Genomic DNA, 49,337 nt, shown 5'->3' with positions numbered 1-49,337 from the left:
GCATGATTTCTGGCATTTTCAACACCGTTTGATTAGAAAAATTTTGGCGCATACTGTCTGTGTTTTCATTAACTTATCCTGCAATCTCCCTCCGCTTGATCTGGATGGGCTGGTTGCTGTATAAAGAGTTGCACATTAGGTGTACGGTGTCTTTTCAGTCAGTCCGTCCCACGTTGACGACGTGAAAAAGTACATCGCCCGGCAGGCGGAGCATCATCGGGCGGCCTCTTTTCAGGCGGAATTCCGCCGGATTCTCAAAAAATACGGCGTGGACTATGACGAACGCTATGTCTGGGATTGAGTTCCCGGAGCAATGCTCCCCAAGCATTTTTTCAGCCTGAAAGGCTGCAACCCATCAGCCCGAGGCAACGCCTTGGGCGCGGTGGGAGACAGCAATCACCGGGCCGATGTATGCCCGGAGCGGTGCTCCGGGCTGAGGAACGAAACTCCTTCGGAGTTTTTTTTGTCTCCCTCATCAGCGCGAGGCAACGCCTTGGGCATGAAAAATTCACCATGAAACCAGACCTCATCCGCCAGATTGACGAGCTGCTGACAACCAGCCTGCGCCCCGCGCCGGAGTACTATGCGGCTGCGCCTCCGTTCGCCAGCCTGATGGCTGTCAAAAAAAATCAGCCGAAATATCTGCTCGATGCGCAAGGCAGCCTGATCGGCCTCAACCTTGCCGCGACCGGGCTGGATGATCTGCGCTGGGGGCAAGTCATCGCCCTGCTGGAGCAAAACGGCGTGCAGCTCCGCGCCCTCAATCTCTGCAAAAACAGGCTGCAACGCTTTGTCCCGCCGCCGGGCGTTGCGGCTCTGGCCGAGCTTGATTTGGATGAAAATCCGCTGGAAGATCCGCCGCCGGAAATCGTCAGGCAGGGCAACGACGCGCTGCTCCGCTATGTGCAGGCCGCCGCCGTGCAAGGCACGCGGGAAGCCTTTGAGATCAAAATGCTGCTCGTCGGCGAGGGCGACACCGGCAAGACCACGCTCTGGAACCTGCTCCAGAATCCTGCCCATCCGGTGCCGGACGAGCGGCAAAAAAGCACTGTCGGCATTCAGATCAAAGAGAACTGGAGCTTCCCGCATCTTGACCACGAACAGACCAGCGTTGCCGTCAACCTCTGGGATTTCGGCGGTCAGGAAATTCAGTACATGACCCACCAGTTTTTCCTCACCCGCCGCTCGTTCTACGTCCTGCTTGCCGACGGCAGAAAGGAAGCCGCCAATTTCTCCTACTGGCTGGACATCATCAGCCTGCTGGGCCGCGACCGCGAGCAGGACGGCAAACTGCCGGTGCTGGCAGTCATCAACGAGAAAGGCTGCAAAAATCCACCCTTGCCCTATGACAGCAAGACCGCCGAGGAGCAGTATCCCGGCTTGGAGATCATCAGGCGGCGGCTTGATTTCGCTGACAAAAACGACGGCAGGCTGGACGCGCTGACGAAGACGGTCAAGGAGCTGCTCTGCCGGAACATCAGCCATCTGCCGCTGCGCATTCCCAAGCTCTGGGACGAGGTGCGGGAGGAAATCAAACAGCTGCGGCGGCGCGTCAACCACATCACGCATCAGCAGTTTGCGGAGATCTGCGCCAGATGCGGCATCAAAGACCGCCAGCAGCAGGATGACCTGAGCCAGTTCCTGCACGATCTCGGCTTCATCCTTCATTTCAACGAGCCGGGCCTGGCTGATTTCCTTGTCCTCAATCCAAGCTGGGCCGTCAACGCCGTTTATGCCATTTTGGAGCATGAAGATGTCGGATACAACCAAGGCCGCTTCAACAGGCTGCTGCTGCAAGCCATCTGGACGAAAAAAGGTCTCTCCGTCGCCGAGCAGGACAAGCTGATCCCGCTGATGCTCAAAGAAGGGCTGGAAGTCTGCTTCCGGGCCAAAGAAAAAGGCGAGGAAATTTTTATCGCTCCGCAGCTCCTGCCAGAAGAGGCCCCGAAAAACGCCGACTGGCAGGACAGCCCGGAGACCCTGCGCTACATGTATCACTACCCCTTCATGCCTAAAGGCATCATCGGGCGGCTGATTGTCCGCCTGCACGAGAACATCGAAGGCTGCGGCGAGGACGATGCCTGCGGCCCGGACTGCCGGAAAATGGTCTGGAAAAACGGTGCGCTGCTGCGGAAAGACGGCTGCCGGGCACAAATCCGCTTCATCAGCGACCGCGAGCAGGGGCGCGAAATCATCAAGATTGAGGTGCAGGGCGCGTCCGCTGACGACCGCAGGCATGTCCTGCGCGAGATCCGCGAGGAGCTGGAAAAAATCAACCGGCGTTTCGAGGGGCTGCGCGTCTTTGAGAAAATTCCCTGCTGCTGCGGGGAATGCCGCGCTTCCGTCACCCCGCATGAATACGACCGGGCGGATTTGGAGCGGATGAAAGGCAAAGGCATCGAGGACATGCGCTGCATGAGCAGCGGCTGCAACGTCCTTATCCGCCAGCTGGAGGAAGGCGTTTTTCCGAACATGGAGCGGCTTGAAAAGCCGCCGGAACCAAGTCCGCCGCCGGATAAAGATGGTTCTGCATGGAAGCGCTGGCTGGCATGGATTGCAGCGATTGTCGGTTTCTTGGCCGCTTGCGCAGAATTCACCGGCTGCTCTTTGTCGGATATTTTAAAAAATTAGAGCGGTCTAGGCCGGAGGCGGAAAATGCGTCCGTCTGAAAGAATCGTTTTCAAAACAGTCAACTCAAAGTTATTTGCACAATGAACAACCAAACTGCCTTCCGCGCCCTTGTCGTGCGGGAAGAGGACAGCGGCTTTCAGCGGGCCGTTGAGGAACGCCGCATCGCTGACCTCCCGTCCGGTGAAGTGCTGATCCGGGTGCATTTTTCCTCGCTCAATTACAAGGATGCGCTCTCCGCCAGTGGCAACCGGGGCGTGACTAAAAAATATCCGCACACGCCGGGCATTGATGCGGCAGGCGTAGTCGCGGCCTCGACCGTGCCGCAGTTCAGCGCAGGTGACGAAGTGCTCTGCATGTGTTATGATCTGGGCATGAACACGCCCGGCGGCTTTGGCGAGTACATCCGCGTTCCCGCAGCTTGGGTGCTGGCCAAGCCGGAGCCGCTTTCCCTGCATGAAACCATGCAGATCGGCACCGCTGGCTTCACCGCCGCTCAGTGCGTGGACAAGCTGCTGACCCTTGGCCTGCGGCCTGAGCAGGGGCCGGTTTTAGTCACCGGTGCGACGGGCGGAGTCGGCTCTTTAGCCTGCGCCTTGTTGGCCAAGCTCGGCTTTGCCGTCACCGCCGTCACCGGCAAGGAAAGCGAGCACGATTTCCTCCGCCAGCTCGGCTGCGCGGCCGTGCTTAATCGCCAGCAAGCCATAGGCCGGGCCAGCGCGGCTCTGCTCCGCGAACGCTGGGCAGGCGTGGTGGACACCGTGGGCGGAGAAATCCTCGCAGGCGCAATCAAGGCGGCGCAGTACAACGGCCTTGTCGTCTGCTGCGGCAACGCGGCTTCCGGCGAGCTGCCGCTGACGGTCTATCCCTTCATCCTGCGCGGAGTGACTTTGGCCGGTATTGATTCCGCCGAATGCCCGCTGGCCCGGCGCAAAGAAATTTGGGACAAATTGGCCGGGCCGTGGCGGCCTCTTTTGCAGGACGCTCTGCAAGCTCTCAGCGTCCGCATCGGCCTTGCGCAGCTCTCTCTGACTATTGACGAGATGCTGGCAGGCCGGACACGCGGCAGAATTGTTATTGATTTAACAGGAGAAAAGAAATGAGCGTCGAGCAGGCCCGCGCGGTGCTGACCATTGAGGCGGAAGGAATTCATGCGGTGCGGGACGCGCTGGGGCCAGAGTTTGTGCAGGCCGTGGATCTGATCATGGCCTGCCCGCCCAACCGGCTGATCATCACCGGCATCGGCAAGTCCGGCTTGGTCGGGCAGAAGATGGCGGCGACCTTCAATTCCACTGGCACGCCGTCCTTTTTCCTCCATCCGGTCGAGGCCATGCACGGCGACCTCGGCATGGTGGCCCCGAACGACGTGGTGCTGGCGATTTCCTATTCCGGTGAGACGGCGGAGCTGGGCCGGCTTCTCGCCAGTCTGGGGGAACGTTCCGTTGCAGTCATCGCCATGACCAGCAACCCCCGCTCTTGGCTGGCTGAACAGGCGGCAGTTGTGCTGAATGTGGCCGTTCCCAAGGAGGCCTGCCCGCTGGGCTTGGCACCGACGGCCTCGACCACAGCCACGCTCGCGCTGGGCGACGCGCTGGCCGTGGCTCTGCTCCAGCGCCGCCGCTTCAAGGCTGAGGATTTCCGCCGCAATCATCCCGGCGGCAGCTTGGGCGAGCGGCTGAAGGTGGCGGTGCGCGAGGTCATGCTCACCGGCGACAAAGTGCCGATGGTCAGCGAGACAGCGGCCTTTGATGAGGCGATTGCCGAGCTGAACAGCAAAAATCTCGGCGCGGTGCTGATCACCTCAGCCGTCGGCGAGCTGCGCGGCATCATCACTGACGGCGATCTCCGCCGCTATCTGATCAGCAGCCTGCTGCCCAATGCCACGCACAAGGCCGGGGCGGCTGTTGCCGAGGTGATGACTAAAAAGCCGGTGAGCATCGGCCCGGATCTGATGGCCGCCGATGCGCTCAGCCTGATGCAGGAGAAAGACATCACGGTGCTGGCGGTGCTGGACGGGCAGGGCAGGGTGCTGGGCATCCTGCATCTGCACGATCTGCTCGGCAAAGGGGAATTCCGCTTTCTGATTTGAAAGGAGAAAACACATGTGCCAGCTCAAGGCGGTGGTGGAACGGCAAGGCAGCCGGGAAACGGTGATGGAGTCTGTGACCGGCGTGGATGTGACAGCGGACGGAGTGGTGCTCAGCACCTATTTTGAGGAGCCGCTGACTCTGCGCGGGGTGCGGATCAGGAGCGTTGACCTGCTCAACGGCGCAATTCTTTTAATGGAACAGAACACAGGAAAGGACAGATGAACAATTTGGACAAAGTGCGGGTGCTGCTGCCGCATTGGATTGAGCACAATCACGGCCACAGCGCGGAATTTCTCCAATGGGCGGAGACGCTGGCCGCCGAGTCGCCGGAAATCGGGAAGATGCTGCGGGCTGCTGCCGAGTCGCTGCAAAACGCGGAGCATGTTCTTAAAAACGCACTCAAACAGGCAGGCGGGCCGCTGGCCGCGCCGGGACATGCGCACAGCCACGGCGGCGGCGTTCATCACCATCACTGACAGCCAGGGCAGGGACTCCACTGATCTGAAAGCGGATCGTAGCGGTAGATCAGCTCCAGCTGATAGGAGCTGCCCCGGCTGCGCTCAATGCAGATCAGCTTGTACAGTTCTTGACCGCCGCTCTTTTTGATCAGATGCAGATCCGGACTGCGCAGGTCGGCGCTGCGGGAATTAGGATAGGCTTCAGAGAAAATGCGCCGGAAATTCCGGTTCAGCCAGTTCATTTTCAGTTTCATGCCCGCCTCGCGGCTGAGGCTGCTGAATTTGTCGCGGACATTGGCCTCCAGCTCTTTCAGATTTTCATCCTTGATCAAATCCGGCGTGTTGAGCAGCTCCTCTATTTTTCGGTAATGCCGCAGGGCGGCTGTCAGCGAGCGCTGATTTTCCGCCTGCACCGCCGCGTTCAGCTCAACACCTATCTCAATCATGAGCACAGTCCGTCGGATCGACGGCGCGGCGTTGCGGTCGGCCTGATCAAATAAAGCAGTCTGGCTGTCGAGCAAGGCCAGGCCGTTCTTGTAGCCTTGGACGGCGGCAGCCGGGTTGCCGCTGTCATAGTTCTGACGTGCCGAGGAGAGAATCTGATGCAGCCTCGACCGGGCCAGCAGCCGCTCGACCTCCAGCCGCTGCTCTGGGGTGGCGGCCTCTGGATTCGCCTCCAGCCGCGCTTTCGCCTGCTCAAGAATTCTGACCGCCTCCTGCCATTGCGCGCTGGTCAGATTTTGTTTTGACTGATCAAGATCACGGTGCAGCCGCATGGCCTCCATCTGCTTGCGGATGGCCGACTGATCATCCGCGCTGGCCAGGCTTTCGGACAGCTCCAGCGCCTTCTGGTAGGTGTCCTCCGCGTATTTCCAGTCACCGGCGTGTTCAGCTTTTTTGGCGTTGCTGAGCGCATCCTTGATCCGCAGCTGCCTGGCAAGCTCTTTAAGCTGCTCCGCTTCCGCCGCCAGACTGCCGCTGGCGGCGGAGGCGGCGAAAGTTGAGGCCGCCTCATAGGCCGTGGCCGCCGGACCGAAATTCGCCGCCGCCGCCAAGACTTCGGCCTGTACGGCCAGCCGGTCCAGCTGCTCGCGGTCCTTCACCTCCTGCACCGGCAGATACTGGCCTTTATATTTGCCCTCGCCCTGAATGCCGCGCTGGTATGCCTCATCCGCCAGCAGCTTTTCAATTTCAGCTTTGAGCTGGCCTTTGCCTGGCACAGGCAGGAGAACCGTCTTCAGCTTGGCCTGCGCGGCGCCGACATATTGCTGCGCCTCCTGAAAATCATTATGCCGGACAGCGTTCTGCCCATCTTGATAAGAAAGCGTGGCCTCCAGCAGCATGTTGGTGTCTCTGGTATATAACATCACTCCGGCGACGATCATCGCCGCCACACCCGCCGCAATCGCAAAAGGAGCCACAGGCACCGGCTGCCGCGCCGCCCGGACGATTTTGGATTTCGTCGTGGAAATTTCTTTTTTCTCTCTGGGCGGCGGAACGGCGGTTTTCTCTTTCGCCTTTGGCGGCGGAGGCGGCTCTTTGCCGGCTTTGCCATTTTTCTTTTTTCTTTTTTCCGGCTCCTCCTCAGCTGGCTCCTCCGGCAGCGAGAACGTGTCCAGCATGGACTGCGACTGCTGGAGCCGCCTGCCGATATCCGCCAGCCCCGGCAGGTCCACCGCCACTTTTTTTAGCTTTTCAAAAATCCGCTGCGCTTCCGGGAAATTGTCCTCATCTTCCAGCATTTTCATTTCCTGAAGAAGCTGGTCGCACTGAGCCTGCGCGGTCTGGACTTTTTTCCGCAGCCCTTCGGCCTCCGGCAGCGCGGGCGGCAGCTCTTTCAGCAGCCTCCCGGCGATGAAAAATTCCCGGCGGTCAAGATGCGCGCGGATTTCCGCCAGCTTGGGGCCGAAATCCTCGGGCGGGAGCGCGGCTTCCGGCTCGCCGATCTCCAGTTCGAAATCAGCCTCGTCCTGCGGCGTTTTCGCGGCGGATTCCTCCAAGCCGAGATCAAAATCCTGCGGCGGCTCAAAGTCCAGCTCCGCCGCTGCTGGCGCGGCGGTCAGGCTGGCGACATCCTCAATGGCCTGCGGCGGCTCCAGCTCCAAGGACAGCTCAAAGCCCTGCTCCTCCGGCTCCGCCCCGGCTGTCGGTCCAAGATCAATATCTTCCAAGCCGAGATCAAAGTCTTCCGGCTCCGCGCCGCCTTCCAAACTGTCCAACGGCAGCTCCGCCGCATGTTCGCTGTACCAGTCCGCCGCCTCCTGATTGAACGGATCCTCCAAGCTGTACACCTTGCCGCAGATCATCTCGCCTATGTGGAGGATGAGCTTGGCAAGGGACGGCTCCTGCTGCCACTGCGCTGAAATGCGCGCTGCGTCCGGGTCAATGTCAGGATGGAAAATCGGAGTCAGCGGCTTGACCGCAGGCGGAAAATGCGGATAGCCGAAGGGCAGGGTGATCAACACCACATGCCGGGAGACCCGGCGGACGCTGCCGTCCTCCTCGCGGACCAAGCCGGTCAGCCGGTATTCAAGCTCATAGCAGTCCGGCGGCTCGCCCTCGGTCTGCGCCAGAATAATGCGCGGATGCTGCGCAAGGAGCGCGCTGACTTCCTGTAAATCGGCGGTCCGCTGATCGGTCTGTGAAGGCATTTTTTCTGCTGGCGGAAGAAAAAGTTATGAACGGGAAACTCTGCCGTGACCGACGGAGTCAAAGCATTATAGGACATTTTATCTGCCGCAACAAGCCGCATCGCCGCCCGCCGGGAAAACGCGCGCCTTGGCGGCGGCAAGGCCGGACTTGTCCGCTGTCTTCTTTCTGTGTACAATGCCCGCGCAGGCAGATCAAGTCCAAGATGGCGGGAAACGAAAAAAATGGCGAAACAGATAGAAATCAATCCGGTCAACCCGCAGCAGCGGCTGATCGGACAGGCGGTCGAAGTGCTGCGGAAAGGCGGGGTGATCTGCTATCCCACCGACACCATGTACGGCATCGGCTGCGACATCTTCAATCAGAAGGCGGTCAAGCGGGTGCATGAGATCAGGCAGCGGCCCAAGCAGAAGCCGTTCTCCTTCATGTGCGCCTCGCTGGCTGACATCAGTCAGTACGCCCACGTCAGCAGTCCGGCCTACCGTCTGCTGAAAAAGCATCTGCCCGGCCCGTACACCATGGTGCTGCCCGGCTCAAAATTGGTGCCGAAAATCATGTTGACCAAACAGAAGACTGTGGGCATCCGGCTGCCGCAGTCGCCGATTTGCCTTGCGCTGATCGAGACGCTGGGCAATCCGGTGCTGAACACCAGCGCCCTGCGCGAGGGCTGCGAGGCTCCGGCGGCCTGCTACGAAGTTGAAGAGCTGTTCGGCGGCCAGGTGGACTTGATCATTGACGGCGGCGAGGTCTTCCCGGAGCCGTCAACAGTGATTTCCTTGATGACCGAACAGCCGGAAATCCTGCGGGCAGGCAAGGGCGACACCTCGCCTTTTCTGGAAAAAGGCTGAGAAAGGGTTTCCGGCTTTTTTTGTCGGCGCGTCACTCATGCCTTAACGCATCAATAGGATCAAGCCGCGCTGCCTTCAAGGCCGGGAAATAGCCGAAGATCACACCGACAGCGGCGGAGAAAAGAAAGGCGACAAGAATGATCTGCATGTCCGGCAGGAAGGGGATGTCCAGCACGCCGCTGAGGCCGTAAGACGATGCCAAGGCAAGGAGGATGCCGATGATCCCGCCGAGCGATGAGAGCACCACGGATTCGGTGAGGAATTGCAGCATCACCTCATGCTCGAAGGCGCCGATGGCGAGGCGGATGCCGATCTCGCGGGTGCGCTCGGTGACGGAGACCAGCATGATGTTCATGATGCCGATGCCGCCGACCAGCAGGCTGACTGCGGCCACTGAGCTGAGGAGGGCGGTCATGGTCTTGGTGGTGCCGGTGAGCATCGCGGCCAGCTCCTTGGTGTCGCGGATGCTGAAGTTGTCCTCCTCGTTTTCGGCCATCCGCCTGCGCTTGCGCAGCAGCTCGGTCAGGGCCGTTGTGACCTGCTCGGTCGAGCCGCCGTCGTCCACCGCCAGCTGAATCATGGACACGTCCCTGCTGCCGGTGAAACGCCGCTGCACCGCCAGCATGGGCATGACGATCAAATCGTCCTGATCCCGGCCCATCGTCGACTGCCCCTTCTCTTGCAGCAGGCCGATCACCTGGCAGGAGACCTTGCCAAGGCGGACGCTCCTTCCAATTGGGTCTTCATCTTGAAAAAGGTTCTTGCGCACGGTCTGGCCGATCAGGCAGACCGCCTTGCCCGCCAGCTGCTCAGTCGGCTCAAAAACCCTGCCGCTTTCAATCACCCAGTTGCGGACGGTGAAGAACTCATTGGAGCTGCCGGTGATGCTGGTTGACCAGTTGCGGTTGCCAGCCACGGCAGTGGAGTTGGCCGAGACCGACGGGGCCACGGCCTTCACGTGGCTGAGTTCGCGGCGGACCGCCTGCACGTCGGCCAGAGTGAAAGGCGGCGCGGAAGCCGATCCCGGCCCCCGATGCTGACCGGGCATGACCATCAGGACGTTGGTGCCCATGCTGGCGATCTGGCCCGCGATCCGGGCGGTGCTGCCGTTGCCGACCGTGACCAGGGTGATGACTGCGGCCACGCCGATGATGATGCCGAGAATGGTGAGAAAGGAACGCAGCACGTTGCGCCGGATGTCGCGCAGGGCGAGCAGGACAGTGTTGAAGAGCATGGTTCAGACCTCTTGTTTTTCCTCAGCCACATGCCCGTCCACAAAGCGGACGATCCGCTTGGTGTATTCGGCCATGTCCGGCTCATGCGTGACCATGACGATGGTGATGCCGTTCTCCTGATTGAGGCCGCAGAGCAGCTCCATGATCTCGTGGCTGCGGGCGGTGTCGAGATTGCCGGTCGGCTCGTCGGCAAAGAGCACAGACGGCTGGGTGACGATGGCGCGGGCGATGGCCACCCGCTGCTGCTGGCCGCCGGACAGCTCGCCCGGCGTGTGCGCCTCGCGGCCTTCCAGCCCGACAATGCGCAGGGCGTGGCGGGCGAGCTGCCGCCGCTTGCGGGCCGGAGTGCCCCGGTACATCAAGGGCAGCTCGACGTTTTCAAGGGCCGAGGTGCGGTTGAGCAGGTTGAAGCCTTGGAAGACAAAGCCGAGATAGTAGCGGCGCAGGCGGGCCAGTTCCTGGCGGCTCATCCGGCTCACCTCCACATTGCCGAAGAAATACTGGCCGGAGCTGGGCGTGTCCAAGCAGCCGAGGATGTTCATGCAGGTGGATTTGCCGGAGCCGCTTGGCCCCATGATCGAGACAAAATCACCCTTGGCGATGTCGAGATCAATCCCGTGCAGGGCGTAGGTCAGGGCATCGCCGCTGCCGTAGGCTTTGCTGATCCCGCGCAGCCGGATCAGCGCTTGGCTCTGCTCCGCTGCCGCGCTCATCGTCCCCGACCGCCGCCATTGCTGACAGCGGAGATGATCACCACATCATCCGCCTTGAGACCGCCTTCCAGCACCTCGGCGTTGCTGCCGTCGCTGAGGCCGATCTTCACCTGCACCGGCTTGGGCTGGCCGTCATCGCCCAGCAGCCAGAGCTGCTGCTCGCCCCGGCTGTCGCCTTTCTGCTTCATCCGCTTCTCGCTGCGGGGGAAACGGGGCGGGGCCATGATCGAATCAATGAAGGAGGCTTTCTTCCGCGTCTGCTCCTGCGCCTGCGGATTGAAGCGCAGGGCCGCTGCGGGCACCAGCAGCACCCGCTCCGCTTTCTGCACCTCAATCTCGGCGGTGGCGGTCATGCCGGGCCGCAGGGCGAGGTCGCTGTTGTCCACCATCAGCACGGTCTTATACGTGACCACCCCGTTGGTGACGGTGGAGGCGAAACGCACCTGCCGGATCACGGCGGAGAACTTACGCTCCGGGTATGCGTCCACGGTGAATTGCGCCTGCTGCCCTTCTTTGACTTGGCCGATGTCCGCCTCGTCCACATCCACGTGCAGCTCCATCTTGGTCAGATCTTCAGCTAATTGAAACAAGACAGGCGCTGAAAAGGAAGCGGCCACCGTCTGGCCCGGCTCAATGCTCCGGCTGAGGACGATGCCGTTGACCGGCGAGAGGATTTCCGCCTTGCTCAGGTCGGTCAGGGTCATGTTCAGCTTGGCCTCCACTTCGGCCACGCCCGCCTCCGCGCTGGCTTTGTCCGCCTTGGCCCTCGCCGCCGCCGCCTCTGCCGCGTCAATGTCAAACTGGGAAGGATTCCTGCCGCCGCTCAGTTCGCGTATCTTGCGGAGCTGACCGAGCTTGCTGGCTGTCTCCTGAATGGTGGCCGCCGCTGACAGCACCTTGGCCTTGGCCGCCGCCAGCGAGGCTTCATTCTGCTTGACCTGCGCCAGCAGCTTGGTGACATCCAGCCGCACCAGCACCTGCCCGGCCTTGACCATATCGTTGTAGTCCACCAGCACTTCTTCAATGCTGCCGGACAGCTCGCTGCCCACATCCACCTGATTGGTGGGTTGGAGCGCGCCGGTGGCTGTGACCGTCACCACCACGTCGCCGATGCGGGCTTTCTCGGTCTTGTACTCAATCTGCGGCGCGGCTGACCGACTGCTCTGCTTCTGCCGCTCTGCATAAAAATAAGAGCCGCCAGCGGCCAGCCCGCCGAGGAGAAGCAGCCAGAACAAGCAGCCGAAGCCGCGTCGTCTGCGGGGCGGATCAAGGAGCAGAGCCGGATCAATCTCCACCTGCTGCTTCGGGCTGGCACTCATGGCATGTCCTCAGGGTGAAAGGTCTTATTTGTCCATCAGCATCCGCATGAAACGCAGCTGCTTGCGCACGTCCTCGCCGACCAGCTCGCTCAGGCTCTGCTGGGCCGACTGCACAGCCAAGCCCTCTTTCTTCAGCCGCTCAACTGCCTGCTCCGGGCTGATCTGCGCCACTTGGGCCAGCGTGGCCAGCGGTGCCTTGCCCAAGCTGCGCAACGGCGCGACATAGGGCGGCTCGCCGCTGCCGCCGAAGGGCATCAGGCTGACCAAGAGAATCAGGGCGCAGAGGCCGAGCAGCACTTGGCCCTTGCGTTGGGCAAGATAGGTCTTGAAGGCGGAGAAATTCACCGCCAGATGCAAAGCGGCGGCGGCAAGAAAGACCCAGCCCATCCACTCATGCGTCTCTTTGGCTAAATGCGGCGCGGCATGGAAAAACATGAACAGGCCGGTGACGGCGAGAATCAGGAAGGCGCCTGCGGTGACCGGGGTGGTCCATTCGCGTTTGATGCTCATTTTTTTGTGTGAACCTGAAGGATGATGTGTGAAAAAAGGCTGTCCGGCATGAAAAACATACCGGACAGAATATGGCGCGTCCAGAATTAATTCTGCGCTTTGCCTGCGCCCATGCCTTGGCCGCCGCCCTTGCCGTTCATCTGGCAGGGCTTGCCGCCGTTGCCTTGGCCGTTCATGGCGCAAGGCTTGCTGCCGCCACCCTTGCCATTGCAGCCCATGCCGCGCATGGACTGCATCTTGCCCATCTGCTCCGGGGTGAGGATTTTGCTCAAGGCCAGCTTGTCCTCGGCCCGCTGCACAGAGAGCTTGCCTTTCACCGCCGAGATTTTCTCAGTCAGCTCCAGCACCGCCTTCTCATCCACCGGGTCAGCGGCGAACGCCTGATCCATCTTGAGGCGCAGACCGTCCAGCTCGCCCATCAGCGGCAGCTGCTTCTCACGGGAGGCGAACTCCGCCTCTTTCAGCTTCTTCACCTGATCCGCGCTCAGACCCAAGTCCTGCACGGCCTGCGAATTCTGCCAGATGCCGAAGGCCGCGCCGCCGCGTCCGCCCTTCATGCCGCAGTTCATGCCCATGCTTTGGCCGCCGCCTTTGTTGCAGTTGCCCCGGCGGGCTTCAGCGATGCTGGGGACAATGGCTGCTGCAAGCAGAACTGCCATGATGCCGGTGCCGATTTTCTTGCGGATGTTTGCGCTCATTTGTGTCTCCTGTGGAAGTCTTGTCTCGGTTGCGGGAAGCTGTTCCCCCTGCTTTCAAGGGTACTTTACCCTGTCCATGTAAAGGGATTTTGTCAGCGGCGGGATAAATTGTAAAGGCTTTGTAAAAGGCGGGCGGCGGCTTCAGGCGGGGGCAGCTGCGAAAATTTCCTCTTGACTTCCGCAGCAGGCAGGTTTTATATGTTTTCCTGTCCTTCCGCCGCGCCTTGCATTTTCTCTTTGCCGTGCGGCGCAATTCAACTCAGGAGCTGTCATGAAACATGTCGCGCTCGCAGTTCTTCTGTTCTTCCTGCTGACCGCAGCAGCCTATGCGGCAGTCAACATCAACACCGCCACCAAAGAGGAGCTGACCACGCTGGCGGGCATCGGGCCGGTCAAGGCCGAGGCCATCATCCAGCGGCGGCAGGAGAAAGGCCCGTTCAAACAGATTGAGGAGCTGAAGGAGGTCTATGGCATCGGCGACAAAATTCTCGCCCGGATCAAAAATGACATCATTGTGGACAATCCTGCGCCCGCGCCTGAGGTGAAGCCGACCGTTGAACCAGCAGCGGCAGCCAGCGCAGCAAAGGCGGCTTCCCCGGCTCCCGCTCCGGCAAATGCTCCTCCTCCGGCAGCGCCGGAAGCCAAAGCGGCCCAGCCTTCGGAGCAGCCGAAATGAGCTTGGAGCTGGTCGCCGCCAGCCTTGCCGAATCAACAAGGGCCAAGGAAATCTTTGCCGCTGAATCCGCCGGCCAAATTCTCGCGCTGGCCGGGCTGATTGTTGCAACCTTCCGCAGCGGCGGCAAGCTGCTGATTTTCGGCAACGGCGGCAGCGCGGCGGACGCGCAGCACGTGGCGGCGGAATTCGTCAACCGCTTCCTGCTCAACCGCCCGCCGCTACCCGCCATCGCCCTGACCACCGACACTTCGGTCATCACCGCAGTGGGCAATGACTTTTCCTATGATCTGATTTTTGTCAAACAGGTGCAGGCCCTTGGCAGGCCGGGAGACATCGCCCTCGGCATCAGCACCTCCGGCACTTCGCCCAATGTGGTCAAGGCGTTGGCCGCAGCCAAGGAGATCGGCCTGAAAACCGCCGCCCTCACCGGCGGCCTCAGCATTCCGGCGCATGGTGTCGCGCAGCACTCTGATTTGCTGCTGAATGTGCCGTCCGCCTCAACGCCCCGGATTCAGGAGGCGCATCTCTGGATCGAGCATCTGCTCTGCGAGCTGGTCGAGAAGGAGCTGTTCGGCAGTTGAACCATCCAGCCCGCCGTCAATCTTGCCGGGACAGGCCGCGCGGCTTGTCCCTTTTTCATCTGCGTTCTCAAGATTATGGAACAATTCGCCGCCGACCTTTACCACCGCGCCGCCGCTGTGGTTGATCTTGCCTGCATCAGCCACAATTTGAACGTGGTGCGGGAAAAAGCTCCGGGCCGCAAGATCATCGCCATGATCAAAGCCAACGCCTACGGCCACGGGCTGACGCGGGTGGGCGCGCATCTGGCGGCGGAAGGCGTGGATTATCTCGGCACCGCTTTTGTTGAGGAGGCACTTGAGCTGCGCCGGGCGGGCATTGCTGTTCCGATCATCACTTCCGGGCCGTTCTCCAAATTTCAGATCGGCCTTTTCATTGAAAACCAGATCGACTTCACCGTCGGCTCTGTTGACGCGCTCCAGCTCATCAGCGAATCAGCCGCCTTCTATAAAAAGCGGGTCAATGTCCATTTGAAAATTGACACGGGCATGATGCGCATCGGCATCCGGCATTCCAATGCGGACAAGCTCTTTGCAGCGGCCCTGAAAGCGGAAAAGCAGGTCAACGTGGTCTCTGTTTTTTCCCACTTCGCCAATGCCGACAGCGACGACCTCAGCTTTGCCCGCCTTCAGCTGGAACGCTTCTTGGACGCGGCCCGCTTCTACGAGCGGCGCGCCGACCAGCCCAAGCCGCTGCTGCAAATCGCCAATTCCGCCGCCATCCTGCGCCTGCCGGAAAGCCATTTGGACATGGTCAGGCCGGGCATCATGCTCTACGGCTGCCACCCTTCACCGCACACGGCGGCTGAGGCCAAGCTGCTGCCAGCCCTCTCGCTGCGGGCAAAGGTGATGTATTTCAAAGTGATTCTCAAAGGCAGCAGCGTCGGCTACGGCAGAACATGGACCGCGCCTGAGAATTGCCGGGCCGTCACCCTGCCCATAGGCTACGCCGACGGCTACTCACGCGGGCTGTCGAACAAAGGGCAGGTGCTGCTGCGCGGCAGGCGGTATCCTCTGGTCGGCACAGTCTGCATGGACCAGCTTGTGGTCAACATCGGCGGCGGCGAGGCGTACAACGGCGACGAGGCGGTGCTGATCGGCAGACAAGGCGAGGAGGAAATCACTGCGGACGATCTGGCCGCCCAGCTTGGCACAATCAGCTACGAAGTGCTGACCGGCATCAGCCAGCGCGTGCCGAGGATTTACATCAACGAGCGGCGCGGCTGACCGGTATCGTTTGCAATCTGTTCCGCCAGCTGCTACCATGCAAGCATGACCTGAGCGGCGGCAGCCTGCGGTCTGTCAATAAATCCGCTTCGTTGCCGCAGAACCGAACTTGCACGAAGGAGGAGCGTCATGAACAGCAAGCCGTCCAATTTTCTCGCTGATTTTCTCAAGATGGAGGCTGCCGGAGGCATCTTGCTGATGGCGGCGATGGTCTTGGCCATCATCTGCGCCAACAGCTTTCTCAATCCGGTCTATGAAGGCATTTTCTCTGCGAAAATATTGGGCCTTTCTGTGACCACATGGATCAACGACGGGCCGATGGCGGTTTTCTTCTTCTTGGTCGGCTTGGAGCTGAAGCGGGAGTTTCTTGACGGCGAGCTGTCCGACCGAAAAAAGGCCATGCTGCCGATTTTCGGAGCAATCGGCGGGATGCTCTTTCCGGCTCTGATCTATGCCGCGCTCAATCGGGGCGATGCCGCCGCCATGCGCGGCTGGGCCATTCCGACCGCGACGGACATCGCCTTCGCTCTTGGCGTACTGAGCCTGCTTGGCCCAAAAGTGCCCGCCTCGCTGAAAGTTTTTCTGGCCTCGCTGGCTATTTTCGACGACTTGGGCGCGGTGCTGATCATCGCTTTCTTTTACACGGCAAACATTTCTTTCCTCGCGCTGGCCTTGGCCGGGGGCTGCGTGCTGGTTCTGGCCGGACTCAACTGGATGCATGTCGGCAAAAAAACGCCCTACCTCATCGTCGGCCTGCTTCTCTGGCTGGCGACGCTGAAATCCGGGGTGCACGCCACTGTGGCGGGCGTGGTGCTGGCGATGTTCATTCCGCTCTCGGTCAAAGGTCAGCCCGGCATATCGCCGCTGAAGAGCTTGGAGCATAGCCTTCATACCGCAGTCGCCTTCATCATCCTGCCGCTCTTCGCTTTTGCCAACTCCGGCCTTGACCTGCGCGGCATGGGCGCGGAGCAGCTTCTGCATCCTGTGCCGGTCGGCATCGCGCTCGGCCTTTTTGTCGGCAAGCAGATCGGCGTGTTCACCCTCTGCTTTGCGGCGGTCAAACTGAAAATCGCTGAACTGCCTCAAGGCTCCGGCTGGACAGGGCTGTACGGCGCAGGCCTGCTCTGCGGCATCGGTTTCACCATGAGCCTCTTCATCGGCTCGCTGGCTTTCCAAGGCGGCAGCGCAGCGGCAGGATTTGACGAGCGCGTGGGCATCATCGCCGGTTCGCTGCTCTCCGGGCTGGCAGGGTATCTGCTGCTCGATTTCACGGCAAAAAAGGCTGAGTAAGATCAGGCCACGGTCCGGCGGCCATTTTTTTCGCTTGGGCTTGGTAATACGCACGATTGGCCGGATCAAGCACCGCCGCCCGCTTTTCAGCGGCCACCGCCGCCGCAGTCCGGCCTTGCGCCCACAGGGCCATTGCCAGAGTGTCAAGGCTGTGGCCGCGCTCCTCCAGCCGGACGGAGTCCTCAGCCAGCGGCAAGGCTTTGGCCGGGTCGCGCAGGCCGCTGTCTTTGGCAGTCAGCAGCAGCCAGGCTAAATTGTTCAGCGCGCCAGCATCCGGTTCTGCTTGCAGGGCGGCGGCAAAGGCGGTCGCTGCCTCGCGCTCCTTGCCCTGCTCCAGCAGCAGTTCCGCCCGCAGCCGGAGCAGCGCGCCGCTGCCCGGCTCTTCGCGCAGCTTCTGCTCGACTGCCGCTGCGGCATAGCGCAGCTGGGCCGTCCGCTGCACTGCGTCGCCGTCCGGCTTTGGCAGCAGCCCGACCGCCGCGCCGATCAGCAGAAAATATGCGGCCAAACAGCTGCGCACCTTGCGCTCGTGCCGCCGCGCCAGCCATGGCTCGTGTTCGCAGCGAAAAAGAAAGTCCATCCGCTCGCCCAGGCCGAAATGGTGCCAGTTTTTTTGATTGCGCGGGCTGCCAGTGAGGACGGCGATTTTTTCAAAAGCTCGGATCAGCGGGAAAGCTCCGCCTTGGACGTGAAAGGCGTGCAGATCGGCCTGCCGCTCAAAATTGCGGATGAACCAGCCGAAGAGAAAACGGAAGTAAAGCAGCGTCAGGGCCAACATGCAGACAGCGGCTATATGTCCGGCCAGCTTCTCCGCTGTCAGCCCGGACCAGAGCAGCAGCCGCCAGAACCAGCCGCTGCCGAAGAGCAGGGCTATCAGCGGCCCGGCCAGCGCGTCGGCCAGCAGGCTGAAGCCGAGCAGCAGCAGCAGGTAGAGCAGAAGATGGCCTTTTTTGACATGGCCGATCTCATGGGCCAGCACCGCCTCCAGTTCCTCCTGATCAAGCGCGGCTGTCAAGGCAGGAGTCAGCAACAGATAACGGAATTTCGGCGCGATGCCCATGACAGCGGCGGTCAGGGCGCGGCCTTCCAGCAGCGGCCAGCTGAGAATGGCGGCGGAGAATTTCTGCTGGCGGAAAAATGCCTCGGCCATGCTGCGCGTCGGCCCCGGCGGCAGCGGCGAGCAGCCCCAGAGCCTGCTGATCAAGGGCGGAAAAAACAGAGCGAAACAGAGCACCGCAACCAAGAAAAAGAGCGGCTCGCCCCAGGATGAGTCCAGCAGCTTCTTTCCGGCAGGCGGCAGGCGGAGCAGATCAAAAATCAGCGTGAGAATCAGCCACGGCAGCACCACCGGCAGATTGAGGCGGATATTGACAGCGGCAAATCCGGCAGGGCTGCGGCTGCGTCCGAAGAGCCGTTCATAAACGGGACGGGCGGGCAGCCAGAGCAGGGTGAGAAAGAGGAAAAACAGCAGCAGACCGCCGAGGTTTTCCAGCGTCGGCAGCCTGCCGCCCCAAGACAAAGGCCGCAGGTAATATTTGAGGTCAAAGGCGACGACCGATCCGGCAAAAAACACGGCGGCAAGCAGGGTCAGGCGGCTTTCTGCTGCGAAATAAGCAGCGGCGCCGCCCCGGCAGCCTGCGGCGCGGAAGACTTTGACAGCCACTCGGTGGAAAATCAGCAAGATCAGTGCCAGCAGCGGCAGGGCCATCAGCGGCGCAAGCTGCGGCTCTTCTGGCGCGGTAGAGATCGAGAGGACAAGAATCGCGGCCAAAAAATAAAGCAGATTGCTGGAAATCATGACGCACCGGAGCAAAGGGGAAGCAGTTGGCCGCAGTCTATCATCTCCGGGCCGGAAACGCCCGCCTTCAAACGCCGCAGGAGGCAGAGGCAATGCTTTTTCCGGTTTTTTGCTGTTTCCGCTTGACCTGCGCCGCCTTGTCGGCGATAATAATCAGCTTGACCTTGCGGGCCTATAGCTCAGTTGGCTAGAGCCACCGGCTCATAACCGGTCTGTCCCTGGTTCGAGTCCAGGTAGGCCCACCAGCGCAGTCTGGCGGCAGGGAACAGTCTCTGCCTTAATGAAACACTCCACGCGCAGCAGTTTGTTGAATTCAAGCCGCTCCCGAATTCCTGTTGGCAGCAAAAATCTGTTTTTAGACAGCCGCGCAAAACACCATACACTCCCAAGAGGCGCATCCGTCACAGGCTGCGCCTCTTTTTTTGTTCCGTGAGCGACGTTCAGCAGTTTCTTGACATCCTTGAGGAAATCGCGCCTGCCGCCTTGGCCGCCAGCTGGGACAATGTGGGGCTGCTGGTCGGCAGCCCGCGCAGCCGGGTCAGTGCTGTCCTGCTCGCCTTGGATGCGACAGCCGCAGTGGTCGCCGAGGCGCAGTCTCTGGCCGCTGATCTGATCATCACCCACCACCCGGCCATTTTTCAGCCGCTGAAACAGCTGCGCACGGATCAGCCGGGCGGCATGTTTTTAGCCGCCGCGCTGCGGGCGGACATCAGCGTCATCGGCTGCCACACCAATTTTGACGCGGCCTCCGGCGGGGTCAGCGACGTGCTGGCCGATGCCTTGGGCTTGACTGAAACCGCGCCGCTGGCAGCGGACAAGACTGCCTACAAGACTGCCTCCTGCTGCGGCATCGGCAGAATTGGCACGCTGCCGGAGCCGCTGCCGCCGAAGGCGTTTTTGAACCGGCTGCGGACGGCTCTGCCCCTGCCGTGGCTGCTGGAGGCCGGGCCACGCCCGGCAGCAGTGCGCCGGGCGGCGGTCTGCGGCGGTTCCTGCGCGGACTTGGCTGAAGCCGCCTTGGCAGCTGGCGCAAATGTTTTTCTCACAGCGGAGATAAAGCACCACATCGCCCGCTGGGCTGAGGAGGCCGGGCTGTGGCTGCTGGACGGCGGCCATTTCGCCACGGAAAATCCGGCGATGGGCCGCCTCAGCCAGCTGCTGACAGTAAAGACACAGCAGGCGGGCTTGGACGTGCGGATTTATCTTGCCGCTCAAAAAAGCCCGCTCAGGCTGGCGGAGCAGAATTCTGAAGAATAACGACGACAACTTGCAAAGAAAGGAGAGAGCATTTTGAACGATGAGATCAGCAGGCTGATTGCCTTGCAGGATTTTGACACGGAGCTGGCCGGATTTGACCGCGAGGCGGAGCGGATCCGCGAGGACTTGGCGGCCCGTGAGCAGTCGGCCAAAGACCGGGAGACGCAGGCCGGACAGTGCCGGGAGCGGGCGGCGGAGCTGGAGAAGAGCCGCGAGGCGATCCGGGCGGCGGGCGAGGAGGCGGCGGAGCGGATTAAAGAGCGTCAGGTCAAGATGATGCAGGTGCAGACCAGCCGCGAGCATCAGGCCCTGCTCAAAGAGATTGAGGACGCGAAAAAGCAGATCCGCGACACTGAGGAGCAGATGCTCCAAGCGGAGGAGGATGCTGAAGCCGAGCTGAAGCGGGCGGCGGAGCTGGAGCAGCTCTGCAAGGGCGAGCTGAAACTGCTGGCTGAGGCCGCGAAAAAAGCAGAGGAGGCTGTGCGGCAGATTGAAGCGCGGCAGGCTGAAGTCGCGGTCAGCCGCAGCCAGCTGGCCAAGGACATCCCGGAGGCGCAGCGGAAACGCTACGACAAGCTGCTGGTCAAGCGCAAGGGGCTGGCCGTGGTCCGGGTTGTCGCCGGAGTCTGCCAGGGCTGCTTCATGACCGTGCCGCCGCAGCACTTCAATCTCGTGCGCAAGGGCGGCGAAGTCTGCTCCTGCCCGGCCTGCCAGCGTATCCTCTACTACAAGCCTGATCCCAACCAGCCGGAGCAGCCGCAGACTTTACGTTCTCAAATCGAGGAGATGGACGAAGCTGAGGACGAAGACGACGAGCTGAACGAATGAGCGGCTGGCGGCTGTTCACCGACGGGGCTTCCAGAGGCAATCCCGGCCCGGCGGGCGCGGGCGCCGCGCTTTTTGACGCGGCGGGCTGCGAGCTGGCCGCCCGCTCGTTGGCCCTTGGCCATTGCACCAACAACGCGGCGGAATACCGCGCCCTGCTCCTCGGTTTGCAGACTGCCTTGGAGCTGGGCTGCGCCAGCTTGGACATCCGCCTTGACTCCGAGCTGATCGTCCGCCAGCTGCAAGGACGCTACAAGGTCAAGCACGAGACGCTGAAGCCGCTATTTGACGAGGCGCAGCGGCTGCTCGCCCGGCTGGAATGCTGGTCGGTCGCGCATGTGCCGAGGGAGCAGAACAAACGGGCGGATCAGCTCGCCAACCAAGGGATTGACAAGGGCAATTCTGCCTGAGCAACGATGAGGCCACAGGAGCGCAGCATGAACCCACTGATGCGGAAAGCATTGCTGTCTGCTACCGGAATTCTCGCCGCTGTCCTGTTGTTCCTGTCTCCCGGCCTGCGCCTGCCGGTGCTGGACGACCAGGCTGATGCCTACTTCCGCGCCGCGATCACCAAAGGCGGGCTGTCCTACGCCACCTGCCGGGTGATCAACGCCTCGGTTTCCATCATTGAGGAGTCCAGCCTGCATTTGCAGCCCGCCGGGGTAGGCGTGTCTTTGGCGGTCGGACAAGCCCTTGATCCGATTGACGACCTCACTGAGCGTGTTTCCGATGTCTTGGTGACGGCGGTCATCTCGCTGGGCGTGCAGAAATTGGCCTACGAAATCGGCATCTCGCTCGCGCCGCCCGCGCTGGCTGTCCTGCTGCTGCTCCTCTCGCTGCTGATCTGGTTCGGCGGCGAGCGGGCGGCCTTTGCGCAGAACATGCTGACCCGATTCGCCCTGCTGCTCTTTGCGGCCCGATTCTGCCTGCCGGTCTCCTCGCTGATCAATGACGCAGTCAACGAGACTTTCTTCAACGACCGGATCGAGGAGGTGCGCGGCAATCTGGCCGCCGGTTCCGCCGGGTTCGACAAGCTGAAGGATTTCCACCTGCCGGATGGCGGCATCTTTGGAACAGCTGCCTTTCTCAAGCAGAAGTCAGCGGAACTGCGCGAGGCGTTGACCGAGGTCAGCAAAAACATCGGCAGCCTGACCGAAAACCTTCTCCAGCTCGCCTTTCTCTATCTCGGCATTTTTCTGATTCAGGTCATCATCCTGCCGCTGACGGCCTTCTTCGTGCTGGCCAAGACCGCCAATGCTCTGTTTGGCACCAATATTCCGCTCCTGGCCGCTTCGTCCTCAGTTCAAGACTGAGCGGCGGAGCGCGGCGAGCATGTCCTCGCGCCGTAAAAGGCTCAACGCGCCGCCGGAATGCGGAACACCCTCCGCTGTCCGGCGGGTGTAGGCCCACGCCTCCAATTCGCCGCCGTCTGCCAGCCTGACTGCGACTTTTTCCCGCTGATACAGCGTCGGGATCTCCTCCCATAAATCCGCTGTCCGCAAAGCCTCTGCGTCTAACTCCAGCAGGCTGCCGGAAACGCTGCCCGCCGGATCGGGCTTGATGAACAGCCAGCCTTCGGACGCAACATGCAGCGTCCAGTCCAGAAGCGCGGCCTTGCGCATCCGGCATGGCGCGCCGAAAAGAATCCGCTGAAGTTCTGCATCCTGCAAGGTGCCGTAGGCGAAGAGCAGCCCGCCTCCTGCCGCAGTTTTTCGCATCATCTCCTCCTTTCCTCGTTCTTTCCTTGTGCAAGAGCAGCAGCCATGTTATATCATGGGAAAAAGAACTGCGCCCGCAGAACAGCCACCCGGAACCGCATCATGTCCCTTTCTCCCGCTTCACGTCCCGCCTGCTGCCCGCCGCATTCATCTGCCGTCCTGCTTGCCGCCGCCGTCCTGCTGCTCGGCCTGAGCAGCGGCTGCGCTGAAAAAAAGAAACCTGCGCCGCCGGTTAAGCCGACGGTTGCGGCAGTTTTGGCCGCGCCCAAGGCTGAGGAGGAAAAGCCGCTTCCTCCTCCGGCTCCTGCCGAACCTGCGCCCCAAGCTCCGGCGGTCGAGCCGCTGGCGAAAACAGCGCCGCCGGACGAAAAGGACCGCAGTTGCAGCTATTTTTATTTTCTTTGGGGGCAGCACGCCGAGCTGGAAACCAAATACGAGGCCGCACTGGAAGCCTACGAAAAGGCCCTGATCTGCGACCCGGCAGCGAATTTTATCACGAAAAAGCTTTTTCAGCTGCTTCTGAACATGAACCGGAGCAAGGAGGCGGCGGCAAAGATTGAGGAGCATCTTGTCCAGCACCCTGACGACACGGAGTCCCGGATGCTGCTGGCCAAGGTGCTGATCCGCGACGGCAGGCTGGACGAGGCTGCCGAGCAGTGCCGCCAAGCCTACGCGCTGAATCCAAAGGACACCATGCCGCTGCTGCTCCTCAGCGAGCTGCATCTGCTGGCGAATCAGGATGACTTGGCCAAAAACGCCCTGAACAACGTGCTGGCGGTTGACCGCAGCTCCGCTCCTGCCCATCTGCTGCTGGCCCGCCTGCTGGCGGCGGAGAAAAATTTTGCAAAGGCCTTGGAGCATTATCAGCAGGCCGCTGAACTCAATCCCGCTGAAAATCTGCGGCTGGAGCTGGCCGGGCTGCTGGCGCGGCAGAAAAAGTACAGCAAGGCGGCGAAAATTTATCAGGAGCTGCTGGCAGCGGACGAGCTGAATGAGGAGGCGAGGATCGGCCTGATTCACGTCCACCTGCTGCAAGGCCGGAAAAAAAAAGCGATGGCCGAACTGCGGCGGCTGAAAGAGCTGGCCGGAGATGTGGAGCGCGCCGATCTGACCGTGATCAAACTTTGCATTCAATGGGAGGAGTTCGGCAAGGCCATCAGCCTGCTGCAAGACCTTTTGAAGACGGAGGAGCTGTCTGAGGCCCGCTATCTGCTTGCCGCGCTGCTGTTTCAGGAAAAACGGCATAAAGAGGCTTTAAAAACGCTGGAGAAGCTCGGTCCGGGCGCCAAGGAGCATGAGGACGGGCTGCTCCTGCGGGCGCGGACGCTTCAGGAGCTGAAGCGGCCTGAGAAGGCGGTCAAGCTGCTGGAGGACGCGCTGGCCCGGCCCAAGCCGCCGGGGCCGGACTTGTATCTTGCGCTGGCCGGCCTGAGGCAGGCGACGGAGCAGGACGAGTCGGCTGAAAAAATCTATCAGCAGGGCGTGCAGGCTCATCCTCGAGACGAGCGACTGCTCTACGAATACGGCCTTTTTTTAGACCTCAGCGGTAAAAAAAAGAAAGCCCTGACTGTGATGCGGCAGCTGCTCAAGGTCAGCCCGGATCATGTCGGCGCGCTAAATTATGTCGGCTACGCTTGGGCCGAAAGCAAGGTGAACCTGAACAAAGCCTTTCTCTACCTGACCCGCGCCAAAGAGCTGCGGCCAGAAGAGGGTTGCGTGTATGACAGCCTCGGCTGGGTCTATTACCGCCAAGGCAATCTGGGCGAGGCCCTGAAAACACTGGAAGAGGCGGCCCGCCTTGTTCCTGACGATCCGACCGTATTCGACCATCTCGGCGAGGTGCATCTGACTGCTGGACGGAAGGAGGAGGCCGTCCAAGCATGGCGGCGGGCTTTGGAGCTGCACCGCGCCAAGACAGATCAGGGCGGCAGGCGGATGCAGGCGCGGGAGGAGGCCGAGCGGCGGCGGATTGAAGAAAAAATAGCAGCTCTCAAGGAAAAACCATGAACACGACAAAAATTGCCTGGCTCTGCGCCGCTGTCCTTCTGCTTGGCGGCTGCTCGGCCAAAATGCCGCAGCAGTCAGCGCAGCTCGACGGCGAGCCGCTGCGGCAGGCGGAAAAACGCCTGCGCGGCTTTCTCAATCAATCCTGCGTCGAGGCGGTGGACAGCGATGTGCAGCTGACATGGAAGGCGTACACCCGGCAGGAGACTTATCCAGCGCAGCTGGAGGCCCAAGCCCCGGCCTCGCTGCGTCTCGCGCTGACCGATCCGCTTGGCAGGCCGCTGCTGCTGCTGGGTTCAGACGGCAAGACCTTCACGCTGGCTGACAACCGGAAGGCGCAGGGCTGGCGGGGCAGCGTCGAGCAGAAGACGATCCGCCGTTTTCTGCCTCCCTTCATCCCGATGGATGATCTTTTTCTCTGGTTGAGCGGCAGGGTGCGCGGCGATCGGATGCAGGCCGCCGCCGCCCGCTTGGATGCCGAAGGCACCCTGTGGTGGCACGGCGGCTCGGCAGGCGGCAAGACAGTCCACATCCTCGCTTTGGACGAGGAGAACCGCCTCAGCCGTCATCTGGTGGTGGACAGGAAAAGCGACGAAATCCTCTTTGAGGCCCGTTACGGCGATTATCGGGCAACAGGCAAAGACTGCTCTTGGCCGGGCAGCATTGTTCTGTCCGGCACGGCTCTGGAAGCGGAATACAGGCTGGATTTCGGCGCGATCGCCGGTCACGGCCGGATTGACCGTCAACGTTTTGAGGTCACGCTGCCGCCCCATTTCACGGTCAAGGAGCTGGCCGACGGGCAGAACTGAGTCAGCGCAGCGGCTTGGCCGGATTGCCGAGGGTGTTGATGATCAGGACAAACAGGTTGTCATTCTTGAAGAAAACCTGCTGCAAGTCGTAGCTGCTGTTCGGGGTCAAGTCGAGCACCACCCTGATCTTCCGCCCGGCTTCGTCCTTTTCGATGCGGATGCCCCGGACATGCTTCCCGTCCGCAGGGACGCTCTCCGGCAGCCGCTCTCCGGCGGCGGTGTCTTGGAAATCGCAGACCACCCTCGGCTTCTTCTCCTCCAATCCGAAGACCACCGGCGGATGGAATTTGTTCAACCGGAACATGACCATCTCGCCCCGGTTGGAATTTTTGTCAAAAATGACGGTGGACAGCACGGTGTCCGGGGCCGCGCCTGCTGAAGGCGGCACAGCGGGGGGCGGCTGATGCCGGACTGAAGGTTTCGTCTCCGGGGCCTTCTCCGCTGTCGGCGACCAGACAGCCGCAGCGGGCGGCGGCGCGGCAGTCTTTCTCTGCTCAGGCCGCACACGGGCATCATGCACCACCACGGTCAGGATGCCGCCGCCCTCCTGGAAGCTCTTCACCTGCCTGCCCGGCACGAGATCAAAGACCACCCGCGTCTTGTTCTCATGCAGGCCGACCCGGATGCGCTGAATCAGCGCGCCCTTGGTCTCGACGCTGTTCCTGATCCGCTTGGAAATGCCGGTGCCGCTGAAATCGAAGACCATGCGCGGACTGCCGTCCTTCATCGGGAACGAGTGCGGCTCGACCGGCTGGCTGAGGCGGAAATGGACCCGCTCCTCGTTCGCGGACACCGCCTCGAAGCGGATGTCCTCCAGCTGCGCCGCCGCCAGCGCGGGCAGGCAGCGGAACAGCACAGTCAGCAGCGCGAAGGCCGCCGCAGCAATGATTCTCGACATTGGTTTGTCCGGGGTTGCCGCTGAGGGGAAAATAGTTTTGACATCGGAACCTGCTTTGAATATAACCTCCACCATTCCTGTGTCAACTGATTTCGCAGCGTTGAGCGGCGGTCAGCCGTCTGACTGCCGAGACCGCGTTGTTTTCAAAAGATTTGCCGCAGCATTCACAGCCCACAAGCACCGGACAGCAGACCATGACCCAGCACAGCGTGATCCATCTGAAAGACTATAAGCCCTATCCCTTCACCGCTGCCAGCATTCATCTGCGGGTGGAGCTTGACCCGGCGCAGACCAAGGTCACGGCCCGCAGCCGCTTCCGGAGCAATCCAGCGGCAGAAAATCGGCAGGCCGGGCTGGAATTGGACGGTGAGCAGCTGGAATTAGTCTCGGTTGCCTTGGACGGACGCAGGCTGGCGGCGGACGCATACAGCTTTGCGGACGGCAAACTGCGCATCGCCGCTGTGCCGGAGGCGTTCGAGCTGGAGATTGTTACCATGATCGCCCCGGAGCGCAACACTGCGCTGGAGGGCCTTTATCTCTCTTCCGGAAACTACTGCACCCAGTGCGAGGCCGAGGGCTTCCGCCGCATCACCTGCTGGCCTGACCGCCCGGATGTGATGGCGGTCTTCACAGTCACGGTGATTGGCCCGCAGGCAAGCTGCCCGGTGCTGCTCTCGAACGGCAACTTGATTGAGCAGGGACAGATGGAGGATGGCCGCCATTTCGCCACGTGGCATGATCCTTTTCCAAAGCCGAGCTACCTTTTCGCCTTGGTTGCTGGGCAGCTTGTCCGCATTGAGGACACGTTCACCACCATGTCGGGCCGCGAGGTCAGTTTGCATATTTATGTGGAGGAGCGCAATCATGACAAGTGCGCCCACGCTATGCAGTCGCTGAAAAAAGCCATGCGCTGGGATAAAGAGGTGTTTGGGCGGGAATATGACCTTGACACATACATGATTGTGGCCGTGGATGATTTCAACATGGGCGCGATGGAAAACAAGGGGCTGAACATATTCAACTCCAAGTACGTGCTGGCCCAACCAGATACCGCCACGGACAGCGATTACGAGGGCATCGAAGCGGTCATCGCTCATGAGTATTTTCACAACTGGACCGGCAACCGCATCACCTGCCGCGACTGGTTCCAGCTCAGTTTGAAAGAAGGGCTGACTGTTTTCCGCGATCAGGAATTCTCGGCAGATATGGGGTCGCGGGCCGTGCAGCGGATTCAGGATGCCAACTCCATCCGCAATTTTCAGTTCCGAGAGGACAGCGGCCCGACTGCGCATCCGGTGCGGCCTGCGTCGTATGTGGAAATTAACAATTTTTACACGTCCACGGTTTATGACAAGGGCGCGGAAGTGATACGGATGCTGCACACGCTGCTCGGCGCGGCAGGCTTCCGCAAGGGCATGGATTTGTATTTCCAGCGGCACGACGGCCAGGCCGTGACCTGCGAGGACTTTGTCCAAGCGATGCAGGATGCAAACAACTTTGATCTCAGCCAGTTCCAGCATTGGTACAATCAGGCTGGCACGCCGCTGCTGCGTTTTTCTGGTGAATACGACCAAGCAACGCAGGAGTTCATCCTCACGCTCCGTCAGAGCTGTCCGGCCACGCCGGGCCAAACCGAGAAGCTGCCTTTTTTCATGCCGGTCAAGGTTGGCCTGTTAGACAAGAACACTGGCGCGGAGCTGCGCGACGAGGTGCTGCTGCTGGATCAGGAGCGCAAGGAGTTCCGCTTCAGCGGGCTGACAGAAAAGCCGGTAGTCTCGCTCAATCGCAACTTCTCTGCGCCGGTCAAGGTGGAGTCCGATTTGCAGGATGAGGAGCTGGCCTTTCTCGTGGCCTGTGACCGCGACCCGTTCAACCGCTGGGATGCAGGCCAGCAGCTCGGCCTGCGCTGTCTGCTGAAGGGAATTGCCGAACAGCAGCAGGGCAGGGCGGCTGCGCTGCCGGAGCTGTTCCAGCAGTCTTTCGCCGCGCTTTTAGCTGATGCGGAGAACGATCCGGCCTTTCTCGCGCTGGCCCTTGTCCTGCCTGCGGAAGGCTGGATCAGCCAGCAGATGGCGGTGATTGACCCGGAAGCGGTGTTCATCGTCCGGCAGCGCTTCCGCAGCCAGCTCAGGCAGCGGCATCAGGCAGCACTGCTGGCCCGCTATCAGCAATTGAGCAGCGCGGAGCCGTACCGTTATTCCGGCGAAGAGGCAGGCCGCCGTTCGCTGCGCAACTGCTGCCTGGCATATCTCTCAGCCGCCGCGCCGGGGGAAGCTGCCGCCGCTGATCTGCTTGATTTGGCGGTTCAGCAATACCGGCAGGCGGACAACATGACCGATGCCGCCGCTGCCTTGGCTGCGGCAGTCAATGCCGACCGGGCCGCTGGCGACGCGCTGCTGGCGGAGTTCTACGCCAAATGGCAGCACGATCCGTTAGTCGTTGATAAATGGCTCATTCTTCAGGCGACGTGCAGCCTGCCCGGCACCTTGCAACGGGTGCAAAAGCTGCTGAAACATCCGGCCTTCAGCATGAAAAATCCCAACAAGGTGCGCTCACTGATCGGGGCCTTTGGCGGCAATCTGCGCCAATTTCATGCGGCGGACGGCAGCGGCTACGCCTTTCTTGCCGACTGCGTGGCCGCGCTCGATCCAGCCAATCCACAGGTGGCCGCCCGGATGCTCACTCCGCTCACGCAGTGGAGACGCTACGATGCCACCCGCCAGCAGCTCATGCAGGCCGCGCTGGAGCGGATCGCCGTTTTGCCGGGCTTGTCGCGGGATGCGAGCGAGGTCGTGGCGAGGAGCTTGCAGGCCGAACAGGCTACTGGTCAAGCGTAAGCGGCTGTGATGCGCCAGCAGGAAGAAACGGGGAAACCCGGCGAGGGCCACCGCCAGCGGCTGCGCGACCGCTTTCAGGCGCAGGGGATTGACGCGCTGACTGATACCGAGGTGATTGAGCTGCTGCTGACCTTCGGCACGCCGCGCTGCGACTGCCGCCCGGCGGCGGAAGAGGCCATGCAGCGTTTCAAAAGCCTGCCTGAGGTGCTCGACGCGCCGTCAGCGGCTTTGGCAAAGGTGCGGGGCATGGGGCCGAAGAACATCTTCGCCCTCCAGTTCATCCAAGGCGTGGCCCGCCGCTATCTGCGCCAGCGGATTCAAAAAAAGAACTACATCACCTCGTCGAAAGAGGTGGCGGACTACCTCATCCACTCGCTGCGCGGCCTGCGGCGCGAGGTCTTTGTCGCCGTGTATTTAGACGCGGCCCACGCGGTGATTGACAGCGAAATCCTTTCCGAAGGCACGGTCAACGTCAACACGGTTTATCCGCGCGAGCTGCTCAAGGCCGCGCTGGCCCGCAACGCCGCCGCCTTGGTCATCGCCCATAACCACCCCTCCGGCAGCCGGGAGCCTTCGGCGCAGGACGAGCAGCTCACCCGCGCCCTGCACTTGGTCTGTTCCTTCATGAACATCAACTTGCTCGATCACCTGATCATCGGCGCGGGCGAGACGGTGTACAGCTTCGCCGACCAAGGCCGGATGGAGGCAGTCCGCAAGGACTGCGCCGCGCTCCGGACCAAGCTGGGCTGAATGGATGATCTCGGCCTGTATCTCCACGTCCCGTTCTGTCTGCGCAAATGCGCCTATTGCAGTTTTTATTCCGAAGCGGGCCATAAAGACAGCCGCCACTGGCTTGCCGCTGTCACCCGGCAGATCCGCCAGTTTTCCTCACCACGCCCGCTGACCAGCATCTTCTTTGGCGGCGGCACCCCGACCATGCTGCCGCCGGAGGAGCTGAGCAGCTTGCTGGCTGAATGCCGCCAGAGCTTTTCCTGCGCCGAAGAGGCGGAGATTTCCCTTGAAGCCAATCCGGCAACGGTCGATCTGCTTGCCCTGCAAACGCTGCGGCAGACAGGCTTCAACCGGCTCTCGCTCGGCGTGCAGTCCTTGCATGATGCCGAACTGCGGCGGCTGGGCCGTCCGCACACGGCGGCAGAGGCCGTGCAGACGGCCCGGCTGGCCCGGCAGGCGGGTTTCACCAATCTCAATCTGGATTTGATGTATGGTCTGCCTAACCAGACCCAGCAAAGCTGGCGCGAGACCTTGGCGCAAGCCTTGGCCCTGCGTCCGCAGCATCTTTCCATCTACGAGCTGACTATTGAGGAGGGAACGCCCTTTGCCCGGCAGCAGGAACAGGGGGAATTAGCTTTGCCGGACGAGGACACGGTGCTACGGATGCTGGAGGCAACGCAGCAGATGACCGAAGCCGCCGGTTTCCGCCGCTACGAGATTTCCAACTACGCCCAGCCCGATTTTGAATGCCGCCACAATATCAATTACTGGCGCAACGGCGACTATATCGGCATTGGGCCGGGCGCGGTGTCCTGCGTTGACGGGACACGGCGGAGCGCGGCAGCTGATGTGGCAGAATTCTGCCGCCGGATGGAAAACGGACAGAACATTTGGACGGATGAGGAACACTTGGAGCCGGAAGCCGCTTTCCGGGAAAGCGTGGTCATCGGCCTGCGGATGACGGACGGTGTTTCGCTGGACGAGCTGCACCGCCGCTTCGGCATTGACGCGGCGGCGTATTACGGTGCAACGCTGGAGCGGCTGATCAGCCTGGGAATGCTGGAGCTGGCTGACGGGCGGCTGCGCCTCACCGCCCAAGGACTGCTGCTGGCCAATGCGGTGATGGCGGATTTAGTGTGAGAAAGCAGAGACAACTGGATCGCCCGCCTTGACTGTGCCGCCTTGCACCACCTTGGCGAACAGCCCTTCTTTCGGCATGATGCAGTCGCCCGTTGCCTTTTTGATCGCGCAGCCGTCGTTGTGGCACTGCTTGCCGATCTGGGTGATCTCCAGCACCACCTCGCCGCCGAGGCGCAGGCGGTCGCCCACTTTGACCGCCGCCAGATTCAGGCCCCGCGTGACGATGTTCTCGGCAAAGGCCCCGTCCTTGAGCGCGGGCAGCTTTTCCTTCACCCGGTCTATGCTCTCGCCAGCCAGCAGCGAGACCTGCCGGTGCCAGTCGCCGCCGTGCGCGTCCCCGGCAATGCCGAATCCGGCCTGAAACTCGGCCTGCGCCACCGCTTTCTTGACAATGCCCTTTTTGCTGCTGATGCAGATCGCCTCAACAAATGCCATGATTTCTCCTTTCTGTTGCGTGGTGCAGTGATGGAGCGTGCAGCACGCCAAAGCCATGCTGCTTGACTGCCGCTTCAAGGTCTGCGGCTGCTTGGTCGAATGATTTGCTGGTTTCGGCAATGCAGCACATAGTTCAGCTGTAAAAAGGAAGGAAACAACGAATTATAGATTTTTCTATAACGGTTCATCGCTTTATTTTCAAGTTGTTCTTCACTGATTTGATATATTTACCAAAGTCTTTATCTTTTTTTCGCTTCTCCGCATAGGACATCTGATGAAATTTGGATTCGGTGCTGAGTTTGAGATAATTTTCAAAATGCGCCTGATCTATTTCACCGGCATCTATAGCTCTAAGCACAGCGCAGCCAGGTTCACCAGTATGGCTGCAATCTCGATACCGGCAGTTTGATGCAAGCGCAGCAATATCAACATAGCTGCTCACCATGCCATCTTCTGCGCCGAGAAGGCCAAATTCCCGCATTCCCGGATTATCAATCACCAGCGCACCGCTTTCAAGGCAAATCAATTCGCGGCGCACGGTTGTATGTCGTCCTTCGCCGGTGCCGCTGACCGTTTTGGTTGTCTGCATTTCACGGCCAAGCAAATGATTGATCAATGTGCTTTTGCCAACCCCGGACGAACCGACAAAGCAATAGGTTTTTCCCGGCAGCAAAAGCTGTTTGAGATCATCCAAACCTGCTTGCGTCACATTGCTCAAGGTTGCTATTGGCGCGTTGATGCCAGCAGAACGGATTTCCTCTACTTGCGCCTTGAGAACAGCAGGCTCCACTAAATCGGTTTTGGTGAGCAGAATGCAGGGTTCTGCCCCGCCATCCATCACCATGACTAAATAGCGTTCCAGCCGCTTCAGATTGAAATCAAAATGGCAGGACTGAACGATAATCACGCAGTCAACATTTGCCGCGATCATCTGATATTCAATGACATTGCCAGCCGACTTTCTCCGCAGCGAAGTTCTCCGCTCAAGAATCGCGTGAACCATCCCGAAATCGTCGCTCGGCTGTTTTTCGCAGCAGACCCAATCGCCAACGCAGGGCAGCTCATGGGAAAGATGGTGGCGGTGCAGATAGCTGCCGCTCACCTTTGCTCTGAACGGGCCGGATTGATTTATGAGCAACAACTGTTCGCGGTCAACGGCTATAACACGGGCGATGCTGTCGGTTGAGCTGCATTCTGCTCGTTGCTCGAACCAGTCGCTCCAGCCTAATTCAGTTAACCAGGTTGGGGATGAGGTCATAGCGTTTAATCAAGGTCTGCGGCAGCTTGGTCGAATGATTTGTCGGTTTCTACTATGTAGTACATGATTCATCTATCTTTTTGTATCGAAAAGTATAACTTATTATTTTCATTAATTCTTCTATTGAATACGGTGGTTTTCTTTTATGAAGCATAGCGTGACAGTTAGGACAGACTGGGCGCAAATCTTGAATAGGATTCAACTCATATTCTTTGCCGATTTCCGAAAGAGGTTTAAGATGATGAACATGAATAAAATTTTCCCCTATTTCTCCGTATCCATCTTTAAAGTTAAAATTACAAACAGAACAATTGGTTCCGTAAAATTCTAAGCATATTCTCCTTGCTTCTGAATTACGCTCATAAGCATTAACGATAATCTGTTTTGCAGCACCTTCGTAAATCTCCTTTGCGTCCCTGTTTGCATGGATTTCATCAGGAAAATAATCTTCATGTAATGAAATATCAATATTTACTTTTTTAAACAAAGCAAGATATTGTTCGCGTGTTACTTTGTCTATAGTTACAGGGGTGGTTCTCTTTTCTACATATTTGACTTGAAAAAAAACATCTCTTAATGCGTAAAAATCTAGCCCAAAGATGTCTCTCAAAAAAATAGTATTCTCTGTTTCGTGTGGAGTTCCTTTTTGGTAAGGAGATAAAGGCTTCTTCAATATACCTATCAATTTTATTGAAAATCTACTTCCTTCTTCAAGGATATCTGAAAGATAAGCAAAACCAAGAATACCCCAATGTTCAAACCTTCCATGCCCCATCCAGAGAATAATTTTATCTCCTACACACATTTGTGAATAAAATTTCTTTGAATATGCGGCTCCCCCATAGTTCCAAATAAATTCTTCTGTTTTTTCATTTAAAAAATCCTCTATTTCCGAATAAGTTACATGGCAAGAAGATTTATTTCTCTCTTTGATATTATTTATGCCAAACCACCAATAATTTTTATTGTCGTCACGGGTTCGCTTCGCATTTATTGTATTAGCATCAAATTGTTGCATTTTTTTCAAAACCTATCAGCATCAAATCAATCAGTAGTACCAAAGGGCGAACACCACGTCCGCCCCCTTGCAACAACCCGCCTTTACACCAACTTACCCAATATCTCCGCCGAAACCTCCTTAATCCCCTTGGAGCCATCCACAGAAATCACCTTGGCCTTGCCGCTCTGCTTGAAGTAGTTCACCGCCGCCATCGTGCCGGTCTGGTCGTCATAGTAGATGTCATGCCGCTTGCCGATGGCCGCCTCGTCCTGATCGTCAGCGCGGGCACTCAGCTCGCCGCCGCAGACCCGGCAGACCAGCCTGCCGTCCTTCTCCACCGGCTTGATCGCCTCGAAGGCAATGTGGTTGGGGTGATTGTTGTCGTTGGCGCAGAGACGGCGGCCCATGATGCGCTCTTTGGCAATCTGCCGCTCCAGCGTGATCTCAACCACATAGTCGAGAGCCATGCCGGATTCCGTCAACGCCTTATCCAACGCCTTGGCCTGCTCCAGCGAGCGCGGGAAGCCGTCTAAGAGCCAGCCTTTGTCCTTGGATTTAGCCAAGGTCTCCAGCACCATCGGCACGGTGATCTCGTCCGGCACCAAGTCGCCCCGGTCAATGTAGGCTTTAGCCTTTTTGCCCAGCTCAGTGCCGCCCTTGATGTGCTCGCGGAAGATCGCCCCCGACTCAATGTGAGCCAAGCCGTACTTCTCTTTGACGATAGCCCCTTGAGTGCCTTTGCCGCTGCCGTTAGGTCCGAAGGTGAGGATGTTCATGCTGACCTCTCAATAAGAAGGAAAAAGGAGATAAAGGGAGATGCCGCCTCCCTGATTGCGCATGGGCTGCTTCACCGCAAGACTATACCGCAGCCAAGCCGCCAGCGCCAGCGGAAATGCGGCGCATCCTTTTGACAAGCAGGCGCAAAGAGGGTAAAAACAGGGGCTGAATCTCCTTTTCCCCCAACCTGACGGAACCTGCTATGCACACCATCAATATAGGGCTGTTCGGCTTTGGCACCGTGGGCAGCGGCCTGGCCGAAGCCCTTTGCTCCCAGCACGAGCGCATCCTGCGCCGCAGCGGCCTCTCCCTCAAGCTGACCAAGATCGCCGCCCGCTCCCTGAGCAGCCTGCCGCCGCAGCTGGCCGGAGTGGAGTTAGTCAACAACCCGGACGCGCTGATCAATGACCCCAGCATTCATATCTTCGTCGAGCTGATCGGCGGCATAGAGCCAGCGCGGACCTGCATCCTCAAGGCTATAGCCGCTGGCAAGCATGTGGTCACAGCCAATAAAGCCCTGCTCTCGCAGCACGGCAAGGAGCTGTTCGCCGCAGCTGCTGCCAAGGGCGTGGAGGTCGGCTTTGAAGGCAGCGTGGGCGGCGGCATCCCGCTGATCAAGGCGTTGAAAGAAGGGCTGGCGGCCAACAAGCTGCTGGCCGTGATGGGCATCCTCAACGGCACGGCCAACTACATCCTCACCCGCATGACTGAGGAGCGGCTGCCCTTTGCTGAGGCCCTGCGTGAGGCTCAGCGGCTGGGCTTTGCTGAGGCCGACCCCACCTACGACGTGGAGGGCATTGACACTGCCCACAAGCTGGCCATCCTGATGACCATTGCGTATGGCATGAACATCAGCCCGCAGCAGATCGCCACCGAGGGCATCAGCACGATAGAGCCGGTGGACATCGACTTCGCCCGCGAGTTCGGCTGCCGGATTAAGCTGCTGGCCGTGAGCCGGGATGTGGGCGGGGCGATTGAAGCGCGGGTGCATCCGACGATGGTGCCGACCGCGCACTTGCTCGCCTCGATCAGCGGGGCCAACAACGCAGTGGAGTTCTGCGGCGACCTGACCGGCAGCATCATCCTCAGCGGCGCAGGCGCAGGCAGGCTGCCCACTGGCTCGGCAGCAGCGGCGGACGTGATCGACATTGCCCGCAACATCGCCGCCGGAGCCGTCGGGCGGGTGCCTGCGCTCTCCTATCTGCCGGAGCAGATCGTTGACCGGCCTATTGCACCGCTCTCGGCCCTGTCCTGCCCCTTCTACCTGCGCATCACCGCCCTCGACAAGCCCGGCGTGCTGGCGAAGATCGCGGCCATCCTTAGCGGGCACGGCATCAGCATTGAGTCAGTCATCCAAAAGGGACGGCGCGAGAACGAGCCGGTGGCGGTGGTCATCCTCACCCACACGGCCAAGGAAGAGGCTGTGGCTGCCGCCCTGCGGGAGATTGACGCGCTGGACACCGTGGCCGCGCCGACGGTGCGGATCAGGATGCTGGGGGAGGAGTAAACCTTAACTAAGGAGGCTATATCATGGCATCATTATCAATCCAGAGTGTTGACGAGCAGCTCGCGGCCTTACTGAAGCAGCGGGCCGCAGCAGCCCGGAAGAGCGTCAGCCAGTTCGTTCTGGACACGCTAAGGCAGCATCTCGGCTTGGAGAAGACGACTGTCCAAGAACAACAGCTAACAGGCGTTGTGGGCGAGCTTGCCGGGCTGCTGAAAGACAAGGACGTAGATGAGAGCAGGAACGCGTATGCTGCTCATCTGGAGGAGAAGTACAGATGAAGCGGGCCAAGGTCTTTCTGGATGCCGATGTCATACTTGACCTGCTGACGCAGCGTGAGCCGCATTTTGAACCGGCAGCACAACTCTTTCTCAGGATTCAAGACAACAAGCTGACCGCCTGCACCTCGCCGGTTGTCATTGCCAACATCTTCTACATCCTCAGCAAGCATCTTGGCCGGGAGAAAGCCGCGCAGTCCATCAGAAAGCTCCGCTCTCTTGTCAGGGTGCTGAACTGCGGGGAGCGCGTCATTGACCTGGCCCTTGCTTCAGACTTTGCCGACTTTGAGGATGCGATTCAATACTGCACCGCGCTGGAGCACAAGATAGGCATTCTCATCACCCGGAATGTGCGGGATTACAAGACAGCAGCCATCAGCATCCTGACACCACTTGAATACATAGAGAGCGCATAGGTGCGCTGGCAACCATGGACAACACCTTTAACAGCAACGGCGGTGAGCAGAACATCGCCCAAGGCGACCACGCCATAGGCAAGAAAGAGAATAATACGCAGGAGGTGCGCGGCGACGGCAACATCTTCTCTAGCACCGGCAATGTCCACGTTGAGCAGCACATTCACCAACCTCCCCAGCCCGTCATCCCCCGCTACCTCCCACCCCTTGACACCTGCTTTCTTGGCCGGGACACGGAGCTTGATGCTCTGCTTGAGCAGCTCCAGCCGGGCAAGGTCGCAGCGGTATGCGGGCCGGGCGGCATGGGCAAGAGCGCGCTGGCGGCGCAGGCAGTGAGCAAGCTGGAGCCAGACCGCTTCCCCGACGGCATCATCTTCCACAGCTTCTATCACCAGCCGAGCACGGACATGGCCCTGCAAACCATCTGCAATGCCTTTCAGGCAGAGGCAAAGGCGGGCCTTGCCAGCACGGTGCGGCAGGCTCTCGCAGGCAGGAAGGCGTTGCTCATCCTCGATGGCGCGGAGGAGGCGGACGACCTGCCAGCCGTGCTTGCGCTGCGCAGCACCTGCGGCGTGCTGATCACCAGCAGGAAGCGGGCCGATGCGCAGGGTTTCCGCCTTGACCTGAAGCCGCTGGAGGAGCGGCCCGCAGCAGAGGTCTTTTGTGAGCACAGCGGGGCTGCGGCGGATGACGAGAGCGTGGCGGGCATCTGCAAGATATTGGATGGCTGGCCGGTTGGCTTGCGGATTGCGGGCCGCTATTGCAGCAGCATGGGCGAGAGCGCGGCAGGCTACTTGCGCTGGCTGGAGCAGGAGCCGTTCAAGGAGCTGGGCGACGGGGAGCATCAGGAGGAGAATGCCGCCTTGCTGCTGCGGCGCAGCGTGGCGCAGGTGAGCGATGATGCCCGGCTTGCGCTGGGCGTGGCAGGCACCTTGGCCTTTGCGCCGATAGCCCGCGAGCCGGTGGCGGCGATTCTCGATGCAGATGAACGCCGCGCCCGCGCCGCCCTGAACGAGCTGGTCAATTACGGCCTGCTGGAGAAGCGCGAGGAACGCTGGCAGATAAGCCACGCGCTGGTGCATACCTACGCCCGTACCGAGCTGGCTTTGAGCAAGAAGAGCCTTAAGCGGCTGGCTCACTATTATATTTTCTTCTGTGAGATTGCGAGCAACGAAGGCGTGAAGGGCTATGCCCTCCTTGATGCAGAGCGGGCGCATTGCCTGCGGCTGATGGAGAGCTGTCTGAACAGCGGGCTGTTGAAAGCGGTGCAAGGCTTAGTGTGGGCACTTCAGGAGTATTTAGATCGGCAGGGGCATTGGGTGGACAGAATAACTGCTCTTGAGATGAATCTGAAAGCGGCCTGGCAAACAGGCGACCGCAGAGATGAAGGAGCGTGCCTGAACAGCTTAGGCTATACCTGCAACAGGCGCGGGGATCATACGAAGGCACTTTCATACCTTGAGCAAAGCCTGCCCATAGCCCGCGAACTGGGCGACCGGCAGGGAGAAGGCGTAACCCTGAACAACATCGCCATAATTTACAATTATCAGGGCAAGTATGAACTGGCCTTGCAGCAGTATGAGCAGTGCCTGACAATACAGCGGGAAGTCGGCGATCTTGAAGGGGAAGGCACGACCTTGAATAATATCGGCGAGGTTTATAGAACACAAGGCGATAACGAGACAGCCTTGAAGTATTACGAGCAGGATTTGGCGATATGTCGGAAACGCGGCGATAAAATAGGGGAAGGCATAACCCTTGACAACATTAGCGGGGTTTATCGTGAACAAGGCAACTTTGCTAAGGCATTGGAGTATCATCGACAAGCCTTAATGATACAACAGCAGCTTGGCGACAGGGCTGGACAAGCGGTAACGTGCTGGAATATCGGAGCTGCCTATTACGACCAAGGCGACCTTGCTGCGGCGGAGGAATACATGAGCCATGCCGTGCAGCTTGCAGAGAAGATCGGCCATCCTTTATTGCAGCAATTCCGCGATGAATTGGCACAGGTGCGGGCAGCGCGGCAAGCTACGCCGGAAGCATAGCGGCACGTTGTAGGGGCGAAAAATCTTTCGCCCCTACGGATTCCATCCCCACCATAGTCCGCCAATCCTTTCCACTATAGTCCAACCATCCTTCACACTATAGTGGAACCGCTCTTTCCACTGTAGTGCAAATCTCAGCTCCTCTACAGTGCAAGCAGCCTTTGCACCAGAGTGGAACGCTGCCGCAGAAAGCAGTTGACAGCCTCCTCCGCCCATCTTACGATGAATCATCGCAGGTTCGGTCAAACATCTCAGTCAACTGCATCAAAGAGGAGGCCCTTCATGCAAACAATCCAATGGCGGCCCGAAGTGAACGCCATGACCACGCCCCAGTCTTGGCGCATCCTTGCCGTGCCTCGCAACTCGGCAGGCATTGAGGACATCGCCGCCGATATCGCACGGGAGCACCCCAACTTCAACAAGGCTGACATCCTGACCATACTTCGCGCCGAGGACAAGGCCGTGCAGGCGCGGCTCCTCAACGGCGAGCAGGTGACGAAGGAGGGCAGCTGGAGCTGGTTCGTCTCCTTCACCGGCAGGCTGGAGCACCCGGACGACCCGCTGCCGCCCTTGGACGAATGCCTTCAGGTCAGCGTCCGCATCTCGCCTCCCTTTGCCAAAGCCATCCGGCAGATAGCGCATACCGAACGCCTGCCCGCGCGCCTCAAGCAGCCGCTGATCAGCACGGCCCGCGACGCGCTGCTCGGCCTGAACAATGTCCTCAATCCTGACGGCCTGCTCCAGCTTGGGGGCCGCAATCTCGCCTTTGACCCGAAGCAGCCCGGCAGCCAGTGCGTCATTGCGGGCACGGAGAGCGGCAGCGCCGTCCAGACGCGCTTTGCCAAGATCGAGGACAGCGGCATCATGCTCATGCCGGACATCCCTGCCCAGAGCCAGCCGTGGAACAACGAGTACACGGTCTCAGTCAGCACCCGCTACAGCGAGCACGGGACGCTGCGCACCGGCACTTGCGGGCAGATGCTGCGCAGCCCGCTCACCTTGAGCGGCTTCGGCCAGCCTGATCCGCCGGAAGCAGGCATTCTCAGCGGCAAGGAGACCAGCCCGCATGTCTCTGTCCTTGGCGGCAGTGTGGCAGCGGACGAGATGCTCCGCATTCAGGTCATCCTTGACCTGCGCAAGGACGCGCTGCTCTTCAGCTTGCTGGATATGCACGAAGGGGGGAAGACAGGCGCGGCGGTGACAGTCACGGCCAACGGCGAGTTGACCTTGCAGGGCTTTGCCGACTCAGCCGTGACGAACCTGACGGTCCGCGTCAATAACTACGTAGGACTGAAGGAGATGCTGCGCAATGACTACGGCGGCAGGCTGGTGGATGTGCTGGTGGTGAGGGTGGCGTAGGATGCTGGGCGGGAGATAGACGCTGAGGGCATCAGCACGATAGAGCCGGTGGACATCGAGTTCGCCCGCGAGTTCGGCTGCCGGATCAAGCTGCTGGCCGTCAGCCGGGATGTGGGCGGGGCGATTGAGGCGCGGGTGCATCCCACGATGGTGCCGACCGCGCACCTGCTCGCCTCGAGATGCTGGGAGAGGAGGAGTAGAGGCAGGCAGGATCCTGCACAGTTCAAAGGCGGGGCGCCGCAGGTTCTCCTCTTTCTCTTTTTTCCAAAATAGTGTATCCTGCTGGCCGGGCTGGCCGCCCCGCCGCAGCTCTTCGGTTTTCTGTTGCAATTTCCGCTGCCGCCCACTAAAAGAAGAGATCATCATCCGCCAGATAAAAATATGAACGCCGGAACACCGACAACGCTGCGGCCCCAGGAATGCTGCCTCCTTGTGATTGACCCGCAGGAACGTCTGATGGCCCACATCCATCAGGCGGAGCGGGTGAGCAGAAACATCAGCCTGATGGTCCGGCTGGCGGCGGCGCTGGACATGCCGGTGCTGGCCTGTACTCAGCACAAGAAGGGCATAGGCCCCTTTGTGCCGGAGCTGGCCGGGCTGCTTGCCGACAAACCCTGCATTGACAAAACCGAATTCAACGCGCTGGCCAATCCGGGGATGAAACGGCTGTTGAGCGAGCTGCCCGCCTCGGTGCACACTCTGTTGCTCTGCGGCGTGGAAAGCCACATCTGCGTCTGGCAGACCGCGCTGGGCGCGCTGCGCGAGGGCTACGAGGTGCAAGTGGTGGCTGACGGCATCTCCTCGCGCACTGCGGAAAACCATGCTTACGGCCAGCAGCGGCTGCGGGAAATCGGCGCGGTGCTGGCTCCGGCGGAGATGCTGATCTACGAGTTCCTTCAGAAGGCGGGAACGCCTGCTTTCAAGGCCATGCTGCAGCATTTGAAATAACTGCACACCGCAGGGTCGCCCCTGCATAAACAATATAAATTCGCCACGAGAATGACCGGACAAGAGCTGCGAGAACGATTTCTCAACTATTTTGCCAGCAAAGGACACGCTGTTGTCGAATCCTCGACCTTGGTCCCGCACGACGACCCCACGCTGCTCTTCACCAACGCGGGCATGTTTCAGTTCAAACGGGTCTTCATGGGCGAGGAGCAGCGCGATTACAGCCGCGCTGTGTCCTGTCAGCGTTGCGTGCGGGCGGGCGGCAAGCACAACGACTTGGAGAACGTCGGCCACACGGCCCGGCACCACACCTTCTTTGAGATGCTCGGCAACTTCTCCTTCGGCGATTATTTCAAGAAGGAGGCCATCGCCTTTGCTTGGGAGTTTCTGACCAAGGAGCTGGGCATCAGCCCGGAGCGGCTCTGGGTGACGATTTTCCGTGATGACGACGAAGCGCAGGAACTCTGGGAGCAGATTGACGACTTGCCTAAAGGCCGCATTGTCCGTCTGGGCGAGAAGGACAATTTCTGGGCGATGGGCGACACCGGCCCCTGCGGCCCCTGCTCGGAGATTCACATTGATCAGGGCGCGGAGCACGGCTGCGGCAGACCGGACTGCGCCCTCGGCTGCGACTGCGACCGCTTCCTTGAGCTGTGGAATTTAGTTTTCATGCAGTTCTACCGCTCGCTGGACGGCACGCTCACCCCGCTGCCCAAGCCCTCGATTGACACCGGCATGGGCGTGGAGCGCGTGGCGGCGGTTTTGCAAGGCAAGTTCAACAACTTTGACAGCGAAGTCTTTGCCCCGCTGATCAGCACAGTGGAACGGCTTTCCGGCAGGACATATCACGCGAACCGCGCTGATGACGCAGCCATGCGGGTTATCGCCGATCATGCCCGCGCCACAGCGTTCTTGGTGGCAGACGGCGTGCTTCCCTCCAACGAAGGGCGCGGCTATGTCCTCCGCCGGGTGATGCGCCGGGCCATCCGTTTTGGCAGAACGCTGGGGTTGAACATCTTCTTTGGCGAGGTCTGCCGTGAGGTGGTGCAGACGATGGGTGCTGCCTATCCTCATTTGCACGATGCGGTGCAGCTGTTAAATAAGGTGACAGTGCACGAGGAAAGCCGCTTCGGCGAAACATTGGACAAGGGTTTGGCCATGCTCGACGAAGAAATTCAACGAGTTTTGAGCGAACAACCGGAACGCCCGCTGATCAGCGGTGATTTCATCTTCAAGCTCTATGACACCTACGGCTTTCCCAAGGATATTGTCCGTGATGTGGCCATTGAGCACGGCATCGGCCTCGACGACGCAGGTTTTGAGGCGGCCATGCAGCAGCAGCGCGAGCAGTCGCGCCGCTCGTGGAAGGGCAAGGATTTGGATCATTTCTCCGCTGGCGTGATCAGCCTGCTGGAGCAAGGACGGAAGAGCGAGTTTCTTGGCTACACGCAGCGCAGCGCGGAGAGCGTGGCAGAGGCAATCCTCGACAATCAAGGCAGCCTGATCAGCCGGGCGACCGTTGGGGCGCAGGTGCAGGTCTTCTGCCCGCAGACCCCGTTTTACGCCGAATCGGGCGGTCAGGTCGGCGACACCGGCACCATGACCTGGCCGGACGGCTCGCTGACGGTGCACGCGGTCAAGGCCGCTGCGGAAGGCTTAGTGCTGCACAGCGGCACGGTCACGCAAGGGGTGCTGACCGCTGGTCAAGAAGTCACTTTGCAGGTGGATGCGCAGCGCACGGCCACGGCCCTCAATCATACCGCCACGCACCTGCTCCACGCGGCGATGAAGCAGCTCCTTGGCAGTCACGTCAAACAGGCTGGCTCGCTGGTTCGCGCTGACCGTCTCCGCTTTGACTTCACCCATTTCTCGCCGGTCACGCCGGAGGAAATTCGGGCCATCGAGCAGCTCGTGAATCAGGAAATCCGCCGCAACACACCGGTGCAGACAGCGGTGCTCGCCAAGGAAGCGGCTATTGCCGAGGGAGCCACGGCCCTGTTCGGCGAGAAGTACGGCGAGGAAGTGCGGGTGGTGAGCATTCCCGGCTTCTCCAAGGAGCTGTGCGGCGGCACGCATACTGCGGCCACGGGCGACATTGGCCTGTTCAAAATCCTCAGCGAAACCGGCATTGCCGCTGGTGTGCGCCGGATTGAGGCGGTCACTGGTCAGGCGGCCATAGACTGGCTGCACAAGCTGGCGGCGCAGGCTGATGAATTAGGCAAAATGCTCTCCGGCTCCTTTGAGGATGCGCTGCACAAGGTGCCGAATCTGCTCAAGCGGCAGAAGGAGCTGGAAAAGGAAATCGCCGCCCTGAGCGCGGCAGCCGCAGCTTCCGATTTAGACAGCCTACTGGCAGGCGCGGTCGAGGTCGGCGGCATTCGGGTGATCAGCGGCCAGCTCAAGCTGGATTCCGCCAAAACCCTGCGCGAGGTCGGCGACAAGGTGCGCGACAAAATGGGCAGCGGCGCGGCCCTGCTCGGCGGCGTGGTGGAAGGCAAAGCGGCTCTGCTGGCCATTGTCAGCAAGGACTTGACCGGGAAAATCAAGGCGGGTGATATTGTCAGCGCGGCGGCGACCATAGTTGGCGGCAAGGGCGGCGGCAGACCGGACATGGCCCAGGCAGGCGGCCCAATGGCGGACAAGCTGCCGGAAGCGATGCGGGCAGTGCCGGGCATAGTCGCTCAATTGCTGGAGGCGGGCCGATGATGGCGGATTCGCAGCGCATCGTCATCACCGGCGTGGGTTTGGCCGCGCCGGGCGGAACCAGCACCTTGGCGGAGTTCCGGGCGCAGGTCTTGGCCGGGCGCAGCGGCATTTCCACCTTGGAAATGCGCTACATGGGCGTGCATCCCGCCGGACTGTGCGATTTCCCGGAGACCAAATACCGGAAGAAGCGCGACAACAAGCGCGGCACACGGGCGGGCTGTTTGGGCGTGTACTGCGCTGGAGAAGCACTGGCCGACGCGGGCATTGATTTCACCCAATACCGCCTCGACCGCACCGGCGTGTACATGGGCCTGACCGAGCACGGCACGGTGGAGACCGAGAACGAGGTCTATAATATCAGTCAATACAACTACAACGTTGATTACTGGACGCACCACCACAACCCGCGCACCGTGCTCAACAACCCGGCGGGCGAAATCACCATGACCTTCGGCATCACCGGGCCGCACTACTCGGTGGGCGCGGCCTGTGCTGCTGGCAACGCCGCCCTGATTCAGGGCTGCCAGATGCTGCGCTTGGGAGAAGTGGACATGGCCCTTTGCGGCGGCCTATCCGAATGCACCGGCTCTTTCGGTATCTTCGCCAGCTTCCGGGCGCAAGGTGCTTTGGCTGAACATGCTGATCCGACTAAGGCCAGCCGTCCTTTTGATCAGGCGAGGAACGGCATTGTCATTTCTGAAGGCGGTTGCGTCTTCGTGCTGGAGCGCATGGACAAGGCGGTGGAGCGCGGCGCGAAGATATACGGCGAGATCGTCGGCTATGCGATGAACTCCGATGCCCGCGACTTTGTCCTGCCCTACGGCCCGCGTCAGGCAGAGTGCATTCGCTTGGCCTTGGAGCGGGCGGGCATGACTCCGGCGGACATAGATTTGGTCAACACTCATGCCACCGGCACCAAGCAGGGCGATATTGAGGAATGCCGGGCTATTGCCGAAGTCTTTGCAGGCTGCGAGAATCTGAGGGTGAACAACACCAAGTCCATCATCGGCCACGCGATGGGGGCCGCTGGTGTGCTGGAGCTGGCTGCCAATCTGCCTGCTTTCGAGGACGGCTTGGCCCATCCGACTATCAATCTCGACGAGTTGGACCCGGAATGCGCGTTGTCAGGTTTGGTCAGCGGCGAAGCGCAGAAACTGCCCCGCGCTGAGACCATCCTCAACAACTCTTTTGGCATGGTGGGGATAAATTCCACCCTCATCGTCAAGAGACTGGTAGCGAAATAGGGCGGGCTGTGGTAACATTTTCTGTTTTTTGACCAGCGTCAGGTCTTCGGAGATGCGCAGAGGAGGCAGGCCGCTTGCCTGCCTTTTGTGTTTTCAGGGGCAGGCTGCAAGAAAGCTCTGATCAATGAAGTTTATAAAATAAAAAATGTTTCGAGTAAAAGACCTTTCAGAAATCGGGCAATTAACCCGCAACGAATCATCCAAGCAATACTTAGAAGAGGCAATTGCATCGTATAGAGCGGGAGCATACAGAGCGGCAATAATTTCGACTTGGATTGCTGTATGCGTAGATATTATTGAGAAAATTCGCGAGTTAAGTCTTGAGGGCGATAAAGCAGCAAGCGAATTAGAAAAAAAACTAAACTCCATACAACAAAATGACATCAATAACATGTTAGATTTTGAGCGTAATATACTCGACTATGCATGTGAGAATATCGAACTCATATCTGTTATTGAGAAGAAACATCTCGAACGTTTGAAAGAAGATAGAAACTTTTGCGCCCATCCAACTTTTTTAGCTGACGGTAGTCAATTTGATCCATCTTCTGAATTAACTAAAGCGTACATTATCCAAGCATCAACTTATCTATTATCAAGACCTCCAGTAAAAGGAAAATTTGCTATTGATCGTTTATTTAATCTTATTTCAGGCAGCTCGTTTCCAGTTAATGACGACTCTGCCTATACAATTCTTTCGTCAGATAATTATCTCGGTAAAGCCAAGGAAAGTACCGTCAGGAATTTGATAATTATTTTATTAAAACGGATATTTAAGGATGAAAATGGTTTGGATCTAGAATCCTTTGAAAGAATATGTTCGGCTTTAGGAGCCATCGAAAGAATTTACAATGATATATATATAGAAGTGTTTAAAACAAAATTTAAAGAGTTTGTAGCTGCAACTAATGACTATTTAATCAGAAGACTATTTCTATTTTTAATTAAAAGAAACGAAGCATGGAATTACCTTGAAAAGGCTACAATTTTACGTCTCGAAACGACAATATCATCAATGTCTGGAAAAGACCTAAATAAATACAGTGTTCCAAAGCTGGCTTCAATGAACTTAAAAATAAACGATATGATGCAGAGTAGAATCAATAATTTTAATCAAAATAATTTAAAAGAGCTATTAGAGGGGATTGATTCTAGTACGTTAAAGGAAATAGCTATCAGGCTATTTATGACTTCAGGCAGTTTCGATTCAGCTTACAAGAACGGAGTAGATTTTTTGCTTCCCCATATAAAATATTTTGAAAATTCCGATATAGAAATATTATTTGATGGAATTTTAAAGAATAGGGCTGGCAGGATAAATCAAATTTTGCATGCTGGCGGGATGGATATAATTTTTTGTCAATTATATGAATTGACAAAAAAACACAACGTAACAATTAGGAAGGATAAATGGAAAGATTTTTATATGGAAATAGAAAAAGAGTCTAATAACTTTGATGAATTCAGAAAACTTCTTGAGAAAGATGAGATAATACAACCGCAAGAAAGTAATGATGCAATAAATCAAATTCAAGAAGACGAAGTTCCTTTCTAATAAGGAATGTAATATCTATCTATAGACAGTCGTTTTTAACATAGCTGTGCCTGCTTGTGCCAGATGTTTTGTATAGAACTTTAACGCATTTTCTAAGGAGCAAGAAGCATGACCCGTGATGAAATCAAGTACATGATTCTTGATATTATTCAAGATATAGACGACGAAGCCGAGTTTGACAACTTGGACGAGGACAAGCCCCTGCGCGACCAGCTTGATCTGGACTCAATGGATTTCCTCGACATCGTCATGGAGCTGCGCAAGCGGCACAAGCTGCAAGTCCCAGAGGAGGATTATCCGCAGCTTGCCACCTTGATGAGCTGCGTCAACTATCTTGAGCCGAAGCTGAAGGATGCTTGAGCGCAGGCCGGGCTGAACCGCTCCGCTAATAAAGGCAGGTCTCTGGCCTGCCTCTGTTTTTTAGTTCCCGCGCCACTCCGGCGCAGCCTCGTTTCCTCGCAGACCATCATGGCTGACTGGCAGCTCATCATCATTGGCGGCGGCCTGTCCGGGCTGGCTGCCGGCATCCGCGCCGCGCGGTTTGGGCAGAGAGTTTTGATTGTCGAGCAGCACAGCCTGCCCGGCGGCCTCAATTCGTACTACCTCCGCCAAGGGCATCTGCTGGAGACCGGCCTGCACGCGATGACCAACTTTGCTCCGCCGGGGGTGAAGCACGCGCCGCTGAACCGGCTCTTCCGCCAGCTCCAGCTCTCCCGCAAAGAATTCACCACCCACGAGCAGCTGGAATCCGAGGTGATCTTTCCGGGCATCAGTCTGCGTTTCTCCAACGACCTCAACCTGCTCATCGAGGAGATCGCCGCCCATTTTCCACTGGCGGCTGACCGCTTCCGCAGCCTTGTCCGCGAGGTGGATGCCTACGATCCCTTTGCCGAGCGGCCTTGGCAGTCGGCGCGGGCCTTCCTGCGCGAGCGGCTGGCCGAGCCGCTGCTGGAGGACATGCTCCTGCTGCCGCTGATGGTCTACGGCAACGCCGAGGAAGATGACATGGACATCGGCCAGTTTGCGATCATGTTCCGGGCCGTTTTTCTCGAAGGCTTTTTCCGGCCCGCAGGCACGATCAAAAATTTGCTGGACATGCTGCTGGCCCAGTACAAGGCGTTCGGCGGCGAAATCCGCTTCCGCGCTCCGGTGGATGAAATTCTCAGCAAGGACGGCAGGGTGCGCGGCATCCGCCTGAAAAGCGGCGAGGAGCTGGCCGCCGAGGCCGTGCTGTCCACCGCAGGCATTCCCGGCACTGCCGAGATGAGCGGCTGGCCGCTGGAAGCAGGCCGCTACACCGGCAGGATGAGCTTTATGGAAAGCATCAGCCTCGTGCCGGAGCTGCGCCTGCCGCCGGAGCGCAGCGGCAAGACGATCATTTTCTACAGCCTCAAGCAGCGGCTGGCCTATCACCGTCCTGCCGGGCCGATTGACCCGTCGTGGGGCGTGATCTGCTTTCCCGATCACTTCCAAGGCTTGGCGCGGAGCGGCCCGGCGCAGGTGCGCGTCACCAACGCGGCCAACTACGATCTCTGGCGGCAGGCCGACGAAGCGGAATACCGGCGGCTGAAGGCGGACTGCGGCCAGCAGTCAGCGGCGGCAGTGCGGCAGATTCTTGGTGATTACAGCCGGGACGCGGTCTATCAGGACAGCTTCACCCCGCTGACCATCGAACGCTTCACCGGCAAATGCGCCGGCGCAGTCTATGGCAGCCCGGTCAAGATTAAAAGCGGGAAAACCCCGTGGCCGAATCTCTTCATCGCAGGCACGGATCAGGGCTATCTTGGCATAGTTGGCTCGATGTTGAGCGGCGTGACGATTGTCAATCAGCACCTGCTGAAATAGCCGCAGGCCCGTTTAAAAAAATTGGAAGCATGAACGACGAGAACAGCAAATTGGAGGAGATTCAGGAGGCGGAGCTGCTGGATGAGGACAGTCAGCAGCAGTACGCGGTGGCCTTGGTCTCTTCCAATGAGGAGCACCTGCCAGCGGTCAGCAACCCAGCCCTGCACCGCTATTTGCAGGAGATCAGCCAGTATGAGCTGCTCTCCCGCGAAGAGACTGACGAGCTGGCTGTCCGCTTCCGCGAGACCGGCGACCCGGAGGCCGCCTACCGGCTGGTTTCCGCCAACCTGCGCTTAGTGGTCAAAGTGGCGATGGACTTCCAGAAATACTGGATGCAGAATTTCATGGACTTGGTGCAGGAAGGCAATGTCGGCCTCGTGCAGGCGACGAAAAAATTTGATCCCTACCGGGGCGTGAAGTTCTCCTACTACGCCGCCTACTGGATCCGCGCCTACATCCTCAAGTTCATCATGGACAACTGGCGGCTGGTGAAAATCGGCACGACCCAGAACCAGCGCAGGCTTTTCTTCAGCCTCAACAAGGAGAAGAAGCTGCTGGAGGCGCAGGGTTTCGCCCCGGATGTCAAGCTCCTGGCCGAACGGCTTCAGGTCAAGGAAAGCGAAGTGGTGGAGATGGGCCAGCGCATGGACAGCTGGGATGTCTCCCTTGAAGCGCCGGTGCTGGGCGATTCAGACGAGGAGCAGAAGGATTTCTTCCAAGCCGGCGGCCCGGCGGTGGAGGACATCGTCGCCCTGAACGAGGTGCGGGAGCGCATCTCGAAAATTCTCGGCCAGGTTGACGAGCTGCTGAACGACAAAGAAAAGGTCATTCTCAACACCCGCCTGCTCAGCGACGAGCCGGAGACACTGCAAGTCATCGCTGAGCAGTTTAAGATTTCGCGGGAGAGGGTGCGCCAAATCGAGGCCAATCTGCTCAAGAAGCTCCGCGCCATTTTTGAAAAAGAGCTGCCCGATGTCCGGGATTATCTTGACACAGAATCCAGCTCCTCAGTCAGCTCAGAAATTCA

At 59.5% G+C, this 49,337-nt stretch carries 46 protein-coding genes and 1 tRNA gene (1 of these 47 running past the window's edge); 34 read left to right on the top strand and 13 right to left on the bottom strand.

Annotated elements, in window-relative coordinates:
- The first annotated feature begins 139 nt into the window (after positions 1 to 139).
- The 6 genes from ACNKH3_RS12735 to ACNKH3_RS12710 all read left to right on the top strand — a co-directional run bounded on the left by ACNKH3_RS12735 (position 140) and on the right by ACNKH3_RS12710 (position 5,194).
- Positions 140 to 301, top strand: coding sequence for a transposase (locus ACNKH3_RS12735; protein ID WP_420209495.1), 162 nt, complete (start codon positions 140 to 142; stop codon positions 299 to 301).
- A gap of 212 nt (positions 302 to 513) precedes the next feature.
- Positions 514 to 2,631, top strand: coding sequence for a COR domain-containing protein (locus ACNKH3_RS12730; protein WP_420209494.1), 2,118 nt, complete (start codon positions 514 to 516; stop codon positions 2,629 to 2,631).
- Positions 2,632 to 2,711: 80 nt separating this feature from the next.
- Positions 2,712 to 3,731: a YhdH/YhfP family quinone oxidoreductase gene (locus tag ACNKH3_RS12725; protein WP_420209493.1), complete on the top strand. Its 1,020-nt coding sequence runs from the start codon at positions 2,712 to 2,714 to the stop codon at positions 3,729 to 3,731.
- On the top strand, positions 3,728 to 4,717 hold the full coding sequence (locus ACNKH3_RS12720) for a KpsF/GutQ family sugar-phosphate isomerase (RefSeq protein WP_420209492.1): 990 nt from the start codon (positions 3,728 to 3,730) through the stop codon (positions 4,715 to 4,717). Before ACNKH3_RS12725 ends, ACNKH3_RS12720 begins: the two co-directional genes overlap by 4 nt.
- A gap of 13 nt (positions 4,718 to 4,730) precedes the next feature.
- Complete coding sequence (locus tag ACNKH3_RS12715; protein WP_417915874.1) at positions 4,731 to 4,940, top strand: CooT family nickel-binding protein; 210 nt, start codon at positions 4,731 to 4,733, stop codon at positions 4,938 to 4,940.
- Complete coding sequence (locus ACNKH3_RS12710) at positions 4,937 to 5,194, top strand: hypothetical protein (protein WP_417915875.1); 258 nt, start codon at positions 4,937 to 4,939, stop codon at positions 5,192 to 5,194. Before ACNKH3_RS12715 ends, ACNKH3_RS12710 begins: the two co-directional genes overlap by 4 nt.
- On the opposite strand, the gene ACNKH3_RS12705 is transcribed toward ACNKH3_RS12710, so the two are convergent.
- The gene (locus tag ACNKH3_RS12705; protein WP_420209491.1) at positions 5,188 to 7,827 is read right to left on the bottom strand and encodes a ubiquitin-conjugating enzyme E2; all 2,640 of its coding nucleotides are present in this window, start codon (positions 7,825 to 7,827) and stop codon (positions 5,188 to 5,190) included. The two genes, ACNKH3_RS12710 and ACNKH3_RS12705, sit on opposite strands and share 7 nt — an antisense overlap.
- Positions 7,828 to 8,049: 222 nt before the next feature.
- Between ACNKH3_RS12705 and ACNKH3_RS12700 the strand changes: the two genes are divergently transcribed.
- Positions 8,050 to 8,673: an L-threonylcarbamoyladenylate synthase gene (locus ACNKH3_RS12700; RefSeq protein WP_420209490.1), complete on the top strand. Its 624-nt coding sequence runs from the start codon at positions 8,050 to 8,052 to the stop codon at positions 8,671 to 8,673.
- Between the two features lie 31 nt (positions 8,674 to 8,704).
- Here the strand turns inward: ACNKH3_RS12700 and ACNKH3_RS12695 are convergent, their stop codons facing one another.
- The 5 genes from ACNKH3_RS12695 to ACNKH3_RS12675 all read right to left on the bottom strand — a co-directional run bounded on the left by ACNKH3_RS12695 (position 8,705) and on the right by ACNKH3_RS12675 (position 13,148).
- Positions 8,705 to 9,907: an ABC transporter permease gene (locus ACNKH3_RS12695; RefSeq protein WP_417916624.1), complete on the bottom strand. Its 1,203-nt coding sequence runs from the start codon at positions 9,905 to 9,907 to the stop codon at positions 8,705 to 8,707.
- 3 nt (positions 9,908 to 9,910) lie between these two features.
- Complete coding sequence (locus ACNKH3_RS12690) at positions 9,911 to 10,621, bottom strand: ABC transporter ATP-binding protein (RefSeq protein ID WP_417916623.1); 711 nt, start codon at positions 10,619 to 10,621, stop codon at positions 9,911 to 9,913.
- Entirely contained in the window at positions 10,618 to 11,940 is a 1,323-nt protein-coding gene (locus tag ACNKH3_RS12685) for an efflux RND transporter periplasmic adaptor subunit (protein ID WP_420209489.1), read from the bottom strand. The genes ACNKH3_RS12690 and ACNKH3_RS12685 overlap by 4 nt, the downstream gene beginning before the upstream one ends.
- A 24-nt stretch (positions 11,941 to 11,964) precedes the next feature.
- Positions 11,965 to 12,450: a DUF4405 domain-containing protein gene (locus tag ACNKH3_RS12680; RefSeq protein WP_420209488.1), complete on the bottom strand. Its 486-nt coding sequence runs from the start codon at positions 12,448 to 12,450 to the stop codon at positions 11,965 to 11,967.
- Positions 12,451 to 12,536: 86 nt separating this feature from the next.
- Positions 12,537 to 13,148 carry a Spy/CpxP family protein refolding chaperone gene (locus ACNKH3_RS12675; protein ID WP_420209487.1) on the bottom strand — a complete coding sequence of 204 codons (612 nt, stop codon included), beginning with the start codon at positions 13,146 to 13,148 and terminating at the stop codon, positions 12,537 to 12,539.
- A 271-nt stretch (positions 13,149 to 13,419) separates the two neighbouring features.
- Between ACNKH3_RS12675 and ACNKH3_RS12670 the strand changes: the two genes are divergently transcribed.
- From ACNKH3_RS12670 to nhaA, 4 genes are all read left to right on the top strand, one after another.
- Positions 13,420 to 13,824: a ComEA family DNA-binding protein gene (locus ACNKH3_RS12670; protein ID WP_420209486.1), complete on the top strand. Its 405-nt coding sequence runs from the start codon at positions 13,420 to 13,422 to the stop codon at positions 13,822 to 13,824.
- Entirely contained in the window at positions 13,821 to 14,405 is a 585-nt protein-coding gene (locus tag ACNKH3_RS12665; protein ID WP_420209485.1) for a D-sedoheptulose-7-phosphate isomerase, read from the top strand. The genes ACNKH3_RS12670 and ACNKH3_RS12665 overlap by 4 nt, the downstream gene beginning before the upstream one ends.
- Positions 14,406 to 14,480: 75 nt before the next feature.
- Positions 14,481 to 15,629, top strand: coding sequence for an alanine racemase (gene alr / locus ACNKH3_RS12660; RefSeq protein WP_420209484.1), 1,149 nt, complete (start codon positions 14,481 to 14,483; stop codon positions 15,627 to 15,629).
- A gap of 129 nt (positions 15,630 to 15,758) precedes the next feature.
- On the top strand, positions 15,759 to 16,919 hold the full coding sequence (gene nhaA, locus ACNKH3_RS12655; protein WP_420209483.1) for a Na+/H+ antiporter NhaA: 1,161 nt from the start codon (positions 15,759 to 15,761) through the stop codon (positions 16,917 to 16,919).
- On the opposite strand, the gene ACNKH3_RS12650 is transcribed toward nhaA, so the two are convergent.
- A complete protein-coding gene (locus ACNKH3_RS12650) occupies positions 16,897 to 18,717 on the bottom strand; it encodes a M48 family metallopeptidase (RefSeq protein WP_420209482.1) in 1,821 nt (606 codons plus the stop codon). The genes nhaA and ACNKH3_RS12650 overlap by 23 nt on opposite strands.
- 168 nt (positions 18,718 to 18,885) lie before the next feature.
- Between ACNKH3_RS12650 and ACNKH3_RS12645 the strand changes: the two genes are divergently transcribed.
- The 5 genes from ACNKH3_RS12645 to ACNKH3_RS12625 all read left to right on the top strand — a co-directional run bounded on the left by ACNKH3_RS12645 (position 18,886) and on the right by ACNKH3_RS12625 (position 22,112).
- Positions 18,886 to 18,962, top strand: a tRNA-Ile gene (locus tag ACNKH3_RS12645).
- A gap of 184 nt (positions 18,963 to 19,146) precedes the next feature.
- A complete protein-coding gene (locus ACNKH3_RS12640) occupies positions 19,147 to 19,974 on the top strand; it encodes a Nif3-like dinuclear metal center hexameric protein (protein WP_420209481.1) in 828 nt (275 codons plus the stop codon).
- Positions 19,975 to 20,007: 33 nt separating this feature from the next.
- Positions 20,008 to 20,802 (top strand): zinc ribbon domain-containing protein, encoded by a 795-nt coding sequence (locus ACNKH3_RS12635; protein WP_417916304.1) that lies wholly within the window; start codon positions 20,008 to 20,010, stop codon positions 20,800 to 20,802.
- Complete coding sequence (locus tag ACNKH3_RS12630) at positions 20,799 to 21,209, top strand: ribonuclease HI family protein (RefSeq protein WP_417916305.1); 411 nt, start codon at positions 20,799 to 20,801, stop codon at positions 21,207 to 21,209. Before ACNKH3_RS12635 ends, ACNKH3_RS12630 begins: the two co-directional genes overlap by 4 nt.
- Positions 21,210 to 21,236: 27 nt before the next feature.
- A complete protein-coding gene (locus ACNKH3_RS12625; protein WP_417916306.1) occupies positions 21,237 to 22,112 on the top strand; it encodes a hypothetical protein in 876 nt (291 codons plus the stop codon).
- On the opposite strand, the gene ACNKH3_RS12620 is transcribed toward ACNKH3_RS12625, so the two are convergent.
- Complete coding sequence (locus ACNKH3_RS12620; RefSeq protein ID WP_417916307.1) at positions 22,098 to 22,520, bottom strand: gamma-glutamylcyclotransferase family protein; 423 nt, start codon at positions 22,518 to 22,520, stop codon at positions 22,098 to 22,100. The two genes, ACNKH3_RS12625 and ACNKH3_RS12620, sit on opposite strands and share 15 nt — an antisense overlap.
- 99 nt (positions 22,521 to 22,619) lie before the next feature.
- On the opposite strand from ACNKH3_RS12620, the gene ACNKH3_RS12615 reads away from it, so the two are divergent.
- Positions 22,620 to 24,524 (top strand): tetratricopeptide repeat protein, encoded by a 1,905-nt coding sequence (locus tag ACNKH3_RS12615; RefSeq protein ID WP_420209480.1) that lies wholly within the window; start codon positions 22,620 to 22,622, stop codon positions 24,522 to 24,524.
- Positions 24,521 to 25,330, top strand: a complete 810-nt coding sequence (locus tag ACNKH3_RS12610; RefSeq protein ID WP_420209479.1) for a hypothetical protein — start codon at positions 24,521 to 24,523, stop codon at positions 25,328 to 25,330. The genes ACNKH3_RS12615 and ACNKH3_RS12610 overlap by 4 nt, the downstream gene beginning before the upstream one ends.
- A 1-nt stretch (position 25,331) precedes the next feature.
- On the opposite strand, the gene ACNKH3_RS12605 is transcribed toward ACNKH3_RS12610, so the two are convergent.
- Positions 25,332 to 26,228, bottom strand: coding sequence for an AMIN domain-containing protein (locus ACNKH3_RS12605; protein ID WP_420209478.1), 897 nt, complete (start codon positions 26,226 to 26,228; stop codon positions 25,332 to 25,334).
- A 194-nt stretch (positions 26,229 to 26,422) separates the two neighbouring features.
- Here ACNKH3_RS12605 and pepN point away from each other — a divergent pair, with 194 nt between their 5' ends.
- The 3 genes from pepN to hemW are packed head-to-tail and all read left to right on the top strand — an operon-like array spanning position 26,423 to position 30,937.
- Positions 26,423 to 29,065: an aminopeptidase N gene (pepN, locus tag ACNKH3_RS12600; protein WP_420209477.1), complete on the top strand. Its 2,643-nt coding sequence runs from the start codon at positions 26,423 to 26,425 to the stop codon at positions 29,063 to 29,065.
- Positions 29,066 to 29,074: 9 nt separating this feature from the next.
- Positions 29,075 to 29,815 carry a RadC family protein gene (gene radC, locus ACNKH3_RS12595; protein ID WP_420209476.1) on the top strand — a complete coding sequence of 247 codons (741 nt, stop codon included), beginning with the start codon at positions 29,075 to 29,077 and terminating at the stop codon, positions 29,813 to 29,815.
- Entirely contained in the window at positions 29,816 to 30,937 is a 1,122-nt protein-coding gene (gene hemW / locus ACNKH3_RS12590) for a radical SAM family heme chaperone HemW (RefSeq protein ID WP_417915982.1), read from the top strand. It abuts the gene before it with no gap.
- Here hemW and ACNKH3_RS12585 read toward each other — a convergent pair.
- From ACNKH3_RS12585 to ACNKH3_RS12570, 4 genes are all read right to left on the bottom strand, one after another.
- On the bottom strand, positions 30,929 to 31,372 hold the full coding sequence (locus tag ACNKH3_RS12585; protein WP_417915981.1) for an MOSC domain-containing protein: 444 nt from the start codon (positions 31,370 to 31,372) through the stop codon (positions 30,929 to 30,931). The genes hemW and ACNKH3_RS12585 overlap by 9 nt on opposite strands.
- A gap of 184 nt (positions 31,373 to 31,556) precedes the next feature.
- On the bottom strand, positions 31,557 to 32,630 hold the full coding sequence (gene rsgA, locus ACNKH3_RS12580; RefSeq protein WP_420209475.1) for a ribosome small subunit-dependent GTPase A: 1,074 nt from the start codon (positions 32,628 to 32,630) through the stop codon (positions 31,557 to 31,559).
- A gap of 52 nt (positions 32,631 to 32,682) precedes the next feature.
- Positions 32,683 to 33,648 (bottom strand): HNH endonuclease, encoded by a 966-nt coding sequence (locus ACNKH3_RS12575; protein WP_420209474.1) that lies wholly within the window; start codon positions 33,646 to 33,648, stop codon positions 32,683 to 32,685.
- 83 nt (positions 33,649 to 33,731) lie between these two features.
- The gene (locus ACNKH3_RS12570; RefSeq protein ID WP_420209473.1) at positions 33,732 to 34,406 is read right to left on the bottom strand and encodes an adenylate kinase; all 675 of its coding nucleotides are present in this window, start codon (positions 34,404 to 34,406) and stop codon (positions 33,732 to 33,734) included.
- Positions 34,407 to 34,609: 203 nt separating this feature from the next.
- Here ACNKH3_RS12570 and ACNKH3_RS12565 point away from each other — a divergent pair, with 203 nt between their 5' ends.
- The 13 genes from ACNKH3_RS12565 to ACNKH3_RS12505 form a co-directional block, all read left to right on the top strand.
- Positions 34,610 to 35,914, top strand: coding sequence for a homoserine dehydrogenase (locus tag ACNKH3_RS12565; RefSeq protein ID WP_420209472.1), 1,305 nt, complete (start codon positions 34,610 to 34,612; stop codon positions 35,912 to 35,914).
- Positions 35,915 to 35,937: 23 nt separating this feature from the next.
- Positions 35,938 to 36,192, top strand: coding sequence for a DUF6364 family protein (locus ACNKH3_RS12560; protein WP_420209471.1), 255 nt, complete (start codon positions 35,938 to 35,940; stop codon positions 36,190 to 36,192).
- Positions 36,189 to 36,605: a type II toxin-antitoxin system VapC family toxin gene (locus tag ACNKH3_RS12555; RefSeq protein WP_420209470.1), complete on the top strand. Its 417-nt coding sequence runs from the start codon at positions 36,189 to 36,191 to the stop codon at positions 36,603 to 36,605. Before ACNKH3_RS12560 ends, ACNKH3_RS12555 begins: the two co-directional genes overlap by 4 nt.
- Positions 36,606 to 36,619: 14 nt before the next feature.
- On the top strand, positions 36,620 to 38,653 hold the full coding sequence (locus tag ACNKH3_RS12550; RefSeq protein WP_417915850.1) for a tetratricopeptide repeat protein: 2,034 nt from the start codon (positions 36,620 to 36,622) through the stop codon (positions 38,651 to 38,653).
- A gap of 282 nt (positions 38,654 to 38,935) precedes the next feature.
- Positions 38,936 to 40,012: a hypothetical protein gene (locus ACNKH3_RS12545; protein ID WP_417915851.1), complete on the top strand. Its 1,077-nt coding sequence runs from the start codon at positions 38,936 to 38,938 to the stop codon at positions 40,010 to 40,012.
- Between the two features lie 15 nt (positions 40,013 to 40,027).
- Positions 40,028 to 40,285, top strand: a complete 258-nt coding sequence (locus ACNKH3_RS12540) for a hypothetical protein (protein WP_420209497.1) — start codon at positions 40,028 to 40,030, stop codon at positions 40,283 to 40,285.
- Between the two features lie 108 nt (positions 40,286 to 40,393).
- Complete coding sequence (locus ACNKH3_RS12535) at positions 40,394 to 40,960, top strand: isochorismatase family protein (RefSeq protein WP_420209469.1); 567 nt, start codon at positions 40,394 to 40,396, stop codon at positions 40,958 to 40,960.
- A 51-nt stretch (positions 40,961 to 41,011) separates the two neighbouring features.
- Positions 41,012 to 43,666: an alanine--tRNA ligase gene (alaS, locus tag ACNKH3_RS12530; protein WP_420209468.1), complete on the top strand. Its 2,655-nt coding sequence runs from the start codon at positions 41,012 to 41,014 to the stop codon at positions 43,664 to 43,666.
- Positions 43,663 to 44,910, top strand: coding sequence for a beta-ketoacyl-[acyl-carrier-protein] synthase family protein (locus tag ACNKH3_RS12525; RefSeq protein ID WP_420209467.1), 1,248 nt, complete (start codon positions 43,663 to 43,665; stop codon positions 44,908 to 44,910). The genes alaS and ACNKH3_RS12525 overlap by 4 nt, the downstream gene beginning before the upstream one ends.
- A 145-nt stretch (positions 44,911 to 45,055) precedes the next feature.
- On the top strand, positions 45,056 to 46,465 hold the full coding sequence (locus tag ACNKH3_RS12520; protein WP_420209466.1) for a hypothetical protein: 1,410 nt from the start codon (positions 45,056 to 45,058) through the stop codon (positions 46,463 to 46,465).
- 108 nt (positions 46,466 to 46,573) lie between these two features.
- Entirely contained in the window at positions 46,574 to 46,825 is a 252-nt protein-coding gene (locus ACNKH3_RS12515) for an acyl carrier protein (protein ID WP_420209465.1), read from the top strand.
- A 108-nt stretch (positions 46,826 to 46,933) separates the two neighbouring features.
- On the top strand, positions 46,934 to 48,310 hold the full coding sequence (locus ACNKH3_RS12510) for a phytoene desaturase family protein (RefSeq protein WP_420209464.1): 1,377 nt from the start codon (positions 46,934 to 46,936) through the stop codon (positions 48,308 to 48,310).
- Positions 48,311 to 48,339: 29 nt separating this feature from the next.
- A protein-coding gene (locus ACNKH3_RS12505; RefSeq protein WP_420209463.1) for a sigma-70 family RNA polymerase sigma factor crosses the window boundary here: on the top strand, positions 48,340 to 49,337 show its 5' portion. The gene runs 4 nt beyond the window's last position; 998 of the gene's 1,002 nt are visible here — the first part of the coding sequence; its start codon is at positions 48,340 to 48,342; the stop codon falls past the right edge of the window.

It is taken from the genome of Candidatus Electronema sp. JC, assembly GCF_048287365.2.
Lineage (GTDB): Bacteria > Desulfobacterota > Desulfobulbia > Desulfobulbales > Desulfobulbaceae > Electronema.
The sequence above is the reverse complement of the archived record's forward strand: the minus strand, read 5'-3'. Positions and strand labels throughout refer to the sequence as shown.

Coding starts and splice junctions, on each gene's coding strand:
- ACNKH3_RS12730 (WP_420209494.1), top strand. CDS start 514: ATGAAACCAGACCTCATCCGCCAGATTGACGAGCTGCTGACAACCAGC.
- ACNKH3_RS12725 (WP_420209493.1), top strand. CDS start 2,712: ATGAACAACCAAACTGCCTTCCGCGCCCTTGTCGTGCGGGAAGAGGAC.
- ACNKH3_RS12720 (WP_420209492.1), top strand. CDS start 3,728: ATGAGCGTCGAGCAGGCCCGCGCGGTGCTGACCATTGAGGCGGAAGGA.
- ACNKH3_RS12715 (WP_417915874.1), top strand. CDS start 4,731: ATGTGCCAGCTCAAGGCGGTGGTGGAACGGCAAGGCAGCCGGGAAACG.
- ACNKH3_RS12710 (WP_417915875.1), top strand. CDS start 4,937: ATGAACAATTTGGACAAAGTGCGGGTGCTGCTGCCGCATTGGATTGAG.
- ACNKH3_RS12705 (WP_420209491.1), bottom strand. CDS start 7,827: ATGCCTTCACAGACCGATCAGCGGACCGCCGATTTACAGGAAGTCAGC.
- ACNKH3_RS12700 (WP_420209490.1), top strand. CDS start 8,050: ATGGCGAAACAGATAGAAATCAATCCGGTCAACCCGCAGCAGCGGCTG.
- ACNKH3_RS12695 (WP_417916624.1), bottom strand. CDS start 9,907: ATGCTCTTCAACACTGTCCTGCTCGCCCTGCGCGACATCCGGCGCAAC.
- ACNKH3_RS12690 (WP_417916623.1), bottom strand. CDS start 10,621: ATGAGCGCGGCAGCGGAGCAGAGCCAAGCGCTGATCCGGCTGCGCGGG.
- ACNKH3_RS12685 (WP_420209489.1), bottom strand. CDS start 11,940: ATGAGTGCCAGCCCGAAGCAGCAGGTGGAGATTGATCCGGCTCTGCTC.
- ACNKH3_RS12680 (WP_420209488.1), bottom strand. CDS start 12,450: ATGAGCATCAAACGCGAATGGACCACCCCGGTCACCGCAGGCGCCTTC.
- ACNKH3_RS12675 (WP_420209487.1), bottom strand. CDS start 13,148: ATGAGCGCAAACATCCGCAAGAAAATCGGCACCGGCATCATGGCAGTT.
- ACNKH3_RS12670 (WP_420209486.1), top strand. CDS start 13,420: ATGAAACATGTCGCGCTCGCAGTTCTTCTGTTCTTCCTGCTGACCGCA.
- ACNKH3_RS12665 (WP_420209485.1), top strand. CDS start 13,821: ATGAGCTTGGAGCTGGTCGCCGCCAGCCTTGCCGAATCAACAAGGGCC.
- alr (WP_420209484.1), top strand. CDS start 14,481: ATGGAACAATTCGCCGCCGACCTTTACCACCGCGCCGCCGCTGTGGTT.
- nhaA (WP_420209483.1), top strand. CDS start 15,759: ATGAACAGCAAGCCGTCCAATTTTCTCGCTGATTTTCTCAAGATGGAG.
- ACNKH3_RS12650 (WP_420209482.1), bottom strand. CDS start 18,717: ATGATTTCCAGCAATCTGCTTTATTTTTTGGCCGCGATTCTTGTCCTC.
- ACNKH3_RS12630 (WP_417916305.1), top strand. CDS start 20,799: ATGAGCGGCTGGCGGCTGTTCACCGACGGGGCTTCCAGAGGCAATCCC.
- ACNKH3_RS12625 (WP_417916306.1), top strand. CDS start 21,237: ATGAACCCACTGATGCGGAAAGCATTGCTGTCTGCTACCGGAATTCTC.
- ACNKH3_RS12620 (WP_417916307.1), bottom strand. CDS start 22,520: ATGATGCGAAAAACTGCGGCAGGAGGCGGGCTGCTCTTCGCCTACGGC.
- ACNKH3_RS12615 (WP_420209480.1), top strand. CDS start 22,620: ATGTCCCTTTCTCCCGCTTCACGTCCCGCCTGCTGCCCGCCGCATTCA.
- ACNKH3_RS12610 (WP_420209479.1), top strand. CDS start 24,521: ATGAACACGACAAAAATTGCCTGGCTCTGCGCCGCTGTCCTTCTGCTT.
- ACNKH3_RS12605 (WP_420209478.1), bottom strand. CDS start 26,228: ATGTCGAGAATCATTGCTGCGGCGGCCTTCGCGCTGCTGACTGTGCTG.
- pepN (WP_420209477.1), top strand. CDS start 26,423: ATGACCCAGCACAGCGTGATCCATCTGAAAGACTATAAGCCCTATCCC.
- radC (WP_420209476.1), top strand. CDS start 29,075: ATGCGCCAGCAGGAAGAAACGGGGAAACCCGGCGAGGGCCACCGCCAG.
- hemW (WP_417915982.1), top strand. CDS start 29,816: ATGGATGATCTCGGCCTGTATCTCCACGTCCCGTTCTGTCTGCGCAAA.
- ACNKH3_RS12585 (WP_417915981.1), bottom strand. CDS start 31,372: ATGGCATTTGTTGAGGCGATCTGCATCAGCAGCAAAAAGGGCATTGTC.
- rsgA (WP_420209475.1), bottom strand. CDS start 32,630: ATGACCTCATCCCCAACCTGGTTAACTGAATTAGGCTGGAGCGACTGG.
- ACNKH3_RS12575 (WP_420209474.1), bottom strand. CDS start 33,648: ATGCAACAATTTGATGCTAATACAATAAATGCGAAGCGAACCCGTGAC.
- ACNKH3_RS12570 (WP_420209473.1), bottom strand. CDS start 34,406: ATGAACATCCTCACCTTCGGACCTAACGGCAGCGGCAAAGGCACTCAA.
- ACNKH3_RS12565 (WP_420209472.1), top strand. CDS start 34,610: ATGCACACCATCAATATAGGGCTGTTCGGCTTTGGCACCGTGGGCAGC.
- ACNKH3_RS12560 (WP_420209471.1), top strand. CDS start 35,938: ATGGCATCATTATCAATCCAGAGTGTTGACGAGCAGCTCGCGGCCTTA.
- ACNKH3_RS12555 (WP_420209470.1), top strand. CDS start 36,189: ATGAAGCGGGCCAAGGTCTTTCTGGATGCCGATGTCATACTTGACCTG.
- ACNKH3_RS12550 (WP_417915850.1), top strand. CDS start 36,620: ATGGACAACACCTTTAACAGCAACGGCGGTGAGCAGAACATCGCCCAA.
- ACNKH3_RS12545 (WP_417915851.1), top strand. CDS start 38,936: ATGCAAACAATCCAATGGCGGCCCGAAGTGAACGCCATGACCACGCCC.
- ACNKH3_RS12535 (WP_420209469.1), top strand. CDS start 40,394: ATGAACGCCGGAACACCGACAACGCTGCGGCCCCAGGAATGCTGCCTC.
- alaS (WP_420209468.1), top strand. CDS start 41,012: ATGACCGGACAAGAGCTGCGAGAACGATTTCTCAACTATTTTGCCAGC.
- ACNKH3_RS12525 (WP_420209467.1), top strand. CDS start 43,663: ATGATGGCGGATTCGCAGCGCATCGTCATCACCGGCGTGGGTTTGGCC.
- ACNKH3_RS12520 (WP_420209466.1), top strand. CDS start 45,056: ATGTTTCGAGTAAAAGACCTTTCAGAAATCGGGCAATTAACCCGCAAC.
- ACNKH3_RS12515 (WP_420209465.1), top strand. CDS start 46,574: ATGACCCGTGATGAAATCAAGTACATGATTCTTGATATTATTCAAGAT.
- ACNKH3_RS12510 (WP_420209464.1), top strand. CDS start 46,934: ATGGCTGACTGGCAGCTCATCATCATTGGCGGCGGCCTGTCCGGGCTG.